Annotated in this window: 39 protein-coding genes (1 of these 39 running past the window's edge); 12 read left to right on the top strand and 27 right to left on the bottom strand. The window is 58.4% G+C overall.

The window, feature by feature from the left end:
• The 5 genes from C1711_RS06995 to rpoB all read right to left on the bottom strand — a co-directional run.
• A protein-coding gene (locus C1711_RS06995) for a PTS sugar transporter subunit IIC (protein ID WP_102338386.1) crosses the window boundary here: on the bottom strand, positions 1-1,007 show its 5' portion. It extends 304 nt beyond the left edge of the window; the window shows 1,007 of its 1,311 coding nt (coding positions 1-1,007); its start codon is at positions 1,005-1,007; its stop codon lies off the left edge, out of view.
• 15 nt (positions 1,008-1,022) lie between these two features.
• Positions 1,023-1,520 (bottom strand): family 4 glycosyl hydrolase, encoded by a 498-nt coding sequence (locus C1711_RS06990; protein ID WP_102338385.1) that lies wholly within the window; start codon positions 1,518-1,520, stop codon positions 1,023-1,025.
• Positions 1,521-1,757: 237 nt separating this feature from the next.
• The gene (locus C1711_RS06985) at positions 1,758-7,769 is read right to left on the bottom strand and encodes an InlB B-repeat-containing protein (protein WP_159060079.1); all 6,012 of its coding nucleotides are present in this window, start codon (positions 7,767-7,769) and stop codon (positions 1,758-1,760) included.
• Between the two features lie 372 nt (positions 7,770-8,141).
• Positions 8,142-12,608, bottom strand: a complete 4,467-nt coding sequence (locus C1711_RS06980; RefSeq protein WP_199824863.1) for a DNA-directed RNA polymerase subunit beta' — start codon at positions 12,606-12,608, stop codon at positions 8,142-8,144.
• A 6-nt stretch (positions 12,609-12,614) separates the two neighbouring features.
• Positions 12,615-16,115, bottom strand: coding sequence for a DNA-directed RNA polymerase subunit beta (gene rpoB, locus C1711_RS06975; protein ID WP_102338382.1), 3,501 nt, complete (start codon positions 16,113-16,115; stop codon positions 12,615-12,617).
• Positions 16,116-16,668: 553 nt separating this feature from the next.
• On the opposite strand from rpoB, the gene C1711_RS06970 reads away from it, so the two are divergent.
• From C1711_RS06970 to pstB, 6 genes are all read left to right on the top strand, one after another.
• On the top strand, positions 16,669-17,457 hold the full coding sequence (locus C1711_RS06970; RefSeq protein ID WP_102338631.1) for a response regulator transcription factor: 789 nt from the start codon (positions 16,669-16,671) through the stop codon (positions 17,455-17,457).
• A 239-nt stretch (positions 17,458-17,696) separates the two neighbouring features.
• The gene (locus C1711_RS06965; RefSeq protein WP_159060078.1) at positions 17,697-18,878 is read left to right on the top strand and encodes a sensor histidine kinase; all 1,182 of its coding nucleotides are present in this window, start codon (positions 17,697-17,699) and stop codon (positions 18,876-18,878) included.
• A gap of 245 nt (positions 18,879-19,123) precedes the next feature.
• On the top strand, positions 19,124-20,068 hold the full coding sequence (locus tag C1711_RS06960; RefSeq protein WP_199824862.1) for a substrate-binding domain-containing protein: 945 nt from the start codon (positions 19,124-19,126) through the stop codon (positions 20,066-20,068).
• Between the two features lie 40 nt (positions 20,069-20,108).
• Positions 20,109-20,954: a phosphate ABC transporter permease subunit PstC gene (gene pstC, locus C1711_RS06955; protein ID WP_199824861.1), complete on the top strand. Its 846-nt coding sequence runs from the start codon at positions 20,109-20,111 to the stop codon at positions 20,952-20,954.
• Positions 20,951-21,817, top strand: coding sequence for a phosphate ABC transporter permease PstA (gene pstA / locus C1711_RS06950; protein ID WP_102338380.1), 867 nt, complete (start codon positions 20,951-20,953; stop codon positions 21,815-21,817). The genes pstC and pstA overlap by 4 nt, the downstream gene beginning before the upstream one ends.
• Positions 21,814-22,608: a phosphate ABC transporter ATP-binding protein PstB gene (gene pstB, locus C1711_RS06945; protein ID WP_199824860.1), complete on the top strand. Its 795-nt coding sequence runs from the start codon at positions 21,814-21,816 to the stop codon at positions 22,606-22,608. Before pstA ends, pstB begins: the two co-directional genes overlap by 4 nt.
• 96 nt (positions 22,609-22,704) lie before the next feature.
• On the opposite strand, the gene C1711_RS06940 is transcribed toward pstB, so the two are convergent.
• The 4 genes from C1711_RS06940 to C1711_RS06925 form a co-directional block, all read right to left on the bottom strand.
• The gene (locus C1711_RS06940) at positions 22,705-23,613 is read right to left on the bottom strand and encodes a UTP--glucose-1-phosphate uridylyltransferase (RefSeq protein WP_102338379.1); all 909 of its coding nucleotides are present in this window, start codon (positions 23,611-23,613) and stop codon (positions 22,705-22,707) included.
• Between the two features lie 154 nt (positions 23,614-23,767).
• The gene (locus C1711_RS06935) at positions 23,768-24,535 is read right to left on the bottom strand and encodes a class I SAM-dependent methyltransferase (RefSeq protein WP_234346323.1); all 768 of its coding nucleotides are present in this window, start codon (positions 24,533-24,535) and stop codon (positions 23,768-23,770) included.
• Positions 24,536-24,553: 18 nt separating this feature from the next.
• A complete protein-coding gene (locus C1711_RS06930; protein WP_102338378.1) occupies positions 24,554-25,465 on the bottom strand; it encodes a hypothetical protein in 912 nt (303 codons plus the stop codon).
• A 178-nt stretch (positions 25,466-25,643) separates the two neighbouring features.
• Entirely contained in the window at positions 25,644-26,675 is a 1,032-nt protein-coding gene (locus C1711_RS06925; RefSeq protein WP_102338377.1) for a 3-deoxy-7-phosphoheptulonate synthase, read from the bottom strand.
• Between the two features lie 427 nt (positions 26,676-27,102).
• On the opposite strand from C1711_RS06925, the gene C1711_RS06920 reads away from it, so the two are divergent.
• A complete protein-coding gene (locus C1711_RS06920; RefSeq protein ID WP_102338376.1) occupies positions 27,103-27,399 on the top strand; it encodes a helix-turn-helix domain-containing protein in 297 nt (98 codons plus the stop codon).
• 3 nt (positions 27,400-27,402) lie between these two features.
• Positions 27,403-28,578, top strand: coding sequence for a type II toxin-antitoxin system HipA family toxin (locus C1711_RS06915; RefSeq protein ID WP_102338375.1), 1,176 nt, complete (start codon positions 27,403-27,405; stop codon positions 28,576-28,578).
• Between the two features lie 56 nt (positions 28,579-28,634).
• Here the strand turns inward: C1711_RS06915 and C1711_RS06910 are convergent, their stop codons facing one another.
• Positions 28,635-31,043 (bottom strand): Tex family protein, encoded by a 2,409-nt coding sequence (locus C1711_RS06910; RefSeq protein ID WP_102338374.1) that lies wholly within the window; start codon positions 31,041-31,043, stop codon positions 28,635-28,637.
• 225 nt (positions 31,044-31,268) lie between these two features.
• Between C1711_RS06910 and C1711_RS06905 the strand changes: the two genes are divergently transcribed.
• Complete coding sequence (locus C1711_RS06905; RefSeq protein WP_102338373.1) at positions 31,269-32,738, top strand: alpha-amylase family glycosyl hydrolase; 1,470 nt, start codon at positions 31,269-31,271, stop codon at positions 32,736-32,738.
• Between the two features lie 161 nt (positions 32,739-32,899).
• Here C1711_RS06905 and C1711_RS06900 read toward each other — a convergent pair whose 3' ends face one another.
• The gene (locus C1711_RS06900) at positions 32,900-34,513 is read right to left on the bottom strand and encodes a peptide chain release factor 3 (protein WP_102338372.1); all 1,614 of its coding nucleotides are present in this window, start codon (positions 34,511-34,513) and stop codon (positions 32,900-32,902) included.
• 133 nt (positions 34,514-34,646) lie between these two features.
• Between C1711_RS06900 and C1711_RS06895 the strand changes: the two genes are divergently transcribed.
• Complete coding sequence (locus C1711_RS06895; RefSeq protein ID WP_102338371.1) at positions 34,647-35,096, top strand: low molecular weight protein-tyrosine-phosphatase; 450 nt, start codon at positions 34,647-34,649, stop codon at positions 35,094-35,096.
• Positions 35,097-35,362: 266 nt separating this feature from the next.
• Here C1711_RS06895 and C1711_RS06890 read toward each other — a convergent pair whose 3' ends face one another.
• Together C1711_RS06890 and C1711_RS06885 are read right to left on the bottom strand one after the other, a co-directional pair.
• Positions 35,363-37,453, bottom strand: coding sequence for a glutamine synthetase III family protein (locus tag C1711_RS06890; RefSeq protein ID WP_102338370.1), 2,091 nt, complete (start codon positions 37,451-37,453; stop codon positions 35,363-35,365).
• A gap of 71 nt (positions 37,454-37,524) precedes the next feature.
• Complete coding sequence (locus C1711_RS06885) at positions 37,525-38,889, bottom strand: PFL family protein (RefSeq protein ID WP_102338369.1); 1,365 nt, start codon at positions 38,887-38,889, stop codon at positions 37,525-37,527.
• A gap of 183 nt (positions 38,890-39,072) precedes the next feature.
• On the opposite strand from C1711_RS06885, the gene yhbY reads away from it, so the two are divergent.
• Positions 39,073-39,372, top strand: a complete 300-nt coding sequence (yhbY, locus tag C1711_RS06880; RefSeq protein WP_102338368.1) for a ribosome assembly RNA-binding protein YhbY — start codon at positions 39,073-39,075, stop codon at positions 39,370-39,372.
• Between the two features lie 437 nt (positions 39,373-39,809).
• Here the strand turns inward: yhbY and C1711_RS06875 are convergent, their stop codons facing one another.
• The 12 genes from C1711_RS06875 to C1711_RS06820 all read right to left on the bottom strand — a co-directional run bounded on the left by C1711_RS06875 (position 39,810) and on the right by C1711_RS06820 (position 54,910).
• A complete protein-coding gene (locus tag C1711_RS06875) occupies positions 39,810-42,836 on the bottom strand; it encodes an AfsR/SARP family transcriptional regulator (protein WP_102338367.1) in 3,027 nt (1,008 codons plus the stop codon).
• Between the two features lie 436 nt (positions 42,837-43,272).
• A complete protein-coding gene (gene nagB / locus C1711_RS06870) occupies positions 43,273-44,013 on the bottom strand; it encodes a glucosamine-6-phosphate deaminase (RefSeq protein ID WP_102338366.1) in 741 nt (246 codons plus the stop codon).
• A 64-nt stretch (positions 44,014-44,077) separates the two neighbouring features.
• Positions 44,078-44,575, bottom strand: coding sequence for a PTS sugar transporter subunit IIA (locus tag C1711_RS06865; protein ID WP_102338365.1), 498 nt, complete (start codon positions 44,573-44,575; stop codon positions 44,078-44,080).
• A gap of 71 nt (positions 44,576-44,646) precedes the next feature.
• Positions 44,647-45,984, bottom strand: a complete 1,338-nt coding sequence (glmM, locus tag C1711_RS06860; RefSeq protein WP_102338364.1) for a phosphoglucosamine mutase — start codon at positions 45,982-45,984, stop codon at positions 44,647-44,649.
• A gap of 157 nt (positions 45,985-46,141) precedes the next feature.
• Positions 46,142-46,537, bottom strand: a complete 396-nt coding sequence (rpsI, locus tag C1711_RS06855; protein WP_102338363.1) for a 30S ribosomal protein S9 — start codon at positions 46,535-46,537, stop codon at positions 46,142-46,144.
• A 3-nt stretch (positions 46,538-46,540) separates the two neighbouring features.
• The gene (rplM, locus tag C1711_RS06850) at positions 46,541-46,984 is read right to left on the bottom strand and encodes a 50S ribosomal protein L13 (RefSeq protein WP_102338362.1); all 444 of its coding nucleotides are present in this window, start codon (positions 46,982-46,984) and stop codon (positions 46,541-46,543) included.
• A gap of 339 nt (positions 46,985-47,323) precedes the next feature.
• Complete coding sequence (locus tag C1711_RS06845) at positions 47,324-48,592, bottom strand: 4Fe-4S binding protein (RefSeq protein ID WP_102338361.1); 1,269 nt, start codon at positions 48,590-48,592, stop codon at positions 47,324-47,326.
• Between the two features lie 348 nt (positions 48,593-48,940).
• A complete protein-coding gene (locus tag C1711_RS06840; RefSeq protein WP_102338360.1) occupies positions 48,941-50,122 on the bottom strand; it encodes a chloride channel protein in 1,182 nt (393 codons plus the stop codon).
• A gap of 392 nt (positions 50,123-50,514) precedes the next feature.
• A complete protein-coding gene (gene groL / locus C1711_RS06835) occupies positions 50,515-52,152 on the bottom strand; it encodes a chaperonin GroEL (RefSeq protein ID WP_102338359.1) in 1,638 nt (545 codons plus the stop codon).
• 121 nt (positions 52,153-52,273) lie between these two features.
• The gene (gene groES, locus C1711_RS06830) at positions 52,274-52,561 is read right to left on the bottom strand and encodes a co-chaperone GroES (protein ID WP_102338358.1); all 288 of its coding nucleotides are present in this window, start codon (positions 52,559-52,561) and stop codon (positions 52,274-52,276) included.
• A 648-nt stretch (positions 52,562-53,209) separates the two neighbouring features.
• Complete coding sequence (gene budA, locus C1711_RS06825) at positions 53,210-53,950, bottom strand: acetolactate decarboxylase (protein WP_102338357.1); 741 nt, start codon at positions 53,948-53,950, stop codon at positions 53,210-53,212.
• 6 nt (positions 53,951-53,956) lie between these two features.
• Positions 53,957-54,910 (bottom strand): 2-keto-3-deoxygluconate permease, encoded by a 954-nt coding sequence (locus tag C1711_RS06820; protein WP_159060077.1) that lies wholly within the window; start codon positions 54,908-54,910, stop codon positions 53,957-53,959.
• A 165-nt stretch (positions 54,911-55,075) separates the two neighbouring features.
• Here C1711_RS06820 and C1711_RS06815 point away from each other — a divergent pair, with 165 nt between their 5' ends.
• On the top strand, positions 55,076-56,605 hold the full coding sequence (locus C1711_RS06815) for a PucR family transcriptional regulator (protein WP_102338355.1): 1,530 nt from the start codon (positions 55,076-55,078) through the stop codon (positions 56,603-56,605).
• 46 nt (positions 56,606-56,651) lie between these two features.
• On the opposite strand, the gene C1711_RS06810 is transcribed toward C1711_RS06815, so the two are convergent.
• Both C1711_RS06810 and C1711_RS06805 read right to left on the bottom strand, forming a co-directional pair.
• Positions 56,652-57,146 (bottom strand): type II toxin-antitoxin system VapC family toxin, encoded by a 495-nt coding sequence (locus C1711_RS06810; RefSeq protein ID WP_199824859.1) that lies wholly within the window; start codon positions 57,144-57,146, stop codon positions 56,652-56,654.
• Positions 57,143-57,499: a type II toxin-antitoxin system RelB/DinJ family antitoxin gene (locus tag C1711_RS06805; RefSeq protein WP_267892313.1), complete on the bottom strand. Its 357-nt coding sequence runs from the start codon at positions 57,497-57,499 to the stop codon at positions 57,143-57,145. Before C1711_RS06805 ends, C1711_RS06810 begins: the two co-directional genes overlap by 4 nt.
• Positions 57,500-57,671 lie beyond the last annotated feature (172 nt).

The following is a 57,671-nucleotide window of genomic DNA, read 5'->3' as shown; positions in this document are numbered from 1 at the left end:
ATGGGCAGGCCGAAGGTGATGGGTTCGTTCACGTTGAAGATGCCGGGGATGATGGCGCCCTTGCCCACTGCACGCAGGCGCTCGGATTTGCACATGAACACCATCTCGACGCACAGCGGCAACGTGAGGCCGGTGCCCGTGAGGAAGATCACCATGTCGGTGAAGGCCGTGGTCGCCACGAACGGACGCAGCGCCATCGGATCAGCGGAGTAGACCTCGAGGTTCGCGGCACGGGCGGCCTCCCACAGCGGACCCATGACGGATTGCACGACGTTGGTGCCATGGATGCCGAAGAACCACAGGAAGTCATTGACGAAAGTCGCGACGAGCGTGCCGGGCAGAGTGGTTCCCGCGGCGGTAAGCGGCATCTGGAGGATGCCGTAGATCAGGTCGGAGGCGGTCACGTACGGAGTCGCCTGGATCACGTAGCGCAGCACGATGAACAGGGCGGCGCTGATGGCAGCGGGGATAAGGGCCGCGAACTGCGAGGAGATAAACTCGGGGACCGCGGTGGGCATCTTAATCGTCAGGTTGTGCTTGATGCAGAACGCATACAGCTGACCGGTCAGGATCGCGATGATCAGGCCCAGGAAGAGTGTCGTCGCGGTGAAGTTGCCAAGCGAGATCATGCCGTTCTCGTCCGCATGGATAAGCAGGAAGAAGCACATGAACGAGATGACCACGGCGGGCATCACGGGGACGTCGTTGCGACGGGCGAGCTCATAGGAGGTGCCGCTCATCGCAACCAGGCTCAACAGACCGATGGTCGCCGGGTTCAGGATGCTCCAGTTCCACTCGCCCCAAACCTGCTCGCCCACGGCGCCGGCCATGAAGGCCTGGAACGCATCGAGCGGGAAGTCGCTGATAATGCAGGCAAACGCACCGACCAGCAGAAGCGGTGTGGTGAGCATCATGCCGTACTGGATGGACATCAGGAACTTGTTCTCCTGGAACTTGGCAGCAATGGGGTAGATGTATTGTTCCAGCATCTTCGTCAACTGTTCCATTGGTTTGCTCCTTTCCTAGGCGTCGCCAAATGTGGGCCATGCCTCACCGTTCGCCGCCTTGAAATCCGCGATGATCTTCTTGGCAACATCGGCATCGCGAACGAGACGGTTCTCGGTAAAGGCCTGAAGCAGTTTTTGATCGCTGTGTTGGAAGATGGCGTCGACGAGCAGCTTTTCGCAGGCGTACTGGTTCTCGAGCAGGCCCTTCTCGAACGCGGGCACCTCTCCCACGCACAGGGGCTGGAGCTCCTCGGAGCCAACCAGGCAGGTCGCCTCGAGCATCATGCCCGGATCGAGATTGGGACAGATGCCGTCGTTCTTCGTCATGACGAGGGCGGGCTCGTAGGAGTTGTTGATGATCGACAGCACGAGCTCGATCATGTCGGGCACGCTGCGGATGCCATAGGCGAGGCCGCCGGGTCCGCAGGTCTCCTGACCGATGCAGCCGTACTTGTACGGAATCTTCTCATCGAAGTTGCGCAGGCCCATGCCGCCGGCGCGAATCTGCACCATGGCTGCGCATGCATATAGCCTGCCCAATCGGCGTATATCCCATACTTGTCGGACTTGAAATGCTGCATCTGCAGATTATTCGCAATCCTTTCCGTGAGATCACACGTGGGCAAACTGCTTTTTCTCAGTTCCGAGCCTCTTTTTTCCGTGCCACTTCACATCAAAACGGCGAGGTGGATGTTTATGCACCCATCTCGCCGTCAACTCCATGATATATGTCACGCTTCCCGCTTACGTTTACCCACGCTTTCCCCTCATCGCCACCGCGATTATCGCAGCCAGCAATGCACCAAAAAGAGCAAGTCGTGCAAACAGGACGACATCATCCCCAGTTCCAGGAAGCGCATCCACAGGGCTCTTCGAATCTGTCAGGCCATCGGGTTTCGTTGGGTCTTTCGAATCTGTCGGGCCATCGGGTTTCGTTGGGTCTTTCGAATCTGTCGGGTCAGATGGGCCGACGAGTTTCTTCGTGTTGGTAAACGTAGCCACTGCCGTTTCATTCGCCTCAATGGTTCCGGTGTCGCCTGTTTTGGTGGTGGTGTAGCCGTCTTGATTTGCCTCAGCCTCCGTAACCGTGTAGGCGCAATCGGCCGGAAGCCCCGTAGCGTTCTTCTCCTCACCGTCTTTTAGTGTGAAGGTCGCCACACCGTTATCGAAGTCCATGTCGCCATATCTTCCGCTGACGTTGGCGGCGGCGCCATCAACAAGCGTCACGGTAAAATTGAAGTTCCTGTTCGTTTCCCCGGCATCGCCCGCCACGACCTTAGTGACGCTCAGGCTTCCCGTGTCCCTCTCCCACCGAGCGGACAACAGCAGGTCAGCACCCAATACTGTCACGATATCTCCAGGTTGATGGATCGTCATTCCATCAGACCAGCCGGCAAAGGCATAACCTTTTCGGATAGGCGCCGCCTTGACCGTAATCGTCCCGCCAGGCTTCACGGTCTCCTCGTCGTAGGTCTCGCCGTCGGCAGCCGTGCCGCCATCCAGATCATAGATCACGGTATAGGTGGTCTGATAGTCCGGCGTTCCGTCGCCATTGCTGTCAATCGCCCACACGGCGTAGAGGGTCACATCCTCCGTTTGGATTCGATACTTTGCTCCAGGCGCAATCAGGAACTTTTCCACATCCTCCTGTTTCGTCTCTGCCGTGAGCGCGTCATCTAACTTTGTCACACTCCAGCCCACAAAGATCTCATTAAGATTTCTGGTGAAGTTCTTCTCCGCTGTCAATGTGATCTCGGCGTTCTTCGCAACGCCTGTCACCTTTGCCGGAGCATCCACACTGCCGCCGTTGAGGTTATAGGTGAGGGTATAGGTCTCCAGCACATCAGCTGTCCCGTTGTTATTCTCATCATAGCCCCATGCGGCGTAAACTTTCTTATTTGCCGATGCAAAGGTAACCTTTGTTGTGGTAGTAGGCGCTGTGTCCGCGCGACTAAAAATCGCATTCGTCTGCGCTTCAGTCCAGCCGATAAAGACAACCGTCTTGCCGTCCACATCGTCGTGGATAGGCACTGCTGAGCTCAAGGTAACCTCGTCACCAGGGATGTGGATATCTGTATCAGTCGGCAGGTTTGTCACAGTGCCGCCCTGCTGGGCATTGCCATCGTAGGTCAGCGTATACTCTTCCAGATAGTCCGCCGTTTTATTCCCGTTGCGGTCGGCGGCCCAGACAGCATAAACATTGGTGTTGCCGTCATCGTCGGCATTGCCCCCGTCAACCTTCGCCTTCTCCATCGTTACTTCTGTCACAATGCTGCTCGCCAGTCCATCATAATCAGCCTTGGTTTTGATAATGGTGTCCAAAATCGGCGATGTGCTCCAACCGATGAAGATATGGGCGTTGCCTGTGGTTTTATCGGTGAAGGTAAAGGTGTGGGAAGTCACCTCGCCGCCGGCAGCAGATGCCGGTTTATCATGGCCCAAGCTCTTGCCGGAAACCGTACCGTTGGTGGAGAGCTTCGCCGTTGCGCCTGCCACATGATGATGGGGACAGAGAATGTCTTCACGAACATTGTTATTGCCGTGGTAACGGACGTGGACGGCATCATCGTTGTAATCCGGCTTGCCGTTGTCGTTGGCGTCCACCGCGTAGACGGCGTAGAGGGTAACATTACGGGCAGGCATTGTGTATTCGTCCGTGGAGATAATCGTGTCGATGTCGTCCTTCGCCGCGTCTGCCGGAAGAGGATTCTCGATCCGCGTTTCGCTCCAACCAACGAAGATCGTCTTATCGCCCTTTTTCAGCTTCTCCGTGTCGGTATAATCCGGGCTGACCTTCTCGCCCTCGATATGCGTGGAGGCCGCCGGAGCGTTTGCCCCGCTGCCTCCGTTGAGGTCATAGGTCAGCGTGTAGAGCTGTTTTACTTCCGCTGTAAAGGTCACATCGCTGGAAATTGCTACTTCCTTGAGTTTGTCGGCGGTGTATGTGTTGGTTCCGTCCGTCCAGTTTCCGGTGAAGCGAAAGCCTTCATTGTCGTTGACGTTCGGGACAGCCACAAGCTTCTCACCGTGCCACACCTTGGTTGTACTATTGCCGGTCAACGTCGCATTCTCAGCCGTGAAATTCACCGTATGTGGCTGCTGGAAGCCAATCATAAGGTCCTTCGCCACCACGATGTCATTAGGTTTTTCATTCATATCCAGAACAACGCTGGCCGTGGCGGTGTTCTTTCCCGCATCCAACGAGAACTTTCCTCCGCTTTCCGGCAGGGAGAATTTCAGCGGATTATTGCCGTTGGCATCGGTGCTGCCGGGATTGGTGACGACCACATGGTAGGTGTCCGCCCGGCGGCCGTTGAATGAAAATGTTCCACCTGTGGCGGTTGCCTTATGCGCAGCATCCCCCTCAGTGCAGTTTTCATTGCCGTTGCTGTGGTTCGCTTCTACCGTAACACTGCCTGTGTAAAGTTCATCCGTGTCTTTTTCATATGTGCCGTTAAAGTTTTTATCGATAAAAATCTTACCGGCAATGATGCCCGTCTGGAACTCTACCTGAATGCGGGGCAGAGGATTGTGACCCTGATTCAGCGTATTGCCCACGGAGTAAGGAGACACACCGCAGGGTCCGAAGTTGATCTCACTACCCACAAAGTTCGCGTTCTCATTAAACGTCGGCTCCAGACGCATGTTGACTTTCAGTTCGGCATCTCGAGGGATTGAAGCAGTGTCAGGCTTCGCCGCAATGCGGATCATTTTGACTTCTCTCCACCGCTCAGCCTTTTGTGCCTCGGTAGTACACCCCTCTAACAGCTTATCCTCTGTCATGTAATTATCCGTATTGGTGTAATGCTTGGCTTCACCCGCCGTTGCCGTTGATTCGATATCCGTGGCATAGGTGACCTGAATCTCACCTTGATGATTTCCACCAATCCAGAGCTCCGGTGCTCTAGTCAGATTCATATCAAATTCAAATGCCGTATCCTGCATATGGCTATCCCACAAGTCGCCTTTCTTAGGCACCGGAATAAAGTAATAGAAGGCCTGGGCGTCTTCCTTAGAGAACGCTCGCCCCGTTTCATTCTTCAGGGTGAACAGCATGTCCACCACGTGATCTGCGTCTTTCAAATAGACCTTTTGCTTGTCATTCTCAAAGCTGGAATACTTCGTAGCATCGAACACAGCCGTAGAATTCTTATCTGTCATTCTTGCGCCGAAAGTGAAGGTCAGGCCCAGCCTTGCCGCCACTACAGACAGCTTTGTGCCCTTTGCGTTGACGTTGAAGGTGCTGTACCGCACCCCATCATCCATAACCTGATATTGGGCCAGGGTGCCGTTGTTGGACGTGGAGGTCAGGGATGCGCTCTTGAACCGTACACAGTCCCGCATATCCAGGGTCATGGCGTCGGCATCCTTGGCGATCTTCATATCAAAGGAAATCCCGATCTGGTACTGCCCCAGCCCATCGGTGAACCAGCCAACCTTTGCGGGATCATCTTGGTTCGTAAAGGTGATTTTGTACAGCTTGTAGCCTGCTTCGGCAGATGTCACAGCCTCAAACTTGTATGCGGTTTCGGGTATTTCTGTTCTTCGGGGATTCTTCACAGTCTCCATGACTGCATCGAGCAGAAATACCTTATCTGCCGTTCTTCCTTCCTCCTGATACAGCTTTAGATTTTCAACAGTTATCTTCTCCGGCAGACGGATGTAGATTTCCTGATCCGTCGTAACATTGTTGGAGGAATAGGGATAAGCGGAGGAGCTGAGCAGACCGTTGAAGGTAATGGTCTCTCCCGCCGTTGCGGAGGTCTTGCTCAGAATGGGAAGCCGCTCCAAGGAATTCTCCTCATACGCCTGCTCCATGGCCAGAGGGATCTCGCCCCTTGTGTTTGTGACCTTTACGGTATAGTTGTCCGATTTGGCCGTGCTATCACCTGAAGCGGTATCGTACATTTTCATGGAAGCAAAGTTGGTATACGTACCCGCCTCTGCGGTCAGCAGCTTGCCGAAGGTGGTGGCGTATCCCGATGTGGGATCCTGGTCACGGGAGGACACATAGCCCACGTAGTCCTTCTCATAGCTGCCTACGCTGGCCTTGATCTTGGTGAAATACTCGCCCTCGACAAGGCTTGCCATATCAGCGGTAAAGGTGACAAAGCCGCCGCTGCTGGTGAGGGAGCCGCTATACTTTTGCTCGGTTGGGTTCGTTGTCGTCGTGTACCAGACTTCCACAGTATTGCCCGTGGTTGCGGGGATCTTCTGGGCGGTGACTCCGATTTTATCATTGTTTCTATAGGTGAATTCCACCGTCTTTGCAGCGCTCTTATCGCCGCCCTGATTGACCACATGGAACTGTCCCAGATAATAGGTAATACCGGAATCGCTTGTGTAATTATTATAGATTGGCTGATTGTTGGCTTTTCCGCTCACACTCATGCTCTCTCCTGCTTGAGCAGTGAAGCTGAACGTAGTGCAGTCGCCATTATAGAGATACCATATACTGTCATCCTGCCAGGTGATCGTTCCGCCCACTGCGGAGGCAGCACCGGCAGTAGGCGTTTTACCCTCGTAGCATCCGGGGGCTTTCTTACCGGTGTTAAGAATCGAATTGCTGCCCCACTTGACGGCATCTGTAGTTGTGACGTCACAATCAGACGTCCACTTAAAGTAGGGCGTAAAGTAGTCCTGGCCATACTCCAGATACAAGTTTTCCCATGTCAGTGTGACGGTATGATCGATATCGTTTTGCGTCTTCTTGAAGTTAAAGCCGTCCTTATAGCCGCCGTCCGCATCCTTGTGATTTTTCGGATCCAGCAGGTTGGGCCTGGTGGACTGTCCCGCCGGGTCATAGGTGACATGGTCGAGTTCCGCATAAATATTGCTGCCATTTTTTGTGTAGTATGGCAGGGCAATGGTGATCTCCAGCTTCTTAAAGAACTGGGGCATATCGATGTAGTCCTTGTCCGGGTTGATCCAGATTTGCCGCAGGGCAAAGGGCTGGTTCGCCGCCGTGGGCACGCCAGTCTTCACACCAACCCGGGACAGTCTGGGGCCGGTCTGGATGGCTCTGTTGTCATCAGCCGTATCATTGTATTCGCCCGTAATCTTGGGGGTGGCAGAAAGCTCCTGGTATGTTTGACCGTCTGTGCCATCGGTGTAGACCCTGATCTTCAGCGCATTCTCAAGTGTCTGCTCCTTTGTTCTGTTCCAGAGAACGGTGTCCGGTGCCAGAACGATATTAAAGCTGTTCTTTTCCGCCGTATTTTTGAGGGAATAGGTGATGGTGCCATTTGTAGGACAGTAACCGCCGTAGTTGTTCACACTGTGCAGATCGTCAATGCTTTCAGGCGTTACGCTCTCCGCCATGCCGCCCCGCTCAGGGATCGGGTATTCCACCACGGTCAGCCCGTCGGGCACGGTGATCTCCACCTTTTTGTTCGCCAGATTCAGCTTGCTTTCCACCGCAATGTGCAGCGTGAACTGCTTGGAAAAGTCAACCGTAAAAGAGCTTCCATCTGACAAAGCTTGATTGGTCACGCCCTCCGCCCGGATCTCGGCGGTGGTAATTTCCATCCCATCGCTACTGCGCCCCGCAACACCGTCCATTCCAGGTCCCTCAGCGGAAGATATCGCAAAGAGCCCCCCTCCGGACATTCCCTGACCTGCGGATGCTGCTTTTGTCCCATACTCCCATATTGGCGTCTCGGCCAACGATGCCTGCACCATGATCGCGCCTAACAGCGCAACGCAAAGCATCGCACCAACAAACTTGCGGAAAAAAACCCGACCTGTGTTGCAACTATCCATGAATATAATCTCCCACATATGTGGATATTAACTGGCACATTATATGCTGAAATAATACTTCAGCTTTAACTGGCATTCCAGTTTTTCGACATTTCCGCTCAACTCTCTCAACGGCTGTCTTCAAGCCATTTTGAGTTAAAACCAAAGCGCGTTGGAACAACCTGGACACACAATAGCGAAATCAATACGATGGGTGATTCATTTTTCCGGAAGACAACGCAGCGGCTTTTATGATTACAAACCGACCTCGCCCACATCTCAAAACGTTTTCCATGCGATGAAGCAGAGCCGAGGGCGCGCTAACGCAAAGCGGACCGCCCCCCGTAGGGAAGGCGGCCCGCTGCTCATGCCTCGGAAGCGTGATCAGGACACTTAGTCCTCGAGCTCCTCGGGGTACACCTCGTCGGTGTCGACAAGCTGGTTCAGCAGCTCATCGAGCGACGCCATGTCCTCATTGATGGCATCGTTGTTGGTCGGCCTGGAAGCCGGAGCGCCGAGCATCTCCTCGTCAGAGTCGAAGTGGTGACGCGGTGCGCTCGCACCCAGCAGAATGTCGTCCTGGCCGTCGGGGCTAAAGACCATCTGCAGCAGCTGGGAAAGGTCTTCCTCATCCGCCACATCGTCGGAGTTGTCGAGGATGTAGAGCAGGTTGTGACGCTCCAGACCGTCGCGCAGCTCCTCGATCGCCTTGGCGCCGATGCCGTCGATGCGAAGCAGGTCCTCCTCGGACTTGCCCATCAGGTCGCCCACAACCTCGATGCCCTCCTCGCTGAACTTGTTCGTCCAGCGCTGGGACACGCCCAAGTCGTCGAACAGGTACAGGCGGGCATCCTCGGCGGAAATGGTGTGACCATTGCGGGTGTACTGGCCGTCAGCCGCGCCATACTCGTCGTAGCCGAAGTCGAGCTGCTGCGGCAGTTCGGCGTCGAGCTCCTTGAGCTCAGACGGAGCCCAATCGGGCAGTGCCTTGGCGTTGGGGGACGTCGGGCCGTCGACCGGCTGGTAGCCCTCCTCCGTACGGTAGGTCATACCGGCCTTGGAATACGGCTTGAGACCCGTACCTGCAGGAATCTTCTTGCCCACGATAACGTTGGACTTGAGGTCGAGCAGGTGGTCCACCTTACCCTCGATGGCGGCCTCGGTCAGAACGCCCGCGGTGCGGATGAACGACGCGGAGGACAGCCAGGAGTCGATGGAGGACGCGACCTTGAGCGTACCCAGGATGGCGGGCTCGGCGGCAGGCGGGGTGAGGCCCAGACGGGCAACGCGCTCCACCTCGTCGGCGAACTCGTAGCGATCCACGTACTGACCGAGCAGGTACTTGGAATCGCCCGGGTTGGTGATCTGAACGCGGCGCAGCATCTGACGTGCCATGACCTCGATGTGCTTGTCGTTCAGGTCGACGCCCTGGGAGTTGTAGACGTCCTTCACGTTCTCGACGAACGTGTGCATGGTGGACTCGATGTCCGTGAGCTGGCGCAGCGTGCGGAAGTTCACGAAGCCCTTGGTGATCTGGTCGCCGGCGCGAACCTCGCAGCCGTCCTCGATACCGGGCATGAACTGCACGGCGGCGGGAACGCGCTTCTCGTCGAGGATGCGCGTGGGGTCGTCAGAGTCGGTCAGCGTGAGCAGGTACTCGGACTTCTCCGGCTTGATGGAGAGATTGCCGCTGAACGGCGCAAGGTCGGCCTCGCGGCCCAGAATCTTCTCGTTGACGTTGCCGACGATGTCGAACATACGCGAAACGGTCGGCAGACCCTGCGTAATGTCCGCAACGCCCGCGACGCCGCCGGAGTGAATCGTACGCATCGTAAGCTGCGTACCAGGCTCGCCGATGGACTGGGCGGCGATGATGCCCACGGCCGTGCCGATGGCGACCGGACGACGGGTGGACAGGTCCCAGCCGTAGCACTTCTGGCACACGCCGTACTTGGAACGGCAGGTCAGCAATGCGCGCAGCGCAACCTTGGTGAGACCGGCGTCGAGCATCTTCTGGATGTCCTCAACGCTCTCGATGTAGGCGTCCTTCTCGAACAGCACGGTGCCGTCCGGAGCGACGACGTCCTCCAAGAAGCAGCGGCCCACGAGGTCGGCGTTGATGTTGTCGGTACCCGGGGTGACCAGGTTGTAGGTGCAACCCTCAGTGGTGCCGCAGTCGTCCTCGCGCACGATGACGTCCTGCGCCACGTCGACGAGACGACGGGTGAGGTAGCCGGAGTCGGAGGTGTGCGACGCGGTGTCGACCAGGCCCTTACGGGCACCGTACGTGGAGATGAAGTACTCGAGCGGCAGCAGGCCCTCGCGGAAGTTGGCCTTAATGGGAAGGTCGATCGTCTCGCCGGACATATCTGCCATCAGGCCGCGCATGCCGCCGAGCTGACGAAGCTGGGCCTTGGAACCACGGGCGCCGGAGTCGGCCATCATGTAGATGGGGTTGCCCTCGTCGAACAGGTCGAGCATCTTGGCGGCCACCTCGTCGGTGGTGTCGTGCCAGAGCTGGACGACCTCGTTGTGGCGCTCCTGCTCGTTCAGGAAGCCTGCCTCGAAGTACGCGTTGATCTGGTCGGCGTCCTTCTGGGCACGGTCCAGGATCTCCTGCTTCTCCTCGGGGATGAGAGCGTCCCACACCGAGATGGTGAGGCCGGAGGTGGTGGCGTAGTGGAAGCCGGAGTACTTGATGGCGTCGAGAATGGGGGCAACCTCAGCCTCGGGATAGCGGTCGCAGCAGTCGGAGACGAGCTTGGCGACGTCGCCCTTGACCATCTTGTAATTCATGTACTCGTAGTCGTCCGGCAGGCACTGGCGGTTGAAGATGATGCGGCCGATGGTGGTCTCGAAGCGCGCGGTCTTGGAACCGGTGACGTCGTAGTCCACAACCTCGTTCTTGCCGTTCTTGACGCGGAACAGCTTGGTGCCGTCCTCGAGCGTGACGTTGGCCTCGGCGGCGCTGACACGCACCTGGACCTTGGCCTGTAGGTCGACACCGGCCTCGGCGCGGCAGTCGTAGGCATGCAGCGCGTCGTCGAAGCTGGCGAAGACGTGGCCCTCGCCCTCCATGCCGTCGCGGGCCAGGGTGAGGTAGTACACGCCGATGATCATGTCCTGCGAAGGAATGTTCACAGGCTTGCCGGAAGCCGGGGAACGCAGGTTGTTGGAGCTCATCATGAGCACGCGGGCCTCGGCCTGGGCGGGCGCAGACAGCGGCACGTGCACGGACATCTGGTCGCCGTCGAAGTCGGCGTTGAAGGGGGCGCAGACCAGCGGATGCAGGTGGATGGCTTTACCCTCGACGAGGACGGGCTCGAATGCCTGGATGGACAGACGGTGCAGGGTCGGTGCGCGGTTGAGCAGGACGAGGCGACCGTCGATGACCTCCTCGAGGATGTCCCACACATAGCTGGCACGACGCTCGATGACGCGCTTGGCGCCCTTGACGTTCTCGACCTTGCCGAGCTCCACGAGGCGCTTCACCACGAAGGGCTGGAAGAGCTCGAGAGCCATGGTCTTGGGCAGGCCGCACTGGTGCAGCTTGAGCTTGGGGTCGGTAACGATAACGGAACGGCCGGAGTAGTCAACGCGCTTACCGAGCAGGTTCTGGCGGAAGCGGCCCTGCTTGCCCTTAAGGGCCTCAGCGAGCGACTTGAGCGGACGACCGCCACGGCCGGACACCGGACGACCACGACGACCATTGTCGAACAGGGCGTCGACGGCCTCCTGGAGCATGCGCTTCTCGTTGTTCACGATGATTGCGGGGGCGTCCAGGTCGAGCAGGCGCTTGAGGCGGTTATTGCGGTTGATCACGCGGCGGTACAGGTCGTTCAGGTCGGAGGCGGCAAAGCGGCCACCCTCGAGCTGGACCATCGGGCGCAGATCGGGCGGAATGACGGGGATAACGTCGAGAATCATGTTGGCGGGGTCGTTGTGGCCCTTGAGGAACGCGTCGACGACCTCGAGGCGCTTGACGGCCTTCTCGCGCTTCTGCTTCTGGCTGTCCTCGTCGGCGATAATGGCCTTGAGGGTCGCGGCCTCCTGCTCGAGGTCGATGGCGGCCAGCAGGTCGCGTACGGCCTCGGCGCCCATGTCGCCCTTGAAGTACATGGAGTAGTAGCGCTTCATCTCGCGGAACAGCGGCTCGTCGGACACGAGGTCGCGCTCGTTGAGCTGCATGAACGCCTGGAAGGCCTCAGAACGGAGGTCCTTCTCGTCGCGGCACTCCTCCTCGATGTCCACGATACCGGCGGCAACCTCTTCAGGCGTGAGGGGCTCCTCGTCGGAGAACTCGTCGAAGTTCTCGGGATCGCCCTGGGCTTTCAGGCTCTCGATCTGGCGAGCGCACTCGGCGTCGATCTCCTCGAGATCGGCGGCGAGCTCTTCGCGCAGGTCGTCGGCGTCGGCCTCGCGGGCCTCATAGTCGACGTACGTGATGATGTAGCTCGCGAAGTACAGCACCTTCTCGAGATCCTTGGACTTGATGTCGAGCAGGCGGCTCATCGGGAACGAGGTCGGGCTCTTGAAGTACCAGATGTGGGACACGGGAGCGGCGAGCTCGATGTGACCCATGCGCTCGCGGCGCACCTTGGCCGTGGTGACCTCGACGCCGCAGCGCTCGCAGGTGATGCCCTTGAAGCGGATGCCCTTGTACTTGCCGCAGGAGCACTCCCAGTCCTTGGCAGGACCGAAGATCTTCTCGCAGAACAAGCCGTCCTTCTCGGGCTTGAGCGTACGGTAGTTGATGGTCTCGGGCTTCTTGACCTCACCGCAGGACCAAGAGCGAATCTGGTCGGCGGAGGCAAGGGAGATCTTTACCGCGTCAAAATCTGTGTTCTGGAAATCTGCCACAGTCAACTACTCCTTATCGGTCGTGGAAGCGGCGAGCTCATCGAGGATGGCGGCAGCCGCGTCAGCGGAGGTGTCGGCTTCATCAAGCGAAGTCAGACCGGAAAGGTCCAGCTCAGCCTCGGTCTCAGCGGGCTCGGCAGCAGGGAGCTCCGGCTCGGCGTCGCGCAGCGGCTCGATGTCGAGCGCGAGGGAGCGGATCTCCTTGACGAGAACCTTGAAGGACTCAGGCACGCCGGCGATGGGCACGTTCTCGCCCTTGGTGATGGCCTCGTAGGTCTTAACGCGGCCGATCGTGTCGTCGGACTTGACGGTGAGGATCTCCTGCAGCACGTTGGAGGCGCCGTACGCGTAAAGCGCCCAGACCTCCATCTCGCCGAAGCGCTGGCCGCCGAACTGGGCCTTGCCGCCCAGCGGCTGCTGGGTAACGAGGCTGTAGGGGCCGGTCGAACGAGCGTGGATCTTGTCGTCGACCATGTGGCCGAGCTTCAAGATATAGGAGGTACCCACGGTGATGGGCTCGCGGAACGGCTCGCCGGAACGGCCGTCGTAGAGCACCGTCTTGCCGCGCTCATCGAGCTGCGTCACGAAGGACGGGCTCATGTGCTCACCGAAACGCTCGGAAGCGAGGTTGAGCATATTCTTGTTGGCGCGACGGATGACCTCGGCGATCTCGTCCTCGTGGGCACCGTCGAAGACGGGCGTTGACACGAAGAACGGACCGGGGACGTACTTGTCGGAATCGTCGGAATCCTGGTCCCAACCGCAGGCAGCGGCCCAGCCGAGGTGGCACTCGAGCAGCTGACCCACGTTCATACGGGACGGGACGCCCAGCGGGTTGAGGATGACGTCGACTGGGGTGCCGTCGGCCATGTAGGGCATGTCCTCCACGGGCAGGACCTCGCAGATAACGCCCTTGTTGCCGTGACGACCGGCGATCTTGTCGCCCTGCTGGATCTTACGGCGCTGGGCAACGTACACGCGAACCTGCTCGTTCACGCCGGGAGCCAGGTCGTCGCCGGCCTCGCGGCTGAAGCGCACGACGTCGATCACGCGGCCCTCAGCGCCATGGGGCATCTTGAGGGAGGTGTCGCGCACGTCGTGGGCCTTGGTGCCGAAGATGGCACGGAGCAGGCGCTCCTCGGGCGTGAGTGCGCTCTCGCCCTTGGGGGTGACCTTGCCCACCAGGATGTCGCCGGCCTTGACCTCGGCGCCGATGCGGATGATGCCGTCCTCGTCGAGGTTGGCGAGCATGTCCTCGGACATGTTCGGGATCTCGCGGGTGATCTCCTCGGGGCCGAGCTTGGTGTCGCGGGCGTCGGTCTCGTAGCGGGAAATGTTGATGGTGGTCAGCAAGTCCTCGGAAACCAGACGCTCAGAAACGACGATACCGTCCTCGTAGTTGAAGCCCTCCCACGGCATGTAGGCAACCGTGAGGTTCTGACCGAGCGCGAGCTCGCCGTGGTCGGTGGAAGGACCGTCGGCCAGCGGCTGGCCTTCGACGACCTCGTCACCCACGCGCACGAGCGGACGGTGGTTGATGCAGGTGGACTGGTTGGAGCGCTGGTACTTGGGGAGCGCGTACTCCTCCAGGCCCTCGGAGGTCTTCACCGTGATCTTGGAAGCGTCGGCGAAGATGACCTCGCCGGCATGACGGGCAAGAGTGACCTCGCCGGAGTCGATGGCGGCACGAGCCTCCATGCCGGTGCCCACGAACGGGGCGACCGGGTGGACCAGCGGCACGGCCTGACGCTGCATGTTCGCGCCCATGAGGGTACGCTTGGCGTCGTCATGCTCGAGGAACGGGATGAGCGTGGCGGCCACGGAGAGCATCTGGCGCGGAGAGACGTCCATGTAGTCGACGTCCTCGACGGGAACATCAGCGGGGGCGCCGAAGGAGCCGTCGAAGTCGCGCGTACGGGCGACGACGGTATGCGGCTGCACGAGATTGCCATCGGCGTCGACGGTCACGAGCGCGCCCGTCTCGGGGTCGATCGGGGTGTTGGCCGGGACGATGATGTGGTTTTCTTCCTCGTCGGCGGTCATCCAGTCGATCTGGTCGGTCGCCTTGCCATCGACGATCTTGCGGTACGGGGCCTCGATGAAGCCGTACTCGTTCACGCGGGCATAGAGCGCCAGGGTACCGATCAGGCCGATGTTGGGGCCTTCGGGGGTCTCGATGGGGCACATACGGGAATAGTGCGAGTTGTGAACGTCGCGGACGGCCGTCGGCACGTTGGTACGGCGGCTGGAGCCGGACTTGTGGCCGGCAAGACCACCAGGTCCGAGAGCGGACAGGCGGCGCTTGTGGGTAAGGCCGGTCAGCGGGTTGGCCTGGTCCATGAACTGGGAGAGCTGGCTGGAGCCGAAGAACTCCTTGATGGCGGCCACGATCGGGCGGATGTTGATGAGGCTTTGCGGCGTGATCTCATCGACGTCCTGCGAGTTCATGCGCTCGCGCACCACGCGCTCCATGCGGCTCATGCCGATACGGAACTGGTTGGCGACGAGCTCGCCGACCGTGCGGATGCGGCGGTTGCCGAAGTGGTCGATGTCGTCGACCTTGTAGCCCTGCTCGCCCGCTGCCAGGGACAGCAGGTAGCGGAGGGTGGCAACGATGTCCTCGTCGGTGAGGACGGTGACTTCTTCCTCAGTGGCGAGGTTGAGCTTCTTGTTGACTTTGTAGCGGCCCACGCGGGCGAGGTCGTAGCGCTGCGGGCTGAAGAACATGCCCTCAAGCAGGCTGCGGGAGGCGTCGACGGTGGGCGGCTCACCCGGGCGCAGACGACGATAAATCTCGATGAGCGCATCCTCGCGGGTGAGGGCGGTGTCACGCTCGAGGGAGCGCTTGACGACGTCGGAGTCGCCCAAAAGCTCGAGAATCTCGTCGTTGGTAACGGTGATGCCGAGTGCGCGCAGGAACATGGTGGCGCTCTGCTTGCGCTTACGGTCGATGCTCACCACAAGCTGGTCGCGCTTGTCGACCTCGAACTCGAGCCAAGCACCGCGGGCAGGGATGACCTGGGCCTTGTAGACCTGCTTGCCGCCGTCCATCTCGGAGCTGTAGTACACGCCCGGGGAGCGGACGAGCTGCGAGACGACGATGCGCTCGGTGCCGTTGATGATGAAGGTGCCCTGCTCGGTCATCATGGGGAAGTCGCCCATGAAGACGAGCTGCTCCTTGATCTCGCCCGTCTCCTTGTTGGTGAGACGGACCTCGGTGAGCAGCGGGGCCTGATAGGTCATGTCCTTCTCGCGGCACTCGTTCACCGTGTGGGACGGGTCGCCGAACTGGTGATGACCAAAGGTCACCTCGAGCATATGGTTCTGGCTTTGGATGGGGCTGGACTCCTTAAAGGCGTCGCGCAGGCCCTCGTCTTTGAAGCGCTCGAAGCTCTCCTTCTGCACGGAGATGAGATTCGGCAGCTCCATGGTCTCCGGGATCTTCCCGAAGTTGACGCGTGTGCGCTCGGTGGCGGTCACGGTCTTGGTCGCGTTTGCTTTCGGCACCAGGTGTTTCCTCCTTCTTGGAAAAGGCGGTTGATCCGGCAGGGCTGCGCATCGCGGCGCGAACGCTTGAGCATTTGAACTCGCACGTACGGCGTAGAGGCATAGCTCCGCCAGCTAAGGCAACCTATCAGTTTATCAGGAGAAAACCGTTGGGCAAGAAAATGCTTGACTCAATCGCCTTTTTGGATTAGCAAAATATTTCTTGAACAAAATGCCTGTTCAACCTATATAAATCGAACATATGTTCATGTGATTTGAGTGAATCGGCAGGACGCGTCATACGGAACTTTACCGTTGCTTTACCCACACGTGCCAAAATCTTTACGCTTCCTAGGTCCTTATCCACATGCGCGTTGATATACGATTTGATGGGTACGCAACGCATGAAACTGCTTGCCGGGCACGCAGGGCTCACATGAAGTCGCCACGTACATGCCTGCGACAGCAGGCCGCGAGACGATCTCATGGATCCGGAGCATCTGCCCGGCATCGGCACATCGAAGGTGTGGTGTGATTGAACGTGACGTCCGGTTGTACAAGTGCGCACGGTAACGTGAGCTCAACGTTACACGACGCAACAGACGCGCATGAGGGCGCGACGACATCAAGCAAACCGCTTATCTATTACGTGGAGGACGACGAGAACATCCGAAACCTCACGCGCTATGCCCTTGAGCATTCCGGATTTGAAGTCATCGCGTTTCATGATGGGAATAGCCTTCTCGAGCTCTGCATGGAGCGGCCACCCGCAGCGGTCTTGCTGGATATCATGCTCCCCGGTATCGACGGCATCGAGCTTATGAAGCAACTGCGCGCAGAGCGCAAAACCACGTATCTTCCCATCATGTTGCTCACGGCAAAAGACGCCGAATACGATAAGGTGAGCGGGCTCGACGCGGGTGCCGACGACTACCTCGCCAAACCGTTTGGCATGATGGAACTTGTCTCCCGCGTCAACGCCCTGCTGCGCAGGAGCACGCGTTTCGCACAAGCGCAGCTTCTCCAAGCCCCGACAAGCGTACGCGTCGAGAAGGTCGAAAAACGAGCGGCCATCGAGGTCTTCCCCGATGAGTACCGCACCATGGTCGACGGGCGGCCCGTCACGCTCACGCGCAAGGAGTTCCGGCTCCTGTGCACGCTCGTTGAACAGAAGGGCCGCGTGCTCACACGCGATATCCTGCTCGAACGTGTGTGGAACCTGGAATACCCCGGTGGTACGCGCACGGTGGACATGCACATCAAAACGCTGCGCCAAAAGTTGAGAGAGGTGTGCCCGGGCTCCGAGAGCTCCATCGAGACGGTGCGAGGTGTCGGCTATAGGTTCCGGGACATCGCACGATGAGCGGTATCGACGATATCCCCCTCGCAACCCGTCATGCGACGAAGGGCGTCCCCTCGCTCTCCAAACGCCTCTTCTTCGGCATTCTCATCGTGGCATTGGCGGGCATCGTGACGACCGCCGCCGCGCTCACGGGCGCATTCCATTCCTCCATCGAGCAGGACGCCGAGTCCGATCTACGCGCTGAGACCCAAACCATCGCGGGTATGCTGAACGGACTACCCGAGCAGACGCAAATCGACGTGCTGCAGAACCAGGTATCATTTGACACCCGATTCACCCTGGTCGCACACGACGGCAGCGTGCTCTACGACAGCGAGGCCTCACAGGGTGCGATGCTGGAAAACCACCTGGACAGACCGGAAATACAAGAAGCGTTCGAAACAGGGCTCTGTACGACGAGGCGCTACTCGGAAACCCTCGAGACCTATACGATCTACGCCGCACAGCCCCTTGAAAACGGCTCCGTCATCCGCTTGGCCGAAACACGGGGATCCGTGTTCGGAGTCTTTGAGCGAGACCTGCTCGTCCCGCTCTCGGTGATTCTTCTCCTTGCGGCGGTATCCGTATTCGCCCTCTCTCGACTACTTGCAAAGCGCGTCACCAAACCGTTCGATCAAATCGACTTGGAGCACCCGCTCGATAATCCCCCCTATTGCGAGGCGATCCCCCTCCTTGCACGTATCGACGCCCAGCAAACGACCTTGCAAAACCAGAACAGACAACTGTCCAAAGCCGAAAGCATGCGCCGCGATTTCTCGGCAAACGTGTCGCACGAGATGAAAACGCCCTTGCAGGTAATCTCGGGATATGCCGAACTCATGAAATCCGGTGTCGTGCCCGAAGAAGACATGGTGCGTTTCAGCGCGATCATCCACTCCGAAGCGCAAAGCATGCGGGCGCTCATCGATGATGTGCTCACCTTGTCCCGCCTCGATGCCGATGCGATTCGTCAAGGAGATTTTTCCCCTGTCGACCTCGGTGCTTTGACCAAGAAAACGAGTGCGCGCCTTGAAAAGCTCGCCGATGACTGCAGCGTATGTCTCATGCTTGATGTCGAACACGTGGTCATGCAGGGCGACGAAGCTCTACTCGGGCAAATGATTCACAATCTGATCGAAAACGCCATCCGCTATAACAGGCCCCAGGGATACGTATGGGTCACCGTCCGCAAGCGACACCCAAACAACGACAGTCCCCATGCGGAAATCGAGATACGCGACACGGGCATCGGCATCCCCCAAAAATCAATCAACAAGATTTTTGAACGGTTTTACCGCGTTGAGAAAAGCCGCTCGAAAAAGACGGGAGGCACGGGGCTTGGCCTCGCGATCGCCAAACATGCCGCTCTGTTGCATAACGGCACCATCACCGTCGAAAGCGCAAGCGAAGGTTCTCGCTTCACCGTATATCTGCCGCTGTAGCCGCCGTCATCTTCTTGCGTTGCCCGCAACGCCCGCGGCATCGTTTTACAAACGCACGCCATTTCTTTACCTGCGTCCCACCTTTCTTTTACGCCGCACAACCACAATGCCCTATGTGGGGCAACCCGAAGAGGATTAGCCCATCCGTGGGGAAGTCCTTGAAGAGGCTTAAGGCTCCCCCGGGCGGGGAGGCCCCAGCAGAGCCTTGGACCTCTCCGCCATCATGCAAAGAGAAAGGAAGACGCATGACTGCACAACCCGTAAGCACCCGTTCGATCGGACCTGTAACCACCCGCCGGGCTTTCCTATCCGGCACCATGGCAACGATGGCGTTCATCACAACGTTTGCCCTCTCCGGATGCGGCGACGGCACGGCGAGCGGTGGATCGGATTCCACCGCACAGGGCGAAGCGGCGACGATCTCCGTATACACGCGTGAAAACGGGTCCGGTACGCGAAGCGCGTTTGTCGAGCTCTTCGGCATTGAAGAAAAGGATGCCAGCGGCAACAAGGTCGACATGACCACAACCGCCGCGACCGTCACCAATTCGACCGCCGTCATGATGACGCTCGTTTCCGATGACCAAAACGCCATCGGGTACATCTCGCTCGGTTCCCTTGATGACAGCGTCAAAGCGTTGCAAATCGACGGCGTTGACGCCACACCTGAGAACGTCAAATCCGGCGACTACAAGATCTTCCGACCATTCAACATCGTCAAAAAGGACCAACCGAGCGAGGCGGCCAACGACTTCCTCTCCTTCATCATGAGCACGGAAGGCCAGCAAATCGTGAGCGACAACAACTATATCGCCGTCGACGGCGGCGCTCCCTATAGCGCAACTGTCTCTGAAGGCAAAGTCACCGTGGCGGGATCCTCCTCGGTGACTCCCGTGATGGAGAAACTGGCCGAGGCATACCGGGAAGCCAATCCCGGCGTAAGCGTCGAGGTCCAACAGTCCGATTCGACCACAGGCGTGAATATGACCATTGACGGTACGTGTGACCTGGGTATGGTTTCCCGCGAGCTCGAGGATTCCGAAATCTCTGCCGGTTTGACGAGCCTCGCGATAGCCCTGGACGGCATCGCGGTCATCGTATCCCCGCAATCCGAGCTGGACGCCATCTCCTCCGATGATATTCGATCGATCTACATCGGTGAAATCACGTCTTGGGGTCAAATTGATTAGTGCGGGGACCACGGGCGTGCAGCGCGGGAGCATACAGGCCATGCGCGAGAAGTGCATCCGAGCGTGCTTTGCCGCAACTGCCGCCATTTCGATTGCAGCAACTCTGCTCATTTGTGCATTCTTGCTGGTCAACGGCGTGCCCACAATGGCGAAAGTCGGCTTATTCGACTTCTTGCTTGGAACAACCTGGCGCCCGGAGAACAACCTGTACGGCATCGCCCCCATGATCGTAGGCAGCATCTACGTCACAGCCGGAGCACTGTTGGTTGCCGTACCCGCCGGCCTCCTGTGCGCGGTGTTCCTCTCGTGCTTCGCCGGCGCACGATTCGGCGGTATCCTCGGCGCGGGCGTCGAGCTCCTCGCGGGCATCCCGTCCGTTATGTACGGCTTTTTTGGCCTTGTCGTCATCGTGCCCTGTATCCGCGGTCTAGGTGTGGGCAACGGGATGTCCATCATCAGCGCGAGCCTGATTCTGGGCGTCATGATTCTGCCGACCGTGGTCACCGTGTCGCGCAACGCTCTCGATGCAGTGCCCGCGTCATATTACGAGGGTGCACTGGCACTCGGCATGGACCATGAACATGCGGTGTATAAGGTGGTTGTACCAGCGGCCTCATCGGGAATCGCGACGAGCATCGTACTGGGTCTCGGCCGCGCGCTGGGCGAGACCATGGCCGTCGTGATGGTGGCGGGCAACAACCCGGCCTTCCCCAACTCGCTGTTCTCGGGTGTGCGCACGCTGACAGCCAACATCGTGCTCGAGATGGGTTACGCCACCGGCATGCATCGCGAAGTTTTAATCGCCACCGGTGTCGTGCTCCTCGTGTTCATCTTGCTCGTCACACTGCTGCTCAATGCCATCCGCGAAAAAGGTGAAGTGAAATGAAAGTGCCAAAAGACGCACCCGAGAGGTTTTCGTCGAAGCTCATACGCGGTGCAACCTATGCCGGAGCCGGCCTGACAGCTGCGGCGCTCATGCTTATCGTGGGATACATCCTGTATAAAGGAATCCCTTTTCTCACACCCGAGCTGTTCAGCTGGAACTATACGTCGGAGAACGTGTCTCTCACGCCCGCACTCGTCAATACGGTGCTGATGTCGCTCCTGTCGCTGCTGCTCGCCTTTCCGGTTGGGGTGGGAGCCGCCATCTACCTGGTTGAATACGCCAAGCCCGGAAATCGCTTCGTACGGGCGGTGCGCATTGCCACCGAGACGCTCCAGGGTATTCCCTCGATTATTTTCGGCATGTTCGGCATGCTCTTTTTCGTGACCGCGTGCGGTTGGGGCCTTTCGCTCATGGCAGGTGCCTGCACGCTCACCATTATGGTGCTGCCCGTGATCATACGAACCTCTGAAGAGGCGCTCATGGGCGTGCCCAACGCGTACCGTCAAGGCGGTTTTGGCCTGGGTGCAGGACATGGGCTCGTCGTGTTCCGCTGCGTGTTGCCATCGGCGCTGCCGGGGATCATCGGCGGCGTCGTGCTCGCGCTCGGACGTTGCGTGGGAGAAGTCGCCGCGCTGCTCTTCACCGCGGGAACCGTCGCCCAAGTACCGGATTTTGCCGGAAAGGGCATCGGCGCGCTATTCGATTCGTGCCGCACGCTCGCGGTCCACATGTACGCGCTCTCGTGCGAAGGCCTGCACGTCGGCGAAGCGTACGCAACCGCCGCCGTGCTGCTCGCGGTTGTCCTGTCCCTCAATGCCCTGTTGGCTTTTGTCGTAAAGAAGATGGAAGTGACGAAACCGTGATTTCAAACAACCTGACGCAAACCCCCTATGAATCGATCGGAAACCCGGTCATAACGGTCGAGAATCTCAATCTGTTCTATAGGAACTACCACACCTTGAAAAACGTGAACATCGCATTCCCTCGAAAGCAGGTCACGGCGATAATCGGCCCATCCGGATGCGGCAAATCGACTCTGCTCAAAACGCTCAATCGCATGAACGACCTGGTTGAAGGCTGTGTTGTGGATGGGTCGGTGCGGCTCAACGGACAGGACATCTTCACCGAGCTAAGGCCAACAGAGCTGCGTCAACGGGTCGGGATGGTATTCCAGCAACCCAACCCGTTCCCCATGAGCATCTATGACAACGTGGCATTTGGGCCACGAGCACATGGAATCCGCAGCAAATCGATACTCGACGGACTTGTCGAGCAATCGCTTCGCCACGCCGCGATTTGGGATGAGGTCAAGGACCGGCTCAAGAGGAACGCATTGGGGCTCTCGGGCGGGCAGCAGCAGCGTCTGTGCATTGCGCGTGCATTGGCGATGGAGCCCGAGGTGCTTCTCATGGACGAGTCGACCAGCGCGCTCGACCCAGCGTCGACCGCCAAAATCGAGGAACTGATCCAGACTTTGCGGAGCCGCTACACCGTGATCATGGTGACGCACAACATGCAGCAAGCGCGACGTATCTCGGACCGAACGGCGTTTTTCCTGCTTGGAGAGATGATCGAGGTAAACGATACCAAGACGATGTTCAATCACCCCGCCGACGAGCGCACCCTCGATTACGTTTCCGGCCGTTTTGGCTGAACCCCGCCACCACACTGCTTCTCACAGCGACGATCCGGTCCCGACGCCCGGAGACGGGCTCCCATCAAGCTGCCGAACGAGCACCCGGAAAAGCCGCTACGCGCGCTTCAGCCCGCCGCGCTCGTCGATGGCCGCCCAGAACTCATCGGCAAAACGCGGGTCCTTGGCCGCCATCAGGGCATTCGTGGCAACCCAACCGCTCGGCGTACCGGTGTCGAAGCCGGAAAGCGGATCGATGACCACCGCGTACATGGCTTCGCGGTCGAGACTGCGCGCCATGGCGTCGGTGAGCTGGATCTCGTTGCCCTTGCCCGGCTGCTGGCTGGCGAGAAGCTCCATGACGAGCGGGCTCAGCAAGTAGCGGCCGACGATGTAGAGGTTGGAAGGAGCTGCCTCGGGGGCGGGCTTCTCCACCAGGCCGCCGATGCGCCACACGGCGCCGGGCTCGGTCTCCCCCGCTCCCTCGTAGCCCTCGAGCGTGCCCACGAAGTCGCCCGCGATGACACCGTAGCGGCTCACCTGGTCGGGCTCGCACGGAGCAACGGCGATGACGGACGCACCGCCATGGGCCTGGGACACCTCCATCATCTTGTCGCAGATGTCCTTGGAAGGAACCACGTAGTCGCCCAGCAAAACGAGGAACGGCTCGCCGGCGCAGGCGTCAGCGGCGGAGCGGATGGCGTGGCCGAGGCCGCGCGGCTCGTACTGGTAGCGGAAGTCGACCGGCATGTTGCCCGCGTGGGCGATGGCGTCGGCATAGCCCGCCTTGCCGCGCTCGCGCAGCAGCGTCTCGAGCGAGCGGTCGGGCTGGAAATACGAGAGCAGCTCGGGCTTGCCAGGGCTCGTGACGATGATCACGCCGTCAACGCCCTCGGGTTCGAGCGCCTCCTCGACCACGTACTGGATAACGGGCTTGTCGAGAACGGGAAGCATCTCTTTGGGAGTGCATTTGGTGGCAGGCAAAAAACGCGTTCCAAGTCCCGCGGCGGGGATGATTGCCTTCATGTGTTACGTTCCTTTCCGCACGAGCGGACGCCCTCACGATATGTTCGGTCCGCACGGAGGTATGCACCAACTTTCGACATGGTACCCGTCCCACGCGTTTTATGCGAGGGTATCAACGAAAGCTCACTACTCAGGCGTGATGGCGTGGAATCGGCTATGCCGAATGTTCTGGTCGCGGAGGCACCAGGCAGTCGTAGCGCACGGCTTTACCGGCAATGGAGTGACTGGGTTTGATGCCCGCCAAATAAGCACCTTTAACAGGACGTTTGATAACCACTTTGCGCGGATGCGCGGCGAGCGCGGCCTGCAGCAACAGCTCTTCTTCTTGCGGATCGCAAGGGCGCTCAAGATGATGGATGAGCTGGAACTTCTTCTTTACCGCGGCGGTTTTGGAGCGCTTGGGGAACATGGGATCGAGATACACCAGGTCAGGCGGGGTTTCCACGCCATGCAGCACATCCTTGCTGTCCCCTTCCACCACGTGCATGCGCGCAACGATCGCCTCAAGCATCGGGTCGTCCCCCGCTCGCTGCAGGGCATCGCGCAGTAATGCGGCAATCACGGGGTCCGCCTCGCACAGTGTGACCTCAAAACCCGCAGCGGCAAGCAGCAGGGAATCCTCTCCAAGACCCGCCGTGGCATCCACCGCCGTTGGAGCGTCGACGCCCTTGATGCGAGCGGCTTTGACCAGCAGCTCGCGCTGAAGCGCCCCCTGCTTGAGGCGCGGTTTCATTTCCGCGAAGTCGGGCATGAGCTCCATACCGTCGCAGGAGAGCGCAAGACCGTCCTCCCCCATACGGAGAGACAGTTGGCTTGTAGCAACCTCATCCGCCGGAAGAGCGGGGACACCCAAACGCATGGCAAGCCGTTGCGCTGCCTCGGAAAGCGCGGGCGTCGTATAGGAAACCACCAGCTCAGGCACGGGTCGCGCTCCTTCCACCTATTTGGACTTACCGCGGAAGGTGCGGGGGCGAACCGCCCGCATGGGGGCCTCAACGTTAATGCCCAAAATGAGATTCGCGGCCCAAAGGAAGAACAGCAACACCAAAATCGGGATGACACACGAGGTTACCAGCATAATCGCCAGTGACTCGATGAAGTGGTTCAGCATGTCTTTGGCACCGCCGGTTACTGCGGACAGGCCATCGCCCACTGTTTCAGTCAGAGAACCAAACAGGCCCAACTGGCCTTCATCCTCTTTCTCCTCGGAGCCTTCCGCCTCCTCCATCACGTCCTCAGCCTGGGCAACCGTCTGGTTGATGGAGTCGTCAAACGTCGCCTCGATCTGGTTGGTGAGCATCACGCTCGAGGGAACAGTGATGATGAGCACGATACCGAGCAGGGTGACCTTGCGCGCCATGCGAGCCAACATCCCACTCGAGCTCAGGCGCCCATAGGTCAGAATGGACCCGATAAACATCAGACAGGCCGCGGGGAATAAGATGGCAAAGGCTACAAAACCAAAGGTCGTGAGCAGGTATTTTTCAAGATAGATGGCTGCCAACACGATCATAAAGTCCGCGGAAAGATCCATGAGCTTCTCGGCAATGGGTGAGCCGGCGTCACCGGGAAGGGCCGAAATTGCAGCCGAAGTTCCTGCAGAAGCAGCAGTGAGCGCAAGAACGGTGTCCTTCTTCTCGTCGAGCGTCGCGATGGTGGAAGAGTACGTCTCGGGTGACATGAAGACACCGCGTAGCGGGATGGCACTTACGAGGGCGAGCACCAACAGCACCGCAACGGCAATCCACTTGTAGCGAACCACGTAATCCATGAGGTAAACGGGCTCGTAAACGGGGTGGTCTTCCATATCGTAAGAGTGGTCGGGGGCGGGCAGCTGGGCCGGATCCGTCATGGCAACCTCGCAATCTATCGCACAAAGGCATCCCGGAGGGAAAGTGCCGGCCTTATTCTACCCATCCCGCCAACACTGCCAACAAGAGCCCAAACGATGAAAAACCGCCCCAAACGACGCGCACACAACTCGCGCGCGTACGCCCGTGCACGCACGACAACAAGCAACGTGACCGCGGCTACACGCGCTCGGCGAGATTGAGCACCAGGCGCTCCGTCTTTTCCCACCCGATGCAGGCGTCGGTAATCGACTTGCCGTAAACGCCACCGTCCACAGGCTGGTTGCCATCCTCGAGATAGCTCTCGACCATGAAGCCGCGCACCAGACGCGACACATCCTCGTTGCGACGACAGGAGTCAAGCACCTCCTTGCAGATGCGAAGCTGCTCAAAGGGGCGCTTGCCGGAGTTGTCGTGGTTGCAGTCAACGATCACGGCGGGGTTGGCGTAGCCCGCTTCCTCCGTGTAGCGCTCGGCAAGACGCTCGAGGTGCTCGTAGTGGTAATTGGGGTACGTGCGCCCATCGAGGCCGATGTAACCGCGCAGCACCGCGTGTGCCAGCGGGTTTCCTTCCGTCTCGACCTCCCAGTTGCGGTAGATGAACGACTGCGGCGCCTGGGCGGCGTAGATCGAATTGAGCATGACTGTGGTCGAACCCGCCGTGGGATTCTTCATGCCCACGGGCACGGGAACGCCCGAGCTCACCAAGCGGTGCTCCTGGTTTTCCACCGAGCGGGCGCCGATTGCCACATAGGACAGCAAGTCGATGAGGTACTGGTAGTTGCTGGGATAGAGCATTTCGTCAGCGGTGAAAAAGCCCGTCTCCTCGATAACACGCAGGTGCATGTGGCGAATCGCCTTCACGCCCTCAAGCAGATCGGCCGGAGCCTCGGGGTCGGGGTTGTGAAGCAAACCTTTGTAACCGGTGCCCTTGGTGCGCGGCTTGTTGGTATAAACGCGCGGAATGATGACCAGGCGGTCGACAACGCGTTCCTGCAGCTTGGCAAGGTGCGTCATGTAATCCAACACGGAGTCCTCGCGGTCGGCGGAACAAGGGCCGATAATCAGCACGCGGCGGTCGTCCTCGCCACGGAAAATCGCTGCAACCTGCTCGTCAAAGCGCTGTTTGGCCTCAACGAGGTCGGAACGCAGAGGCATCTCCTCGCGAATCTCCTTAGGGATGGGCAAGCGGCGCTTGAAATTCATTGCCATGACGGCTCCTCGGAACAGTTCGATGAATCGGTACCGGCATTATGGCGCGAACGTATGCGAAATCGAAGCGTGGACGCCGGCATCCACAACAATTTACCTTACCCTCGTCATCGCGTTTTGCGTTTATGGTCAAAATGGGGTCAGACTGGGGTGTCCGACACCCGAAATTGGATGAGTTTTGCCCTTATAGCACACACGTGACATTCAGTCGTCAACATAACCGCAGGATTCACCATTTAAAATGGGACAAACACCCAAACCTACGCTTCGATTGACCCCAGTCTGGGGGTAAATTGACCACAAACTCAAAACTCGACAGAAATGAATGAACAACAAGTCATCTCGCACAAAAGAAAGAAGGGTATAATTATGCTAATATATTAGCTATTATTATGCTTCTAGCTATGAAACGGATAATATATTAGCTATGATATCTCTCGACATTAAAACAGAACCAGAAATATCCCGTGAACTTGCAGCGCGCGTTAAGCAACGACGCAAAGAGCGTGGCCTCACTCAAGCCGCACTTGCAAAAAAGGCGGGAGTTACGCTTGCGTCTTACAAGCGATTCGAACAAAAAGGGCTTATTTCCCTCCAATCGCTGATTGCGATTTCGCTCGCCCTGAACTGCGAATCGGATTTCGATTCCCTCTTTTCCAGAAAGACCTACGCGTCTATCGACGAAGTCATCGCGCTTTCGAATGCAAGCCAAAAACGGAGGTAGCGCATGCTGGACAAATCAACCGTCTCCGTTAGCAAACTCGACGTCTTCTACAAGAATCGCCATGTAGGAACGCTCGCAGAAACACCCGAAAAGCTCACAGCGTTTCAATACGCCCCAAGCTGGTTGAATGACGGATTCTCAATCAGCCCTCTCAGCTTGCCATTGCGAAATGACGTCTTTGTTGCAAACCCTGAACCGCTGATGGGACTGTTTGGCGTCTTCGACGATAGCCTTCCCGACGGTTGGGGTAGGCTGCTGGTTGATAGAATGCTAACTTCGCATGGCATTGACCCATACGAAGTCGGCGCCCTCGGTCGCCTCGCAATTGTCGGCTCAAACGGATCGGGAGCACTCGAATATCGCCCCGCAATCGATACTCCCTTGGAGTCAACAATCGAAAACCTTGACGAAATTGCAGCTGAATGCGCAACGGTCCTAGCGTCCCATGAATCGCAAAACCTCGATGCCCTGTTCGCTATGGGAGGATCCTCGGGAGGAGCTCGACCCAAGGTTTTCTACATGATCGATGGAGAGGAATGGATTGTGAAATTTCCCTCTTCGCTCGACCCCGAAGACATTGGACAAACTGAATACGAGCTCGCCCTCGCAGCCGCTGAATGCGGAATCGAAATGCCTCAAGTACGTCTCCTGCCTTCTCAACAGTGCAGTGGTTATTTCGCCACGAAGCGCTTTGATCGCATCACGACACCAGATGGGGCAGTTCGAAAGATCCACATGGCCTCAGCCGCCGCCCTGCTTGAAACATCTCATCGTATTCCGAATCTCGACTACGACATTCTCATGCGACTAACGCTCAAGTTGACCGGCAGCACGAGTGAAGTCGAAAAGATGTTCCGTCTGATGTGCTTTAACGTTCTGTGCGGAAATCGCGATGACCACTCGAAAAACTTCACGTTCCTTTATCGAGAATCTGACGGGTGGGCCCTCTCACCCGCATATGATCTTACGCAAAACCCAGGAATGAACGGCGAGCACGCCACCACCGTAAACGGAAGGGGAAGAGACATAGAAGACCAGGATATGCTTGCCGTTGCAGAGAGAACGGGCATTTCCAAGCGCAAAGCAAAAGAGATAGTCGAAAGGGTCAAGGCGGCGCTTTGCCGCCACGAAAAAACGCAATACATGAGACTCCTCGCGAGCGGAAAAGTCATCTCATAACCGTCCTCACGCCCTATTTGGAAATTCTTTTCCCGCAATCGAACGTCACACAAAGGTCAGCTACGGCCTTCGACCATCGTGAGGGAAATCTTCTTACGCGCCTGATCGACCCCTGTAACCCAAACCTTCACCGTGTCGCCCACCGACACCACCTCGCTTGGATGCTTGACATAGCGTTTCGCAAGCTTGGAGATGTGCACGAGGCCGTCCTGGTGCACGCCGATATCTACAAACGCGCCGAAGTCGACCACGTTACGCACGGTCCCCGTGAGTTCCATACCGACCTCAAGATCCTCGATGCCACGCGCCGCCTGGCTAAAGACCACCTCAGGAGCGTCGTCACGCGGATCGCGTCCGGGCTTTTCCAGCTCAGATACGATGTCGCGCAGGGTGGGCACACCACATCCCAGCTCGCTTGCAATGCTTCCCAAGTTGCCGATCTTGGCACCGATTCCCGGAACGCCGCCGTCCGCAAGTGCCTGCGGCTTCACGCCCGCACGCTTGAGCAGGGCTGTTGCCACCTCATAGCTTTCGGGATGAACGCTCGTGGCATCAAGCGGATTAGCGCCGCCCGTCACGCGCAGGAATCCCGCACAGTTTTCAAACGCCTTGGGCCCGAGTTTGGGCACCTTCTTGAGCTGACGACGATCGGTAAACGCACCGTTTGCCTCGCGATACGCCACGATGTTTTTCGCCACCGCAGGCGTGATGCCGGACACATACGAAAGCAAGCTCGGACTTGCCGTGTTGAGATTCACACCGACGCGGTTGACCACGTCTTCAACGACGTGACCCAATGCGCGCGACAATCCGCCCTGGTCAAGATCGTGCTGGTACTGGCCAACGCCGATAGACTGCGGCGGAATCTTGACGAGCTCCGCCAGCGGATCCTGCAAGCGGCGACCCAGGCTCATGGCGCCGCGCGTGGTTACATCTAAGTCGGGATACTCCTCGCTTGCCAGCTTTGAGGCGGAATACACCGACGCGCCGGCCTCATTCACGATGGTATAGCGCAGGTCGGGCGCCTGCTCTGCAATGAACGAGCTCACAACCTCCTCAGTCTCGCGGCTCGCCGTGCCGTTGCCGATAACGATGGTGTTAATGCGATGCTTCTTGACGAGGCGTGCCAGCTCGCGCTTGGTACCCGCGATATCCCTACGGGGTGGTGTGGGATACAAAATCGTATGGTCGAGCAGCGTGCCAAACTCATCGAGCACGGCGACCTTGCAACCCGCGCGATAACCCGGGTCAAGAGCAATCACGCGGGCACCACGCACGGGACGCTGCTGCAACAGTGCCTCCGTATTCTTAGCAAACACCTTGATGGCATCCTCCTGCGCACGCATGGTCAAATCCACGCGGAGCTCGCGCTCAAGCGAAGGGGCCATCAGCCGCTTGTACCCGTCGGCAATGGCCTCGGCGAGCACGGGGGCAAAGGGTCCGCGACGACGCGGATACCTACTGAGCAGGCGATTTATTGCCGCCTCGGCATCCATGCTCACCTGAACACGCAGTTTTCCCTCACGTTGACCGCGGTTGATGGCAAGAATCCGGTGATTCGGAATCGTTCGCGCGAGCTCGGAGAAATCGTAATACGCCTCATAGGGCGTTTTTTCCTCGGCATCCATCGCCTCGGACACGATCAAAGCGGTCGCATGGGCAAACGTGCGCATATCCGCAACGTTTTCCGCATCCTCTGCGATGCACTCCGCAACGATGTCACGCGCGCCGGCAAGCGCCGCCTCGGGCGTGCCGAAACCCGCCTCGGCGTTCAGGTATTGAGCCGCGACTGCCAGCGGTTCATCCCCTCGGTCAGACTGCATGAGAATGAGATTCGCCAATGGCTCGAGACCGGCAGCCCGGGCTTTGGATGCGCGCGTAACGCGCTTTTTCCTAAACGGCTTGTAGAGGTCCTCGACGCGCTGCAACACCATTGCCTGCTCGATTGCATCACGCAGCTCAGACGTGAGTTTTCCCTGAGCGTTGATGAGCGCCAAAACCTCGGCTTTGCGCTGCTCAAGATTGCGCAGGTACGTGAGGCGATCGTCAAGCGCACGGAGCGCGACGTCGTCCATGCCGCCCGTCACCTCTTTGCGATAGCGCGCAATGAAGGGAATAGTCGCGCCCTCATCGATGAGCTCCATCACAGCTTTAATGCGTTGCGGGGCGAGGTTGAGCTCCGAGGCGAGCGTGCGAACGATGCGCGCGGTCGTTGCTGCGGGATCGATATCAACAGGCTTGGTCTCAGGCAGATCTGCCATGGTCAGCGATGCCGCTACGGGCCTGTCGGCGGAGCTTTTTGTATCAGGCGCGGCGTTCGTCGCTTGGACAGAAGTCGCGACCGCATTGCCGCCTTCCTCTTTGCTCGCACTAGCCGTCGTTTTTGCCTTTAACCCGATGCTCTCGGGTGCCAACGCCGCCACCATCGACATGATGGACGCAATATCTTGTTCTCGCTCGGCCATACCTCATCCTTCTCATTTGTTTGGAAGTATCCATCCTACTCGAAATGAGGCGTCGCATGCGTCGACTTACTCGCAACGCATCGATTTGTTCGCGACGCGTCGGTTCGCTCGTAACGGCTCGATGGACCGCCCTCGGCCCTACCGTTTCACCCCCGTTTTACCGAAGAGCATTATCATGCGGTGTCGTCCGCGTTCGTTCGTCCACGTGCACCCAAAGGAGCTCCCATGTGGCTGTTTGACACAACGCTGTACCAGATTTACCCGCTCGGCATGCTCGAATGCCCGTTTGAGGCGCCCGCCATCGAGGATGAATCGGGCATTGCCGCCCAATCGGAACTGCATCGCGTGTGCAAGCTTGCCGATTGGGCCCCTTACCTGCAAGAACTCGGTGTGGGTGCCATCTTGCTCAACCCTGTGCTCGCATCCGACACGCACGGTTACAACACGCGCGGCTTCTTCCACATCGACTGCCGACTGGGCACCAACGAAGACTTTGCCCAAACGGTTGCCACCCTGCACGCCCATGGCATCCGCGTGATTTTGGATGCTGTATTCAACCATGTTGGACGCGGCTTCTGGGCCTTCCGCGACGTGCAGGACAAGCGTTGGGATTCGCCGTATAAAGATTGGTTCAATATCAGCTTTGACGGCGACACCCATTTTGGCGACGGCTTTTGGTATGAAGGCTGGGAGGGCAACCAAGACCTGGTAAAACTCAACCTGCAAAATCCCGCCGTCGTCGATCATCTACTCGAAGCAGTGCGGTTTTGGAAGCACGATCTGGGCGTTGACGGCCTGCGTCTCGACGTCGCCTACAGCCTTGATCGCGCCTTCATGCATCGCCTGCGCGAGCTGGCCGATGAGTTGGGCCGCGAACCCCATGCGGACGGAACGCCGGACGACGGCTTTCCCCTAATCGGCGAAGTGCTGCACGGCGATTACAATCTCATCGTAAACGACGAGATACTGCATTCGTGCACCAACTACGAGTGCTACAAAGGGTTGTATTCCTCGTTTAACAGCATGAATATGTTCGAGATCGCCCATTCGCTGCATCGGCAGTTCGGCGGCGATCCGTGGTGCATCTACCAGGGCAAGCATCTGGTGAGTTTCGCCGACAACCACGACGTCACACGTTTGGCGAGCATCCTTACCGAGCCGCGTCACCTGCAGCCGGCATATGCCCTGCTCTTTGGCATGCCGGGCATCCCCTGCTTGTACTATGGCAGTGAGTGGGGTCAGCTGGGAGAAAAGGGCGCCGGATACGAAGCGGACCTTGCCCTGCGACCTGCACTGGACGCACCGAACGCAGATGCGCTGCACTCCCCCGCCGCTGGATACGCAGGCGGCACCGACCCCAACGAACTCACCGCGTTCGTTCACGAGCTTGCGTGCGTACGCCAGAACTCGCGGGCGCTGTGCCATGGCAGCTACCGAAACGTTGTCATTACGAACAAGCAGCTGCTCTTCGAACGCGTCGCCCCCGCATGCGACGGTGCGCCCGAGGAGCGTGTGCTCGTGGCTATCAACGCCGAAGACGCGCCCTTCACCTTCCACGATGGAAGCCTCAACGGCACCTTCGAGGCGCTCTTTGCTTCGCAGAGTTCACAGGACGCCCCTGTTGCCGAGTCGATATCCCTCGAGGGATCGCTCGACATCCCGCCCTATGGAGTCCTGTACCTACGCGTGCGATAGCAGGTATGCAGAACTATGACGGACACACAAGGTTCGCCGCGAGTTCCGCACGAGCAGAAGGCCCCAGTGGGGCCTTCGTCGCGAGCAGGACTGTCTGAGCGCCGGATCTTGTGTGTCGGCTATGTGTCCGCCCCGTCCCTGATGCCCGTGGTTTGCGCACGTTAGAATGTCACGTTGCCGAACTCGGAAAGCTGCAGCTCGGGGTTGTGATCGGTGGCCCAATCGATGTTCCACGGGCTCGTGAACATGAGCAGCTTGCCCCCACGCATGTCCTCAACGCGCAGCGTATCGCGCGTGAGCGACAGTCCCGGGATGTCGATAGTGTCCGGCTCGTTGGTAATCCAGCGAATATCGGTGTACGGCAGTGGCGCGCGGCGCACCTCGACGTGATACTCGCTCTTCAGGCGCTGCTCGAGCACCTCGAATTGCAACACGCCAACCACGCCCACGATGACGCTCTCCATACCAGCGCCGATCTCGCGGAAGATCTGCACCGCGCCCTCTTGCGCAAGCTGCTCCATGCCCTTGATGAATTGCTTGCGCTTGAGGGTGTCTACCTGGGAGATGCGCGCGAAATGCTCCGGCGCAAACGTGGGGATGCCCGCGAACTGCACCTTGTTTTTCCCGGCGCACAGCGTGTCGCCAATGGAGAAGATGCCCGGATCGAACAGGCCCACGATGTCGCCCGCGTAGGCCTCGTCCACAATGGCGCGGTCGTCCGCCATCATGGCCGTACCCGTTGCAAGCTTGATCTTGCGCCCGCCCTGAACGTGCATCGCTTCCATGCCGCGCTCGAACTTGCCCGAGCAGATGCGCACGAACGCGATGCGGTCGCGGTGGTTCTTATCCATGTTGGCCTGGATCTTGAACACGAAGCCCGAAAAATCAGGGCTTTCGGCCGGAATCGAATCGCCCGTCAGCGCGTCCGTATGGGCGGAAGGCCCCGGCGACAAACGCAGGAAGTCCTTGAGGAACGGCTCGACACCGAAGTTCGTGAGGGCGGAACCGAAGAACACAGGCGACAGCTTGCCCGCGAGCACCGCGTCAAGGTTGAACTCGCTATCAGCACCGTCGAGCAGCTCGATGTCGTCCATCAGGGCGCGATGGTTCTCCTCGCCCACCAGCTCGTCGAGCGCGGCATCACCAAGCGTGGCCTCGATCTCTGCGACCTTCTTCGTTCCGTTGGCGCGGCCATCGCCCTCAAACGCGAGAACGCGACGGCTCGCACGGTCAAACACACCGCGGAACGTGCGACCGTTACCGATGGGCCAGTTCATGGGATACGTCGAAATGCCCAGGACGCTCTCGATCTCTTCCATCAGCTCGAAGGGATCGCGCGTCTCGCGGTCCATCTTGTTCACGAACGTGAAGATGGGGATACCGCGCATGGCGCACACGCGGAACAGCTTTTTGGTCTGCGCCTCAACGCCTTTGGCGCCGTCGATCACCATGACTGCGGCGTCGGCAGCCATGAGCGTGCGGTATGTGTCCTCGGAAAAGTCCTGGTGGCCGGGGGTGTCGAGGATGTTGACACATTTGCCGTCGTAGGTGAACTGCAGCACTGAGGACGTGACGGAGATGCCGCGCTGCTTCTCGATGTCCATCCAGTCGGAAACGGCGTGTTTGGCGCTGCTCTTGCCCTTGACCGAACCGGCCGTCTGGATGCTGCCGGTATATAGCAGGAGTTTTTCAGTGAGCGTGGTTTTGCCCGCGTCGGGGTGCGAGATGATCGCGAACGTGCGGCGCGCGGAAATCTGTTCAGCAAGGGATGCCATGGGAGCGAATGCCCCTTTCTGCAAGCGATATATCGTGGGAACCTCGGTATTGTAATGCAGGTATGATGATTTACGCACTCCATTTGGGTACTCAATGCGTAAGCCAACAGCAACACCATGGGAGGGAATCGCCATGTACCGCATCCTCTTCATCTGTCACGGCAATATCTGCCGTTCGACCATGGCGCAGTTCGTGTTTGCCGATCTTGTGCACCGCGCAGGTCGCGAAGGCGAGTTCACCATTGACTCCGCCGCGACTTCACGCGAGGAAATCGGCAACCCGCCGCACTACGGCACCGTGCAAAAGCTCCGCAAGGTCGGCGTACCCGTCCTACCGCATCGTGCGCGCCAAATCACGCGCGCCGAATATGCCCGCTGGGATTACATCGTCTACATGGACGCGGAAAACCGGCACGGACTCATGCGTATCTTGAACGGCGACCCCGAGGACAAGTGCATCCGTCTGCTCGATCTTGTCGGCGTCGACCGCGATGTGGCGGACCCCTGGTACACGGGCGACTTTGACGCGACCTACCGCGACGTTCTCGCTGGATGTACTGCGCTTTTGGAGCGCTTTTCGTAGCTGCACGCAATTCCGCGTAGCTGCACACCGCAGGATTGAGGCCCATTGAAACAAAATTGGCGGAAATGCATAAATCATTTCCGCCTTCCCGAGTAGACGGCGATTTTGAACAGCAAAACCGCAGGTAAGTCGAGTGCCAAATCTGCCTATACTCGCCACGCTCGGATAAATTTGCGCATTTCCGTCATTTTTGAAAACGGGCGCCCGTTGCTAAGCAACAGACGCCCTTCTCCTAGGGCGACAAGCGCCCCGCCCATCCTCGCCTCTTACACGTAGAACAGAATGTCGTCGTACGTGGGAACCGGCCAGTAATCTGCAGCAACGATCCCCTCCATGGCATCCACGGCGGCACGCAGGGACTCCATAGCCGGCGCAACCTCATGCGCATATACATCTGCCTGCTTCTGGCCGTGCGAAACGGACTTCGCCTTGGCGTGAATCTCGTCGAGCTCCTGAATCTTCTCATTGATCTTCGTCACGCCCGCGCAAAGCTCGTTGAGCGTATCCTGCTCCGCCTGCATAACGGCGTCGGCACCAGCCGCGCGAATCGTTTCCAAGCCCTTTGCAACCTTGGTCGCGTACGCGGAAATCGCCGGTCGATAGGTACGACGGGCTTCGCGGACCATCGTGGTTGCCTCGATGTTCATGAGCTTGTTGTACTTCTCGAGTTTGACCTCGTAGCGGCACACAGCCTCCGCCTCGGTAAGCACGCCCATCTCAGCGAACAGATCGATGTTCTTCTGGGCGATAAAGCACGGCAAAGCATCGGCGGTGGTGCGGAAGTTGCACAGACCGCGCTCTTCTGCCTCATGCTGCCAGGCATCGGAATAGCCATCGCCCGAGAACAGGATGCGACGATGGGCACGGAGGTGCTCGGCGCAATACTTAAGCGCAGCGTCCTGGAACTCATCGGGGTCGACACCCTCAAGCGCATCGGCAAAGTCGCTCAGCGCCTTTGCGACCGCAGTATCCAACACCATATTGGCGTCCGAAACATTCGCCTCGGAACCGACCGCGCGGAACTCGAACTTGTTGGTCGTAAACGCAAAAGGCGAAGTACGGTTGCGATCGGTATTGTCTTGCTCGAGATTGGGCAGCACAACGGTACCGAAATCAAGCGTGCCGGTCGTGGCATGGACACTTGCCTCACCGTCCATGATCATCTGCACGACCTCGGTGAGCTGATCGCCCAAGAAAATGGAGAGAATCGCCGGAGGAGCCTCGTTGGCACCCAAACGGTGATCGTTACCGCAGCTCGCCACACACATGCGCAGCAAATCCTGATAGTTATCGACCGCCTCGATAATCGCCGTGAGGAACACGATGAACTGAAGGTTCTCGAGCGGCGTGTCGCCCGGATCGAGCAGGTTCTCCTCAGGCGTGCCGAGCGACCAGTTGTTGTGCTTACCCGAACCGTTGATGCCCTCGAAAGGCTTCTCGTGCAGCAGGCACACCAAGTCATGGCGGCTCGCAATGAGCTTCATGCGTTCCATGATCAGCAGGTTGTTATCCACAGCCTCGTTAAGCTCGGAATACACGGGCGCGAGTTCGTGCTGGCATGGAGCCACCTCGTTGTGCTTCGTCTTCGAGGGAATGCCCAGAGCCCACAGCTCGTTATCGAGATCCTTCATGTAAGCGGAAACCGTCGGGCGGATGGCGCCGAAGTAATGCTCCTCAAGTTCTTGGCCCTTGCACGGAGAGGCGCCGAACAGGGTGCGGCCGCAGATCACCAGGTCGCGGCGCTTGCGGTACGCGTCCTTTTTGATGAGGAAGTACTCCTGCTCGTCACCCACATACGGAACCACGCGCTTGGGATGCTTGCCAAACAGGGCGAGCACGCGTTTGGATTGCGCGTCGAGTGCGGTCATGGAGCGTAACAGCGGTGTTTTTTTGTCGAGGGCCTCGCCCGTGTACGAGCAAAACGCCGTGGGAATACACAGAACGTCATCCTTGATGAAGGCAGGGCTCGTGGCATCCCATGCGGTGTAACCACGTGCTTCGAACGTCGCACGCAGACCGCCGTTGGGGAAACTCGACGCATCGGACTCCCCTTTGATAAGCGCCTTGCCCGAGAACTTCGTGATCGCCGTTCCGTCATGGTTGGGCTCCAAGAAGCTATCGTGCTTCTCGCTCGTAATGCCCGAAAGCGGCTGGAACCAATGCGCGAAGTGCGTAGCGCCCTTCGAAATCGCCCATTCTTTCATGGCATGGGCAACTGCGTTCGCCACATCAAGGTCAAGCGGCGCGCCCTCTTCGCGCGTGGCGGCGAGTTTGCTATACACATCTTTGGGCAGCGCTTTTTTCATGGCATGCTCGGAGAAGACCATCGTGCCAAAACGCTCAGTAAGATCGGCCATCAAAACTCCCTTCAAACAGACAAACGACGATACACGAACCAAAAAGAAACCGATTTCCCCTTCAGCTTCCTTTAGTTCTTAAGAGAATTGAGCGGGGCGGGGAAACGGCCGCCGCGATGCGCGAACACCGTACCGGCATGGGCGTTGACTGGCATAATGGGTGCGTGCCCGAACAAACCGCCGTAGTCGACCGATTCGCCCACGCCCTTGCCGATGGCGGGAATGATGCGCACCGCGGTCGTCTTGTTGTTGATAACACCGATAGCCATCTCATCGGCGATGATACCGGCGATCGTCTCGACGGACGTATCACCCGGAACGGCAATCATGTCGAGTCCCACCGAGCATACGCAGGTCATGGCCTCAAGCTTCTCGAGTGAAAGCGCGCCGGCCTCGGCAGCCTCGATCATGCCCGCATCCTCGGAAACCGGAATGAAGGCGCCCGAAAGGCCACCCACGCTCGAGCTCGCCATCACGCCGCCCTTTTTCACGCAGTCGTTGAGCAACGCGAGCGCAGCGGTCGTACCAGGGCCACCGCACTGTCCAACGCCGATAATCTCAAGAATGCGGGCAACCGAGTCGCCAATGGCGGGAGTCGGGGCAAGCGAAAGGTCGACGATACCCTTCTCCACGCCCAAACGACGGGCGGCCTCGCGACTCATCAGCTCACCCGCACGCGTGATCTTGAACGCGGTCTGCTTGATCTTCTCGGCAACCTCCATCATGGAAGCGGTCTCGGGCAGCTCCTCAAGCGCGGCGGCCATAACGCCGGGACCAGAAACACCCACGTTAACCACGGCATCCGCCTCACCGGAACCGTGCACGGCACCCGCCATAAACGGGGAATCCTCAACCATGTTGGCAAAGCACACGAACTTCGACGCGCCCACACATTCGCGGTCTGCCGTAAGTTTCGCGGCATCGATGATCGTCTGTGCCGCCATGAGTACGGCATCCATGTTGATACCCGCACGCAACGTGGCGACGTTCACGCTCGAGCACACGCGGCTTGTCTCTGCAAGCGCCTGGGGAATGCACGCGATGAGGCGGCGATCGGCGTCTCCAATCCCCTTGTGAACCAGCGCGGAGTAACCGCCCAGATAATCGATGCCTAACGTTTCCGCAGCCCGATCGAGAGCATGCGCAAGCGGGACCAGATCGGCATCGGGGCATGCGGAGCAAATCTGGGCCACGGGGGTAACCGACACGCGCTTATTCACAATAGGAATACCGTACTCGCGCTCGAGCGACTCGGCTGTCTCGACCAGATGTTCCGCCGTATGTGTCACATGGTCATAGACCTTGGTGCACATGCGATCCAGGCTCTCGTCCGCGCAGCCCATGAGCGAAATGCCCATTGTAATGGTTCTAATATCCAAATGCTGTTCAGACACCATGCCACGAGTTTCGGCGATTTCCTGCGGAGTAATGGACATACTGGACTCCTTCGTCGTCATAGGCGCGGTTTAATAGCATACATTCTAGCGTCCACAGATCGAACGCAAAGCACAAGTGAAGTTGTAACCGAGTGGAGACATGGCCTCACACTTGTCCGTTACCACAGGGTGCGCTATCGTTGAGCAACTCACCTTGACCAATCCGTTTGAAAGCGAGCGCTCATGGCTCTTACCGGCAAGCAGGTCCGTCAACTTCGCGCACTTGCGCACAATCTCAACCCCGTTGTCCTCATCGGCAAGGCGGACATCACCGACGCCATTGTCAAGCAGGCAGAGCAGGCGCTTGACGCACATGAACTGATAAAATGCGCCGTGCAGGACGGCTGCCTCATCCCCTGCCACGATGCCGCAGATGAGCTTGCCGAGCGCACCGGATCCGAAGTCGTTCAGGTTATCGGCCATCGTTTCTCCCTCTACCGCGAAAGCGCCCGCAAAGACGTTAAGCACATCAAGCTTGCCTAACCGTTATCTCCGGCAAATCCGACGGGGGTGTCGAAGTTACATTCGGCACCCCTGATTTTTTGAATCAATTGAGACCATCACTCTTACGTGCTACCATATGGGACGAGCGGTTACCCGGGGTCTAGGCGGGCTAGCCAGCTCCAATTACAGCTTTAGTGCTGGCGAGTGGCTGCCTTTCTAAATCGGGGGAGGGCGGCTACTTTCGTTTACGGCCTATTTCGATACCGAGCCTAATGGCTGCAATTACAACAGAAATAAGGCTGATGACTTCCATAACTCCCATAGGCTTCTCCAATCGATTCGTTGGAGCTGCCTCCGCTCGTCCCATATGAGAGCACGCATTCTTGCGCCGTTCCATGCAAACAGGACACGTAATCCGCGCGACTGCCCTCCCGCCAAACAGGAGAGCAGCGCTTCAACCCAGTTCCCGCCAACCCCTACATCATCGAAGCAAGATGATTGGTTCCCATAATCGACTCATACGCCAAACGCGTCTCGTCTTCTGGAACCCCGTGAACCACTTCTTGCAGGTAATGCAAATGAGAATTGTACATTTCAACGATCTCCCTACGCCTGCCACTGCGATCGAAGATATGCATCGCCTTTCTCATCACATCTTCCCGGTAAGGGGCTTGTCGCTGTGCGGCCTCGATAAGCCACGAGGCAGAAGGCAAGTCCTCCAACTCCAGGGCGGCGTCAACTCCCCTGAGCATGCAATCGATGAACTTTGCAGCATGTGATTGCCTTGCTCGCACGAAAAATGCGGTGTCTCCAGAATCGGCGACGTACAGCGGCCCCGTGTACAGCTCTTCCATTTTGAGACACGATTCGATGATTTGCCTTCCCGACGTCCCCGTTCGCTTGAGCAAAATATCCCGTGCGAGCATATCGAACCTCATAACGTCCGACATCACATACTCGCTGTTGATGGCAATACCATTGCCCTGTGTCAAAATGTATTGAGGCCCCATCTGCTGCTGGCCAAACGCCTCGCGAAGTGTCGAAAGCAGCGTATACAGGCTCTCGCGTGCATGCCTGTAGTCACTCGTAGGCCACATTTCCTCGGTGAGCATGCGTCGATCGACAAATGCCCCTGAGGCCAAAACCAAGCGTGATGTCAAAGCGCACAGTCGTTTTCTACGCCACAGGGAATCGGTTAACACATGACCGTTTCGCTCAATCTTGAAACCACCGAACAGCTGTATTTCAATCTGCCCTGCACGCGCCGAAAACCCACTTGTATCACTCACATATGTTGCAATCTGAGCCGTACGCAGAGCCTCATCTCCACCTGTCTCGTATTGCGTCCCCAATGCACGTGGCAACAAGCATCGCAACGCATCGGCCCGCTCACCTACCGCATGCATCGCCTGCCGCGCAAGCGGCCTAAAACGAGCATCGAGCAGCGATGCCCTATGAAGCGAATACCAAGCGGATAACTCGGAGGAATGGCCCGCCGCCGAAAGCAAAAGTGCGGTGCACCATGCCTCAACAGGTGAAACGCGCTCGCGTGACAAATCGGCCAAATCCGCCTCCTCGCTTAACGCGAATTTCGCCGTATTGGCAATGTATGCCGAGCGCTCCAGCAGTTGAGCCCATGTCCCAATGAAACCCTGCGTTTCGTCCACGAGACGCAGCACCTGCTGCGCTCGAAAACGAGCATTCACCACTTGCCCTTCCTCAAGCGCCTGCCAACCTTCTCCAAGCAGGCAAAACAGCTGCATTGCTAGATCTGACGTGCGCACCGCCGCAGTTCCCGCGTCGACAAACGCCCGTTCATCGACGATCGGCATCCCCTCCATAAGCCGACATGTCGCCGCCGTCATGCGTACCAAGTCGGCCACCGGATCAGCCTTACGTTCGCGCAAATGACGAGCCAGCTCCTGCAAGCGCTTATCGCACGCGGCGACATCGCCCATATCCCCGTGGAGCGCCTGATTTATCAACCTGTCACAGAGCAGGAAAACTGAAGGAATATCAATGTGATCGGCAACGAGGTTATCCGGAATCCCATCGATATCCCGCTCCGGCACAATGCCATCGCCGGCAATAAGCACATCCCATATCTTTCGATGGAGTAAGAGCGTTTCCTCCGCTTTAGATGGTTGCCTTTGCGCGGGAAGCAACGTGAGCTCCGGCAGAGCAACCCCAGGGCAGTTACGCCATATATCCGCAAGGGCATATGCAACGCGCAACGTATCGGAGTCAATCTCATCATGCAGTTCATGTGCCTTACGATGAAGCTCTGCCGACATAGCGCGCGCCAAACGATACTCGCCACTCACAAGCGCGCCTGCATAAATCGCGAGCTCCATGCCTGGTGAAAGGCGCGAAGCAGCCTCCCCGTCGAGTTTGGCTATCACCTTGTTCACAAACAGGGCGTTCCCACTCAAGGCGAATTCCAGCGGCCATTCCTCGATAATCTCCTGAGCAGCCTCGAAATCCGGACACATTTCGGCAAGCCGTACCGCTTGATCAACGCGACCACTCCCCATAAGCACTTGCAGCGCTTTCTTGGCAAACATCGGTCGTTCCGAAGCGATTGTCCTGCAAAGACCGTCCATCCCGCGTGTTTGCATCATCAGACATGAAAAACTTGTTCTCTCGGCGTTTATGCCAAAAAATGGATAATCGCGCGCCAAGCGTGAAACTGTCTCCTCGCGAATGCGCAATCCGGCCGTCGAAAAACTTCTGAACTCGCCATCACCCACCAACAAAAGCAGCGACGCCAACCGATGCAGGGCGTCACTCCCTTGACGAAGGTCATCCAACACTGAGGCATATAGGCTCACGACAGCGCGCTCTAGCTGATTCGCCCGAGACTGCGCGCCGTCGATTGTTTGCAGCGCTGCCACCAAGGAAGGGACTCCCTGCGTTAGACCATACACGTCAAGGGAGTTGTCGATGCATAACACACGCGCCCAATCCGAGTATTCGCGCGGGCGGACCAAAAGCGCCTGTCCATCAATCTTGTACGAATCCCCCAGCGCATGCAGCAGGTCGCGCACCGCAGGCTTACATGCCAAAACGCACTCGAAGCCTTTTTCTCGGAGTCCTCTCAGCATGCCGGATAAAATATCCACCGCTTCTTTACCCAGGTTCGGAACGTTATCCACCGCGACGAGCGGGTGCATCACGCTCGACATGGTTTCCGGTAAACGTCTGAGGGTTGTATAGAGCTCTTCAGGGTCAAGCCCTTGGGCGTCGATCAATCGTGCCGAGCCGCGCGCTGGATCGTTCGATACTTCGGCGATGTATTGCAAAAGCAATGCGGTCTTTCCCATGCCATCTGGCGCACATATCACCGTTATCCCCGCCTCAGCACCTCGGACGCAGAGCTCCCTCAACAACCGCTCGCGCTTGATCATCAACCCACGACTCGGCACGATCGATCGAGCAATTTCCTTTTTGCCATGCTCATCCTGCGGAGCCTCAATCCCAAGTTTTGCTTCTTCACGTTCCATAGCCGTCCTTTCCCGTACTGCGCTTCATGCAACGATATGGAATGTCGAGAAGTGGATGCAGGCCGGAACGCACATTCTTTTGAGCGTGTAAGACCGAGATGAGACTTCGTTGAGCTTTATGTGAGACGGCAAGGTATTGTGCACTACCTTAAACCGGGTATCAGAAATCGCTCCGTTGTTTCAAAACAGCCGCTATCGACACAGAAAGCAATCTACAGCGCTTATACCTTGGTACAGAGATAACTTCTGTCAATGTGGATAACTATTCTGTGCGTGGTTCTTAATATTTAGCTTTTATATTATGGTTTATACTGATATGAATCTAGTTGTGTGAACAACCTTGTCCATCCCAGAGGGCAAGCGCGTCATGAAAAAAGCGCTCCAAGAGATTAACTTGGAGCGCCCCCGCTCATAAAAGAGTTGTACGACCGGAAAACTAGTCCAGCAGACCCTCGCACAGCGACAAGGCCGCCTCGTCAGCAACGACGATGCAGTTGGGGTGCAGCTGCAGAATGGAAGCCGGGCAAGACGGCTGAATGGGGCCGAAGCACATATCGTGCACGGCCTGGGCCTTCTTCTCGCCGTTGGCGATAACGAGCACGCTGAAGGCGTTCATGATGGTCTTGGTGCCCATGGTGTATGCCTGGCGCGGCACGTCCTCGATGTTATCGAACAGACGGCTGTTGGCCTCAATCGTGCTCTCGGTGAGGTCGACGCAGTGCGTGCCCTTGGAGAAGCAGGTATCCGGCTCGTTGAAACCGATGTGGCCATTGTTGCCGATACCCAAAAGCTGCAGGTCGGGATAGCCCGCCTCCTCGACAATGCGATCATACTCAGCGCAAACCGCATCGGCGTCGGGGTTGGAACCGTCGGGCACATGGGTGTTGGCCTGGTCGATGTTGATGTGGTCGAACAGGTTCTCCTTCATGAAGAAGTGGTAGCTCTGGGGATCGTCGTGCGAAAGGCCGCGATACTCGTCCAGGTTGTAAGTGCTCACCTGAGAGAAGTCCAAATCGCCTGCTTCGTAAGCGGCAATGAGATTCTGATAGGCTCCGATGGGGGTAGTACCCGTGGCGAGACCCAGCACGCAGGCGGGATCCATCACGACCTGGGATGCGATGATTGCAGCCGCTTTGCGGCTCATATCCTCATAGTCTTTTGCACGAACGATACGCATTGAGCGCTCCTTTCTTTCCTGGAGACCCTGAAGCCCCAGTTTCAGACCAAATGCAATCAAATCGCTAGCGAGCGCGCGCCGTCATGAGCTTGTCAAGCTCATCGACATCTTCGCCCTCGCATCCTTTGATACTCGAAAACTCCGCTGAATTGCAAATGAGCACGGGAACCGTCACGTCATAGCCCTCTGCAGCGATGGCATCGCGATCAAACTCAATCAGAACGTCGCCCGCATGCACTTCGTCACCCAAAGCGGCGGCGACGGTAAAGTACTTGCCGTCAAGTTCCACCGTGTTCATTCCGATGTGAATCAGGATGTCAAAGCCATCAACGGTATGCATGGCAACGGCATGGCCCGTGGGGAAAATGGATTCGATCTTGCCGTCGGCAGGCGCGACAACGCGACCGCCCGTCGGCTCAATTGCCAAACCCTGCCCGAGAAGGCCTTTGGAGAACGCCTGATCTTTGACATCGGAAAGCGAGATCACATGCCCTGCCAGCGGAGACAGCAGCACGCTCGTGCGCGTCCCGACACCATGGGACTTAAAGAAGTTAGTGAACATTGAACTCCTCTATGAATTTCCATGCGCACTCATTTTACCGCTAAGCGGCGCAGGATGATAGTACGCGGAAGTTAGGGAAGCTCACGCTTGACAACGGCAACAATCGAGTCAACGGCCTCTTGGGCCTCGGCCTGCGTTTCCGCCTCAGACATGACGCGCACGAGCGGCTCGGTGCCCGACGTGCGCACGAGCACACGACCGCGCTCGCCCAGCTTGACCTCAGCGGCGCGGATGGCCTCCTGCACCGGCTCGCACGTGTCGAGCTCTGCCTTGCGCTCACTGCGAACATTGACGAGCACCTGCGGATAAATCTTCACGGGAGCGCAGAGCTGCGAAAGGGTCTCACGCTCGGCACGATAGACTTCCATGACGCGCAGCGAGGTCATGATGCCATCGCCGGTCTTCTCGATATCGCCGAAAATGATGTGCCCCGACTGTTCGCCACCCAAGCTGTAACCGTGCTCGCGCATGCACGCGCTCACGTACTTGTCACCCACCGCGGTGGTCTCGCACGTGATGTTCGCCTCTTCCAACGCCTTGAACAAACCGAGGTTGCTCATGACCGTGGGCACCACGGTGGCTGCCGAAAGGCGGCCATGCTTGTTGAGGTAGGTGCCGCACACATACATGATGAGGTCGCCATCGACCACGTTGCCGCGCTCGTCGACCGCGATGCAGCGATCGGCGTCGCCGTCATAGGCAAAGCCGACGTCGAGACCCTGCTCGACCACATGACGACGCAGGCGCTCGATGTGGGTGGAACCGCAATCGACGTTGATGTTGAAGCCGTCCGGTGCGTTGCTGATAACGCGAACATCGGCACCGAGAGCGTCGAAAACAGGCTTTGCCACCGAAGAAGCGGAGCCGTTGGCGCAGTCGAGACCGACCTTCACGCCTTGGAGCGAGAAGTTCGCGCTGGAAATCAGGTAAGCGATGTAGCGGTTGCGACCCTGCATGTAATCGACCGTGCAACCGATGGCGTCGCCCGTGGCGTAGGGCACCTCGATCTTTCCGTCGATGTAGTCCTCGATGAGCTCAAGGACCTCCTCATCCATCTTGTGGCCCTCGCCGTTCATGAGCTTGATGCCGTTATCGGTGTAGGGGTTGTGGCTCGCAGAAATCATAATGCCGCAGTCGAAGCGACCATCCACCGTTTCGTATGCAACGCCGGGCGTGGGGATGACGTGCAGCATGTACGCATCGGCACCGGAGGCAACAAGACCGGACACGATGCCCGACTCGAACATGTAACTCGAACGACGGGTGTCCTTGCCCACGACAATGCGCGCCTTGCGACCCTGACGTGCACCGTAATACCAGCCAACATAGCGGCCGATTTTGTACGCATGCTCAACCGTGAGAACAACACCCGCCTCACCGCGGAAGCCGTCTGTGCCGAAGTACTTCATACCGTATCCCTTCGATAGGTTGCGTCCGTGCAAACGCATATGTTCTGTGCCGATGCGCGTATTTCGCGACTATACACAATGCCCCATGATACAAAAATGGAGTCTGCCGAAAATCGGCAGACTCCATTCGGAATCGAAAAAACAGTTCGCGTAAAGCTTAGCGCTTGGAGAACTGCGGAGCGCGACGGGCCTTCTTGAGACCGTACTTCTTGCGCTCGACGACGCGGGCGTCGCGGGTGAGGTAACCAGCGCGCTTGAGGTCGGCGCGGTAGTCACCAGCCTCGAGCAGGGCGCGGGCGATGCCCAGACGCAGAGCACCGGACTGACCGGTGATGCCGCCGCCATTGCACAGGGCGATGACGTCGAAGGAACCGAGGGTGTCGGTCACCTTGAAGGGAGCGAGCGCGTCCTCAACGAGCTGATGACGGCCGAAGTACTCCTCGGCGTCACGCTTGTTGATGGTCACCTTGCCGGTGCCAGGGACGATACGGACACGAGCAACGGCGTTCTTGCGACGGCCGGTGCCGTAGTAAACAACGGTGTTCTCAGCCATCTTTTAGCCCTCCAGCTCGATCTTGACGGGGTTCTGAGCAGCGTGCGGATGCTCGGCGCCAGCGTAGACCTTGAGCTTGGTCAGCTGCTTGCGGCCGAGAGTGGTCTTGGGGAGCATGCCGCGAACAGCGCGCTCGATGACCTTCTCCGGGTGCTTCTCCATAGCGGAGCGGAAAGACTCCGCCTTGAGGCCGCCGTTGTAGCCACTGTGACGGTAGTAGACCTTCTGGCTTGCCTTGTTGCCGGTAAGCTGGACCTTGTCGGCATTGATGACAACCACGAAGTCACCGCAGTCAGAATTGGGCGTGAACTGGGGCTTGTTCTTGCCGCGCAGGATCTTGGCAACCTGGGCAGCGAGACGGCCCAGCGTGGCGCCCTCAGCGTCGATGAGGACCCAGTTGCGGGCAACCTCACCCTGCTTGGCGTAGTGAGTCGACTTCAGAATCACTTTTCCTCCATGTACAGTACGTGTCTTAACAGAGTTTTCACGGGGCTCTGTAAAGTAACCTGTCAATAATAACCCTCGACCTGTTAAAGTCAACGCTCATTCGGCATGCGTGCAGAAGTTCTGCACAGGTGGCTGGCGCTTTACACAATTAGTTGTTGAACTCTTGCATGAATAACTTTGGGCCGTTTTCATGCATTTGAGCGCATTTGGAGAGCCTCAAATACCGAAAAACAGCCCAACATGCAACTGCAAACGTCTTGCACGCGCTCTGGAAACCGAAAAGCGGCTGGGGCCCGCGGGAGCTGCAGCCGCAAAATCGCGCAAGTGCTCGAAAAGGCCCTAATCCGCAAGCTTCTCAACGTTGTCGAGGACCTTGGTGAGCTTCTCCTTCACCTCGGCTTTTGCCTCGGCGTATTCCGCCTTCGCCTCGGCGGCGAGCCTGGCCTTTCTCTCAGCCTCGGGATCGGGAACCACCAAATCGGCGCCGTCGAATTCGGTCATGGTAAGCGCGTGGTCCTCGCACACCTGAGCGCACAAGCCGCAACCAACGCAATACGTGGGCTCGATGGACAGCTTCTTGCCGTTCACGATATCGCAGGCGAACGTGGGGCAAACCGCCACACAGTCGCCGCACAGCATGCACTTGTCAAAGTCGCACACCGGGCGTTGGACACGGATGTTCTCGGCGAGTTCGGGATGCTGTTGGAGCGAGGACAGCATGAGTTGACGGCCCTCCGTCAGCACGCGACGGCGCTTTGCCGAGGTGGTCCCACATGCGGTGTTCAGCGTCTTTTCCAAAGCGCTCACACGGCTCGTGTGCTCGCGCAGGCGCTGCGTAACCGAGGCGACGGCAGCGGTTGCGGGAGTGAGTTTGGACACCGCAAGGCCCGTTTGGCGCACCATGTTGTCCACGAACTCCTTGCGCTCGTACTCACGGCGTTTCACGCACTTGAGGTCGCGCGCCTCGATTTCGAGACCCATGCCGCGACCTGCCCACTCCTCAGCCTCGGCAATCGCCTCGCCAAGCATCTCCTCGCCGCACGCGTTGCGGCAGTTGGTGCAGATGTCGAGCGGCAGATACACGCTCACGTTGGGAAAATCGGTCATGATGGAGAACCATGTCTCGCGCGTGACGTCTCCCACGCATGCCACCACGACCTCGTTCTCACGCGGGATGCGGCGCAGGGCGCGCGTGCAGGTAACATAGGCAGTCTCGTGCGCGGTAGCAGCGCGGGCAACGGCATCGTATAGTTTTTTCGGCTTGAGACGCGGGCTCACGAACGCCTCAGTGGGGCACGCCGCCACACACAATCCGCACTTGCGGCAGGTATCGAGAATCTCGATGGTGCCGTCTTCGATTTCAATCGCGTTGACAGGGCATGCGTCCATACATGCATGGCAGTCGCTTTTCTCGGATTTGCATGCCAGGCACGGCAGCACGTTGACGCGCGGGCGTTCCTTGTAATCGGCGGGATTCCAATGCGCCGGTTCCTCGCCGGTCGCCGTGCCGAGCAGGGCGTCGGTCAAGCTACCAAACGGGTTTTTAAGGGCATCGAATCCCTTGGAAATATCAATGATGTCGTCGATCGCGTCGCGGTTCTGAGCCATGGACCCTCCCCCATCGGTGCAAGCCCGCGCGGTACGCGGGGCGCAACAAATCACCTTGTGCAGTGAGCGCGCCTCGAGCGCGCCGTCGATCAGACGGCGCTGGCGCAACAAATCACCTCGTGTAGTGAGCCATTATCGCACGCGCAGGGTTATCGTGCGATGTCAGCCGCATGAGACATGCTCGAAATCCAACGGCACTTCACGTTTTGCCTTCGCTTCATGCAATGTTTTCTGAAGCCGAATGCAGCTTTGCAAGAACACATCCAAAGCCGTCTGAGAGCACATACAAAGCGTCTGCTCGCCAAAATGCGTAGATGCGAAGCGCCGGGCATACTGAGGCGCGTCGTTTTAGCTCGTCGCGCGACGAGACGCAACGAGCTCTTCGATGGTGGGAAGCAAAGCACCTGCCACCAGCGGAACAACTGCCCACAGCGCGGCGCGCACCGGTACGCACAGCAGCAAAATAGCCGCCGCCAAACCGATTTTGCGCGTGAAGCGACCCAGCAACGCCGAAGTCACCACAATCGCTCCGAGCGCAGGATCGACGCCCGCTACCAACGCCACGGAAAGACCCAGGCACGAAGCGCAGAAAATCAGCGGGAAAAACGGGCCGCCGTGCCATCCCATGGCAAGGCAGAACGTGAGCATGAACATCTTCACCAGAGCAGTGAGCGCCAGCTCGCCGGCGCCGATCGACGCAAAGCTGCCAAGGACCTCACCGAGCTGCTCCGTACCAGGGAACAACACGTAAGGCAACGCGAGGGCAACGATGCCCAGCACCAAACCGCACAACGCTGCACGCGCAATCTCGTTAAGCGGAACGCGCTGGGCGAATTGCTCGGAGGCCCAGGAACCGAGGCGCATGACGCCGGAAAGCGCCAGGCCCGCAAACGTGAGGGGAATCACCCAAAGCAGCGCTTGCATTGAAAACTCGGGGATACCGAAACGTGGGACGCTCATGCCGCCGAACAGTGCGCTGTACTGACGCACGCCGAGCAAGCCGCCCACAATGCCCACGCCATACACAAGCACCTTCTGATTGCGGGTAAACGCACCCGGATGATCCTGCCCATGGCCGTGCAAGCGAGTGAGTACCGAGCCGATTTTGGTGCAACCGGCGGCGATGAACCCGGTCAGGCCCGCCTCGGGTCCAACGGGACCGCCAAAAGCAAGCGGCAGCAAAAACGAGACGAACGAAGGAATGGGGTGCTCGATCTTATAGAAGCCTTCTGCACGCGTACGTGCGATTACCTTGGCAAAAGGCTCCGGAGCACTTTTGAAGCGGTGGTTCCACCAACCCAAAAGCGCACCGCCCGCAGTACACACCACGGGAATCAACCAAAGAGGGGCTCCGCCGACCAGGAATGGATCCCACACCACATCGGTCAAGGCGTAAGCGCAGTTGAGCAGCACCCACGTCACAAATCCCAAAACAAATCCCAAAATCCCGCACGCAATTGTGGAGATCGCAATATCTGCAATTGAAACGCCAGCCGGCGCGCTTTCGGCAAGACCGTCACGCCGGTCCATAACCAACTCCTCAAACCTATAGGGCTATTTCATGTGTTACTTTTTGTGATACCCCTCGAAAACGTGAATATACGTCCCGATTTCAACTTGCAGTTCGTCTTGTATCACACTGCGTCTTCGCAATGCATCGCGTTCCGTTTTGCGCAGCGGTGCGTTCCGCCCTGCACCGTCTTGCATCTTGTTTCCCTGCTAGACGCCCCGTATGGCTCGGTTCCCTTTGGCACGAAATGGCACTCCCGTTCCAGCATTCCGCCAACCGCCCAACACGCGCAGACACCAATACGTCAACACAAATGCGCCCCGAGCCTTTCGACCCGGAGCGCATTTCATACCTTACGGTTCAGTCTAAGCCGCTTGCCCTATGGCCGCGTGCTCTTCTTAAGCCTTACGGCTTAGTACATACCGCCGCCCTGAGCGCCAGCCGTAGCAGCCGCAATGGCATCCTCGAGCTGGGTGTTCTTGGGAACGTCGGACACGGTGGCCTCAGTGATGAGGATGAGGGACGCCACGGAAGCGGCGTTCTGCAGGGTGGTGCGGGTGACCTTGACCGGGTCGAGCACGCCCATCTCGATCATGTTGCCCCACTCGCCGTTGGCGGAGTTCAGACCCTCGCCCGCGGGGAGCTCGGAGACCTTGTCCACGATGACGGCACCCTCGAAGCCAGCGTTCTTGGCGATGGTGGCAACAGGAGCGGTGAGCGCCTTCTTGATGATGTCGATGCCGATCTGCTCCTCGGGATCGGAGATCTCGATGTTGTCGAGCGCAGGCAGAGCGTCCATGAAGGCGACACCGCCGCCGGCGACGATACCCTCCTCAACAGCAGCGCGGGTGGCCTGAAGGGCGTCCTCAACGCGGTGCTTGATCTCCTTGAGCTCGGTCTCGGTAGCAGCGCCGACCTTGATAACGGCAACGCCACCGGAGAGCTTGGCGAGGCGCTCCTGGAGCTTCTCGCGATCGAAGTCGGAATCGGTGTGCTCGATCTCGGCCTTGATGGCGGCAACGCGATCGGCGATGGCCTCCTTGGTACCGGCACCGTCAACGATGGTGGTGTTGTCCTTGGAGATGGTCACGCTCTTGGCGGTACCGAGCATGTCGGCGGTGATGTCGGCAACCTTGATGCCGAGCTCATCGAGGGCAGCCTGGCCGCCGGTGAGGACGGCGATGTCCTCGAGCAGGCGCTTGCGGCGATCGCCGTAGCCGGGGGCCTTCACAGCGCAGACGTTGAGCGCGCCGCGGATCTTGTTGAGGACGAGCGTGGGCAGAGCCTCGCCGTCGATGTCCTCAGCGATGATGAGCAGGCCCTTGCCGGCACGGGAAACGGCCTCGAGCACGGGCATGATGTCCTGAACATTGGAGATCTTCTGGTCGGTGATGAGGATGTACGGATCCTTCATCACGGCCTCCATGCGGTCGTTGTCCGTAACGAAGTACGCGGAGACGTAGCCCTTGTCGAACTGCATGCCCTCAACGGTGTCGATCTGGATGTCGAAGGTCTGGGAATCCTCGACGGTGATGACGCCGTCCTTGCCCACAACGTCCATAGCGTCGGCGATCTTGGAGCCGACCTCGGGGTCGCCAGCGGAAATGGTGCCGACGGAAGCGATCTGGTCCTTGGTCTCGACCGGCTTGGCGAGGTTCTTCATCTCGGCCACAGCGGCGTTGACGGCCTTGTCGATGCCGCGACGGATGGCGAGCGGGTTGGCGCCGGCGGCGACGTTCTTGAGGCCGTCGTTCACGATGGCCTGAGCGAGCAGCGTGGCGGTGGTGGTGCCGTCACCCACGGTGTCGTTGGTCTTGGTAGCGACCTCCTTGACCAGCTGGGCGCCCATGTTCTCGATGTTGTCCTCGAGCTCGATCTCCTTGGCGACGGAAACACCGTCGTTGGTGATCATGGGGGCGCCGAAGGAGCGCTGCAGGGCAACGTAGCGGCCCTTGGGGCCCATGGTGACGGTCACGGCGTCGGCCAGGGTGTTGACGCCCTTGGCAAGCTTGGCACGAGCGTCGGTGTCGAACGTGATGTTCTTAGCCATTTGTCTGTTCCTCCAAAGTGTGGATTACGATTTCCGTCGAACTTCGATGTCCATGAAGCCGACGGCGAAATGCATGTGCGGGAAACCCCGTTCATGCGAAAAGGGACGCGTTCGTCAACGACTACTCGACGACAGCGTAGATGTCGTCGGCGCGCATGAGGAGGTAATCCTCACCGTCGACCTTGATCTCGTTGCCACCGAACTTGCCGTAGATAACGACATCGCCCTCGTGGACGTCGAGCGGCAGGCGCTCGCCCTTGTCATTCATCTTGCCGGCGCCCACGGCGACGACGGTGCCGCGCTGCGGCTTCTCCTGTGCGTTGCTGGCAATATAAAGACCAGAAGCGGTCTTCTGCTCAGCGGCATCGGGCTTGACCAGAACACGGTCTGCAAGCGGCTTAAGGCTCATGCTAATTCCTCCTTTGCTGGTGCTCCGGCACGGCACCGGGCATCCATGCGATTACGTACGCGATGAATAGTACCCACCAAACCGAACTTATACAACGGAACCGCAAAAAATCTTATAAACGGACACTTAGATTTTCTGAGCGCATCGCCTTGGCGTCCGCGATGTCGCACTGTGATGACGGTGGTCGAACCCTCAAATCGATGAGCGGATGCACGGCGAGGTAGGGTTTTCGCATTATTTGGCCTTCTTGCCGAGTAGATGGAAAAATAATTTACAGAAAGCGCTGGTAGGAGCGTTGCATTTTTCCAGAAAACAAGTCTCTACTCGAGCAAATCCAGTTGCTATGCGCAAACCCTACCTCGTTGCGCTTGTCCGTCAAAGACTGAACTAGACACTCGGACGATTAATTTTAGTCTCGGCAATCTTGCTGGACGAAAAAGGCGGCTGCTCGAATTCTGCAAGCAGCCGCCTCATTCCATCGCGTCTTTCGTCCCGTTTTGTAAACGACGCGTTCTTTTTCACCTCGTCAACCTTCGGCTCCATCCGCCGCCAGGGAACACCTGCTGTCAAGGGCGCCCGACACCAGAGGACGCACGCCACCAGGACACCCGCCAAAAGCGGAACGCGAGCTTTCCGGATAGGCCTGACTTACCCCTCGACCTTCTTGGTCGCAGCGCTCAGATCCTCGAGCAGGTTCATCTTCTTGAACTCGGGGTTAGTGGGCAGCTGCATCTCATAGTGATCGTAGGATTGAATCTTGCCCGTCGCACCGGCCACTGACAAGCCGAGCAAATGGCCGCCGCGCTGCTTGTCCTCGGACAGGTAATGCACATGCCAGCCAGGCATGTTGATACCGTTGAGATACTGCGGGACCCACACGCCGATGACCCAGCCCTGCTCGTTCTCATAGCGGAACTCGCGCTGGTTGCCCGCAACCTCGGGAAGGGTCGGGTACGGCTTCTCCTCGGTCTTGAAGCAGCTGCGCACGTGCACGAACGGGAACGAGCCCTTCATGGCAACGAGGAACCATGCATTGTCGTTGTCATCGTACGCGGTGCGGATCTCCTCGAGCTTGACCTTCACGGCATCGAGGTTGTCACCCGAGTCGAGCACCTCGGATGCATCGATGGCAAACTCCTGCGCACGCTCGGAAAAGTCGGCCACAGTCGAGAATGCCATGCGCTCCTGCGGGCCGTACTCGCATGTCGTGCCGTCCGCATGGGCATCATAGGCCTTACCGTCGCACACAATCGCCTCGCCGTCGAGGCCCTCGTACGTGCCGATGCCCCAGCTGCCATGGGAAAGCAGCTCCTTTACGGTCACAACGCCGTCAAAGTTGCCGAGCATGAGCGCGTCGAGTGTGCTGACCTGGTAAAAAACATCCTTCATGACAATCTACTCCTCAATTCGCTTCTGAACGTGATTCTTATCGATCACAAACTGGGTGATATACGGCGTTGCAAACGTGGTGATGAACATGATCATGGCAAGCTGGCTGATCGCGATGCCCGCATACGCCTCATACACCGGCGCCGCAGCGGCGGCCATGGTGGGGATGGAAAGCGCCACGCCGGCGACGGAGCAGGAGGCCACGCTCGCATAACCGCCGCCCTTGAGAACCTTGCGATCGAAGAAGTACAGCGGAATGATCGAAATAATATAGAAGATAACCGTGAGAAGGATGCCTGCGGGAATCTGCTTGGCGGCCTCAGCCAGGTTGATGACCGCGCCAAACTGGAAGCCGATGAACGGCAGTACGCAAGAGTTACCGCTCTTGAACATGTCCTTGAACTTAGGGTCGAGGTTGCCCAGGATCATGCCGAGCGCGAACGGCACGATGAGGGATACGATCGACAGCCAATTGATGCCGCCGCCGTTGGCGCCAGAAAGCAGCACCATGGGGAGCACAGGCATCGAGAACATCATGAGGATGCCAAAGAGTGCGAAGTCGACCGCATTGCCGTAGGGCTCGATGATGCCCATGTACAGGGCACCGTTGCACGAGGTGATGGCGGTTGCGAGCGCGAGGAAGCTGATGCCGAAGAACCCGTCCTGGCCGAACGCCGCCAGGTACAGCAGGGCAACGCCATACGCGATGCCGTACTTGACCAGCAGGAACGGTAGACCCTTCTTGGCAACCAACTTGAGCTGGCTCACCGAGAGCTGCGTGCCGGTAAAGAACAACAGCAGGCCGATGCACAGCTGCATGCCGTCCTTGGTAAACATAACCTGCGTCGGATCGCCGATTTCGAGGATTTGCGGACAGAACGTATGGATGATCGCCCCGATGATCGTCGGCACCAGCAACATGCCGGCCGGTACCTTCTGAATCTTCTCGACGAGTTTCATCGCAAATGCTCCTTTCCTAGTACGAATCATGTCGCCTTGCGCGGTCTTCCCGGGCTTCCGCGCTTTTTCATCGCACATGGTAGGCTTGGAAAAATCGGCGTGCTATGGCTGTTTTTGATAAAATAGACAAATGATTTATGCATTTTGCACAAGAGGAGAATTGCCATGAATCTCAATGGGCTCGCTGCGCTGCTTGCAACAGAAAACGGCCGTGTCGTCTTACAGGGAGCCCAAGGGGAGCAATTCTCATCAGTGGCGACCATCGACCAGGTCAAAGGCCATCCAGATATCAATCACGCCATCTTCGTCGGATATGTCTCCACATTCCTCAACCTCGAACCGGCTCTGCGCGTGGGCACGTTCGTCCTCGCCCGGGATGAAGACTTGGATATTGCGCGGGCCGATGCGCCGGCGGTGACCATCGTCGAGATCGACAACAGCAGCAACCTGGTATCCATCGCTGATGGCATCGAGCACGCCCTGCGGATCGAGCAACATGACGAGTCGCTTATGGACCAACTGCTTCCGTTGTTTTTGCACACCAATGATTTGCAGGCGCTTGCCCAGGTGGCAAGCGATGTCCTCGGCAATCCGATCTTGGTAACCGACTCCTCGTACAACATCCTCGCGCACTCCCGCCATCGCGACCTCGATGACGACATCTGGAAAACCGGCTGGCAACGCGGCTACCTCACGTTTGAGTTCATCGCACAGCTCAAAGGCGAGGGCTCAAGCGGGTTTGAGGATGACGCAACCCGTACGAGCATCATCGTCCCCAACATCTCCGAGCATCGCCGCTTTGTCCACAAGCTCAGCATGCAATCGCTCTTCCTGGGATATCTCATCGTGCTCGAGGCGTTCCAGCCCTTTGAGAGGGTCGATCAGAAGCACTACGGCATCGTCCGCGATTTCCTTGCCAAGCAGGTCGGGTTCGCGGCTCCACATGGAGCCCCCATCCAAAGCGGACGGGAAATCAACCTGCTCGCAAGCCTTCTCAACGGCGGCATCGTGAGCACGGCGATGTTTCGAGAACTCGCCCGCGGCACGGAGCTCGCCAAGGCCAGAAGCAACGTCTTGCTCGCCATCGACCTACGGCTTCATCGCATCTCGACCTCAACCGTGCAGGACGGCTTGAGGCAGCAGCTCAATGCGACGTTTCCCCACTGCTATGCGTTTATGCAGGAAGACATGCTGCTTGCGCTGTTCAGGGCGCCGGTTGCCACGGCGGAGCTCGAGCGCTATCTCAAAGGAAACGATCTTGTGGGCGGGCTGTCCGACACCTTTGGCGATCTGCTTGAAATCACATGGCACTACCAGCAGGCACGTGCAGCGGTGTTTTTCGGGCAGCTGCACGAAGATGCCGGGCCTCTGTTCCACTACGGGAGCTATCGCATCGACCATCTCTTCTCAATGCTACCTCCCGATCATCTGGCGGACTTCATTGAGCCGGGAATACGAGAGCTCGCCCGGGCGCATGACGAGACGAGCACGATGCTCTTCGAAACGCTTTCGGCCTATGTGGCAACGGGCTGCTCCGCCTCGGCAACGGCGCAGCGGCTCTGCGTGCATCGCAACACCATCACGTATCGGCTCGACCGACTGCGGGAGCTCTACGGCATCGATTGCTCCACCGACGCCCTCGAGCGCTACGGCTTCTCCTGCCATCTCGTCCAATACATGCAGCTCATCGCATAGATGTGAGGGGTTCCGCAGCTCTCATCGCTTTCGTGCTCGCGTCCCGCTACAGTTCCATGCTCACATATGCTATGGCGTCTAGCGGAGTCAATGCAGGGAGCGGAGCATGCTTGATAAGCCCTTCATCACAGGTCACCAGCACATCGGCTTTGGCGCGCTGTGCAGCGGCCAAAATAAGGTTGTCTTCCAGATCCTTGTGCAGCGACCGATACTTCTCGGCAAGCCACAGGTCGGACGCATCGACGCCCACGGGTGTTGCCATCTCCTCCATGGACGCAGCGATAGCCCAGCACATTACGTTAATCGCGCGAGAATCGGCCTCAGTAATCCGACCCCGCTCTTCATGTAACTCGCGTTTATAAGAAGAACTCGCAATAAAGAAAACATCCTTGACCGTTGTCGAGGCAAATAGCAGATCAACGTCCTTGCCAAAAGCGCCTTCGAACAACATGCGAGCCTGCTGATGACCAGAGCGGGCAGGCAAAAAATAATCCAACCATACATTTGTATCGATAAGTAGCCTTTTTGCACCCTCGCTCACAAGCATTCCTCCTCGTATTTCTCTAAATATGCAAGGTCGCGCAACTCCTTGTAGGGAAGATAGTTGTAGGGGTTGTTCGGAGACGAACCTTGAAGTCCCAGACTCTTGAGTCCCTCCTCATACAGCCTGGCTCCCCGCTCAACAGCCTCCATCTTTTGCCTGATACGCTCCTGACGTTCCGCTTCGGCGGCGGGATCCTCAACTTTCACCGCCTCGATGAGCCGGTCGGGATTGCCCTTGCACGAAGCGGCAAACTCATAAAACATGCGAACCGCCTGAGACGCGGTTAATCCCAGCATTTCGAACACTGCATCCCCTTGCGCCTTCAATTCACTCGCAAGACGGACATTCATCTGAACGGAACTCGTTTTGACGCCAAATGCGGTGGTATTTCCTAGCGTTGTAGAAGCCATCATTCACCTCGATACCTTGCTAGCAATTATTGATATACAGTATAGCATTTTGATAGAATCACAGCAAAACCCGCCGCAACGCCCCGTAGGGACATCTGCGGCGGGGCTGTAC

This window comes from Collinsella provencensis, from assembly GCF_900199705.1.
Classification (GTDB): Bacteria; Actinomycetota; Coriobacteriia; order Coriobacteriales; family Coriobacteriaceae; genus Collinsella; species Collinsella provencensis.
This window is presented reverse-complemented; position numbering and strand designations above follow the sequence as displayed.

Bases quoted from the DNA above. Each gene is read 5' to 3' on its own strand.
- C1711_RS06990 (WP_102338385.1), bottom strand. From the start codon at position 1,520: ATGGTGCAGATTCGCGCCGGCGGCATGGGCCTGCGCAACTTCGATGAG.
- C1711_RS06985 (WP_159060079.1), bottom strand. From the start codon at position 7,769: ATGGATAGTTGCAACACAGGTCGGGTTTTTTTCCGCAAGTTTGTTGGT.
- C1711_RS06960 (WP_199824862.1), top strand. From the start codon at position 19,124: ATGACTGCACAACCCGTAAGCACCCGTTCGATCGGACCTGTAACCACC.
- pstC (WP_199824861.1), top strand. From the start codon at position 20,109: ATGCGCGAGAAGTGCATCCGAGCGTGCTTTGCCGCAACTGCCGCCATT.
- pstA (WP_102338380.1), top strand. From the start codon at position 20,951: ATGAAAGTGCCAAAAGACGCACCCGAGAGGTTTTCGTCGAAGCTCATA.
- C1711_RS06940 (WP_102338379.1), bottom strand. From the start codon at position 23,613: ATGAAGGCAATCATCCCCGCCGCGGGACTTGGAACGCGTTTTTTGCCT.
- C1711_RS06930 (WP_102338378.1), bottom strand. From the start codon at position 25,465: ATGACGGATCCGGCCCAGCTGCCCGCCCCCGACCACTCTTACGATATG.
- C1711_RS06925 (WP_102338377.1), bottom strand. From the start codon at position 26,675: ATGGCAATGAATTTCAAGCGCCGCTTGCCCATCCCTAAGGAGATTCGC.
- C1711_RS06920 (WP_102338376.1), top strand. From the start codon at position 27,103: ATGATATCTCTCGACATTAAAACAGAACCAGAAATATCCCGTGAACTT.
- C1711_RS06915 (WP_102338375.1), top strand. From the start codon at position 27,403: ATGCTGGACAAATCAACCGTCTCCGTTAGCAAACTCGACGTCTTCTAC.
- C1711_RS06910 (WP_102338374.1), bottom strand. From the start codon at position 31,043: ATGGCCGAGCGAGAACAAGATATTGCGTCCATCATGTCGATGGTGGCG.
- C1711_RS06905 (WP_102338373.1), top strand. From the start codon at position 31,269: ATGTGGCTGTTTGACACAACGCTGTACCAGATTTACCCGCTCGGCATG.
- C1711_RS06900 (WP_102338372.1), bottom strand. From the start codon at position 34,513: ATGGCATCCCTTGCTGAACAGATTTCCGCGCGCCGCACGTTCGCGATC.
- C1711_RS06895 (WP_102338371.1), top strand. From the start codon at position 34,647: ATGTACCGCATCCTCTTCATCTGTCACGGCAATATCTGCCGTTCGACC.
- C1711_RS06890 (WP_102338370.1), bottom strand. From the start codon at position 37,453: ATGGCCGATCTTACTGAGCGTTTTGGCACGATGGTCTTCTCCGAGCAT.
- C1711_RS06885 (WP_102338369.1), bottom strand. From the start codon at position 38,889: ATGTCCATTACTCCGCAGGAAATCGCCGAAACTCGTGGCATGGTGTCT.
- yhbY (WP_102338368.1), top strand. From the start codon at position 39,073: ATGGCTCTTACCGGCAAGCAGGTCCGTCAACTTCGCGCACTTGCGCAC.
- C1711_RS06875 (WP_102338367.1), bottom strand. From the start codon at position 42,836: ATGGAACGTGAAGAAGCAAAACTTGGGATTGAGGCTCCGCAGGATGAG.
- nagB (WP_102338366.1), bottom strand. From the start codon at position 44,013: ATGCGTATCGTTCGTGCAAAAGACTATGAGGATATGAGCCGCAAAGCG.
- C1711_RS06865 (WP_102338365.1), bottom strand. From the start codon at position 44,575: ATGTTCACTAACTTCTTTAAGTCCCATGGTGTCGGGACGCGCACGAGC.
- glmM (WP_102338364.1), bottom strand. From the start codon at position 45,984: ATGAAGTACTTCGGCACAGACGGCTTCCGCGGTGAGGCGGGTGTTGTT.
- rpsI (WP_102338363.1), bottom strand. From the start codon at position 46,537: ATGGCTGAGAACACCGTTGTTTACTACGGCACCGGCCGTCGCAAGAAC.
- C1711_RS06845 (WP_102338361.1), bottom strand. From the start codon at position 48,592: ATGGCTCAGAACCGCGACGCGATCGACGACATCATTGATATTTCCAAG.
- C1711_RS06840 (WP_102338360.1), bottom strand. From the start codon at position 50,122: ATGGACCGGCGTGACGGTCTTGCCGAAAGCGCGCCGGCTGGCGTTTCA.
- groL (WP_102338359.1), bottom strand. From the start codon at position 52,152: ATGGCTAAGAACATCACGTTCGACACCGACGCTCGTGCCAAGCTTGCC.
- groES (WP_102338358.1), bottom strand. From the start codon at position 52,561: ATGAGCCTTAAGCCGCTTGCAGACCGTGTTCTGGTCAAGCCCGATGCC.
- budA (WP_102338357.1), bottom strand. From the start codon at position 53,950: ATGAAGGATGTTTTTTACCAGGTCAGCACACTCGACGCGCTCATGCTC.
- C1711_RS06820 (WP_159060077.1), bottom strand. From the start codon at position 54,910: ATGAAACTCGTCGAGAAGATTCAGAAGGTACCGGCCGGCATGTTGCTG.
- C1711_RS06815 (WP_102338355.1), top strand. From the start codon at position 55,076: ATGAATCTCAATGGGCTCGCTGCGCTGCTTGCAACAGAAAACGGCCGT.
- C1711_RS06805 (WP_267892313.1), bottom strand. From the start codon at position 57,499: ATGAATGTCCGTCTTGCGAGTGAATTGAAGGCGCAAGGGGATGCAGTG.